58 protein-coding genes (1 of these 58 running past the window's edge) are annotated in these 55,052 nt (G+C 72.2%); 27 read left to right on the top strand and 31 right to left on the bottom strand.

Annotated elements, in window-relative coordinates; all coding sequences use genetic code 11:
- On the bottom strand, positions 1-2,525 hold the 5' portion of the coding sequence (locus ACFWA9_RS14255; RefSeq protein WP_329488029.1) for a bifunctional glycosyltransferase family 2 protein/CDP-glycerol:glycerophosphate glycerophosphotransferase. Its footprint begins 1,048 nt before the window's first position; the window shows 2,525 of its 3,573 coding nt (coding positions 1-2,525); the start codon lies at positions 2,523-2,525; its stop codon lies beyond the left edge, outside the window.
- 197 nt (positions 2,526-2,722) lie between these two features.
- Between ACFWA9_RS14255 and ACFWA9_RS14250 the strand changes: the two genes are divergently transcribed.
- Both ACFWA9_RS14250 and ACFWA9_RS14245 read left to right on the top strand, forming a co-directional pair.
- Positions 2,723-3,721, top strand: a complete 999-nt coding sequence (locus tag ACFWA9_RS14250) for a glycosyltransferase (RefSeq protein WP_329488028.1) — start codon at positions 2,723-2,725, stop codon at positions 3,719-3,721.
- Between the two features lie 86 nt (positions 3,722-3,807).
- Complete coding sequence (locus ACFWA9_RS14245) at positions 3,808-4,872, top strand: YihY/virulence factor BrkB family protein (RefSeq protein ID WP_380386849.1); 1,065 nt, start codon at positions 3,808-3,810, stop codon at positions 4,870-4,872.
- Positions 4,873-4,897: 25 nt separating this feature from the next.
- Here ACFWA9_RS14245 and ACFWA9_RS14240 read toward each other — a convergent pair whose 3' ends face one another.
- Positions 4,898-6,118 (bottom strand): D-alanyl-D-alanine carboxypeptidase family protein, encoded by a 1,221-nt coding sequence (locus ACFWA9_RS14240; protein WP_380386862.1) that lies wholly within the window; start codon positions 6,116-6,118, stop codon positions 4,898-4,900.
- 136 nt (positions 6,119-6,254) lie between these two features.
- Between ACFWA9_RS14240 and ACFWA9_RS14235 the strand changes: the two genes are divergently transcribed.
- Positions 6,255-6,512 (top strand): SCO4848 family membrane protein, encoded by a 258-nt coding sequence (locus ACFWA9_RS14235; protein ID WP_380386846.1) that lies wholly within the window; start codon positions 6,255-6,257, stop codon positions 6,510-6,512.
- Positions 6,513-6,576: 64 nt separating this feature from the next.
- Here the strand turns inward: ACFWA9_RS14235 and ACFWA9_RS14230 are convergent, their stop codons facing one another.
- The 4 genes from ACFWA9_RS14230 to sdhC are packed head-to-tail and all read right to left on the bottom strand — an operon-like array spanning position 6,577 to position 10,005.
- Positions 6,577-7,350, bottom strand: a complete 774-nt coding sequence (locus ACFWA9_RS14230; protein WP_352291254.1) for a succinate dehydrogenase iron-sulfur subunit — start codon at positions 7,348-7,350, stop codon at positions 6,577-6,579.
- Positions 7,350-9,092: a succinate dehydrogenase flavoprotein subunit gene (gene sdhA / locus ACFWA9_RS14225; RefSeq protein WP_329488024.1), complete on the bottom strand. Its 1,743-nt coding sequence runs from the start codon at positions 9,090-9,092 to the stop codon at positions 7,350-7,352. The genes ACFWA9_RS14230 and sdhA overlap by 1 nt, the downstream gene beginning before the upstream one ends.
- Positions 9,093-9,124: 32 nt before the next feature.
- Positions 9,125-9,616, bottom strand: a complete 492-nt coding sequence (locus ACFWA9_RS14220) for a succinate dehydrogenase hydrophobic membrane anchor subunit (RefSeq protein WP_329488023.1) — start codon at positions 9,614-9,616, stop codon at positions 9,125-9,127.
- Between the two features lie 8 nt (positions 9,617-9,624).
- A complete protein-coding gene (gene sdhC, locus ACFWA9_RS14215; RefSeq protein ID WP_329488022.1) occupies positions 9,625-10,005 on the bottom strand; it encodes a succinate dehydrogenase, cytochrome b556 subunit in 381 nt (126 codons plus the stop codon).
- A gap of 265 nt (positions 10,006-10,270) precedes the next feature.
- Between sdhC and ACFWA9_RS14210 the strand changes: the two genes are divergently transcribed.
- Complete coding sequence (locus ACFWA9_RS14210) at positions 10,271-11,038, top strand: hypothetical protein (RefSeq protein WP_380386841.1); 768 nt, start codon at positions 10,271-10,273, stop codon at positions 11,036-11,038.
- A gap of 13 nt (positions 11,039-11,051) precedes the next feature.
- Here ACFWA9_RS14210 and ACFWA9_RS14205 read toward each other — a convergent pair whose 3' ends face one another.
- From ACFWA9_RS14205 to ACFWA9_RS14195, 3 genes are all read right to left on the bottom strand, one after another.
- Entirely contained in the window at positions 11,052-11,537 is a 486-nt protein-coding gene (locus tag ACFWA9_RS14205) for a 2-oxo-4-hydroxy-4-carboxy-5-ureidoimidazoline decarboxylase (protein WP_329488020.1), read from the bottom strand.
- A 312-nt stretch (positions 11,538-11,849) separates the two neighbouring features.
- Complete coding sequence (locus ACFWA9_RS14200) at positions 11,850-13,508, bottom strand: alpha/beta hydrolase (protein WP_380386837.1); 1,659 nt, start codon at positions 13,506-13,508, stop codon at positions 11,850-11,852.
- A 78-nt stretch (positions 13,509-13,586) separates the two neighbouring features.
- The gene (locus ACFWA9_RS14195; protein WP_380386835.1) at positions 13,587-14,327 is read right to left on the bottom strand and encodes an SDR family oxidoreductase; all 741 of its coding nucleotides are present in this window, start codon (positions 14,325-14,327) and stop codon (positions 13,587-13,589) included.
- Between the two features lie 355 nt (positions 14,328-14,682).
- Between ACFWA9_RS14195 and ACFWA9_RS14190 the strand changes: the two genes are divergently transcribed.
- The 7 genes from ACFWA9_RS14190 to ACFWA9_RS14160 all read left to right on the top strand — a co-directional run bounded on the left by ACFWA9_RS14190 (position 14,683) and on the right by ACFWA9_RS14160 (position 23,390).
- On the top strand, positions 14,683-15,927 hold the full coding sequence (locus ACFWA9_RS14190; RefSeq protein ID WP_380386859.1) for an amidohydrolase: 1,245 nt from the start codon (positions 14,683-14,685) through the stop codon (positions 15,925-15,927).
- Between the two features lie 309 nt (positions 15,928-16,236).
- Positions 16,237-17,289, top strand: a complete 1,053-nt coding sequence (locus ACFWA9_RS14185) for a BMP family ABC transporter substrate-binding protein (RefSeq protein WP_329488017.1) — start codon at positions 16,237-16,239, stop codon at positions 17,287-17,289.
- Positions 17,290-17,573: 284 nt separating this feature from the next.
- Complete coding sequence (locus ACFWA9_RS14180) at positions 17,574-19,199, top strand: ABC transporter ATP-binding protein (protein WP_380386856.1); 1,626 nt, start codon at positions 17,574-17,576, stop codon at positions 19,197-19,199.
- Positions 19,200-19,203: 4 nt separating this feature from the next.
- Positions 19,204-20,358, top strand: coding sequence for an ABC transporter permease (locus tag ACFWA9_RS14175; protein ID WP_380386832.1), 1,155 nt, complete (start codon positions 19,204-19,206; stop codon positions 20,356-20,358).
- Positions 20,355-21,620, top strand: coding sequence for an ABC transporter permease (locus ACFWA9_RS14170; RefSeq protein ID WP_352291250.1), 1,266 nt, complete (start codon positions 20,355-20,357; stop codon positions 21,618-21,620). Before ACFWA9_RS14175 ends, ACFWA9_RS14170 begins: the two co-directional genes overlap by 4 nt.
- Positions 21,617-22,015, top strand: a complete 399-nt coding sequence (locus ACFWA9_RS14165; protein ID WP_329488014.1) for a cytidine deaminase — start codon at positions 21,617-21,619, stop codon at positions 22,013-22,015. Before ACFWA9_RS14170 ends, ACFWA9_RS14165 begins: the two co-directional genes overlap by 4 nt.
- A 97-nt stretch (positions 22,016-22,112) precedes the next feature.
- Entirely contained in the window at positions 22,113-23,390 is a 1,278-nt protein-coding gene (locus ACFWA9_RS14160) for a thymidine phosphorylase (RefSeq protein WP_359803565.1), read from the top strand.
- A gap of 27 nt (positions 23,391-23,417) precedes the next feature.
- Here ACFWA9_RS14160 and ACFWA9_RS14155 read toward each other — a convergent pair whose 3' ends face one another.
- From ACFWA9_RS14155 to ACFWA9_RS14145, 3 genes are all read right to left on the bottom strand, one after another.
- On the bottom strand, positions 23,418-23,972 hold the full coding sequence (locus tag ACFWA9_RS14155) for a Uma2 family endonuclease (RefSeq protein ID WP_329488012.1): 555 nt from the start codon (positions 23,970-23,972) through the stop codon (positions 23,418-23,420).
- 41 nt (positions 23,973-24,013) lie between these two features.
- Positions 24,014-24,712, bottom strand: a complete 699-nt coding sequence (locus tag ACFWA9_RS14150) for an alpha/beta fold hydrolase (protein ID WP_380386827.1) — start codon at positions 24,710-24,712, stop codon at positions 24,014-24,016.
- 92 nt (positions 24,713-24,804) lie between these two features.
- Positions 24,805-26,094 carry an MFS transporter gene (locus ACFWA9_RS14145; protein WP_380386824.1) on the bottom strand — a complete coding sequence of 430 codons (1,290 nt, stop codon included), beginning with the start codon at positions 26,092-26,094 and terminating at the stop codon, positions 24,805-24,807.
- 107 nt (positions 26,095-26,201) lie between these two features.
- Between ACFWA9_RS14145 and ACFWA9_RS14140 the strand changes: the two genes are divergently transcribed.
- The 3 genes from ACFWA9_RS14140 to ACFWA9_RS14130 all read left to right on the top strand — a co-directional run bounded on the left by ACFWA9_RS14140 (position 26,202) and on the right by ACFWA9_RS14130 (position 29,014).
- The gene (locus ACFWA9_RS14140; protein WP_380386821.1) at positions 26,202-27,164 is read left to right on the top strand and encodes a LysR family transcriptional regulator; all 963 of its coding nucleotides are present in this window, start codon (positions 26,202-26,204) and stop codon (positions 27,162-27,164) included.
- Positions 27,165-27,307: 143 nt separating this feature from the next.
- Complete coding sequence (locus ACFWA9_RS14135) at positions 27,308-28,456, top strand: adenosine deaminase (protein ID WP_329488009.1); 1,149 nt, start codon at positions 27,308-27,310, stop codon at positions 28,454-28,456.
- A gap of 204 nt (positions 28,457-28,660) precedes the next feature.
- Complete coding sequence (locus ACFWA9_RS14130; RefSeq protein WP_352291246.1) at positions 28,661-29,014, top strand: ATP-binding protein; 354 nt, start codon at positions 28,661-28,663, stop codon at positions 29,012-29,014.
- Positions 29,015-29,178: 164 nt separating this feature from the next.
- Here the strand turns inward: ACFWA9_RS14130 and ACFWA9_RS14125 are convergent, their stop codons facing one another.
- On the bottom strand, positions 29,179-29,361 hold the full coding sequence (locus ACFWA9_RS14125) for a PspC domain-containing protein (protein ID WP_329488007.1): 183 nt from the start codon (positions 29,359-29,361) through the stop codon (positions 29,179-29,181).
- A 322-nt stretch (positions 29,362-29,683) separates the two neighbouring features.
- Between ACFWA9_RS14125 and ACFWA9_RS14120 the strand changes: the two genes are divergently transcribed.
- From ACFWA9_RS14120 to ACFWA9_RS14110, 3 genes are read left to right on the top strand one after another with little or no spacing between them, the layout of a single operon-like run.
- Entirely contained in the window at positions 29,684-30,094 is a 411-nt protein-coding gene (locus ACFWA9_RS14120) for a GntR family transcriptional regulator (protein WP_352291297.1), read from the top strand.
- On the top strand, positions 30,091-31,050 hold the full coding sequence (locus tag ACFWA9_RS14115) for an ABC transporter ATP-binding protein (protein ID WP_380386816.1): 960 nt from the start codon (positions 30,091-30,093) through the stop codon (positions 31,048-31,050). Before ACFWA9_RS14120 ends, ACFWA9_RS14115 begins: the two co-directional genes overlap by 4 nt.
- Positions 31,047-32,138, top strand: a complete 1,092-nt coding sequence (locus ACFWA9_RS14110) for a hypothetical protein (RefSeq protein ID WP_380386813.1) — start codon at positions 31,047-31,049, stop codon at positions 32,136-32,138. Before ACFWA9_RS14115 ends, ACFWA9_RS14110 begins: the two co-directional genes overlap by 4 nt.
- A 166-nt stretch (positions 32,139-32,304) precedes the next feature.
- Here the strand turns inward: ACFWA9_RS14110 and ACFWA9_RS14105 are convergent, their stop codons facing one another.
- From ACFWA9_RS14105 to ACFWA9_RS14090, 4 genes are read right to left on the bottom strand one after another with little or no spacing between them, the layout of a single operon-like run.
- A complete protein-coding gene (locus ACFWA9_RS14105; protein WP_380386810.1) occupies positions 32,305-32,460 on the bottom strand; it encodes a hypothetical protein in 156 nt (51 codons plus the stop codon).
- A complete protein-coding gene (locus ACFWA9_RS14100; RefSeq protein ID WP_380386807.1) occupies positions 32,457-32,696 on the bottom strand; it encodes a hypothetical protein in 240 nt (79 codons plus the stop codon). The genes ACFWA9_RS14105 and ACFWA9_RS14100 overlap by 4 nt, the downstream gene beginning before the upstream one ends.
- Entirely contained in the window at positions 32,684-32,947 is a 264-nt protein-coding gene (locus ACFWA9_RS14095) for a hypothetical protein (RefSeq protein ID WP_380386804.1), read from the bottom strand. The genes ACFWA9_RS14100 and ACFWA9_RS14095 overlap by 13 nt, the downstream gene beginning before the upstream one ends.
- Positions 32,944-33,309 carry an ATP-binding protein gene (locus ACFWA9_RS14090; protein ID WP_352291240.1) on the bottom strand — a complete coding sequence of 122 codons (366 nt, stop codon included), beginning with the start codon at positions 33,307-33,309 and terminating at the stop codon, positions 32,944-32,946. The genes ACFWA9_RS14095 and ACFWA9_RS14090 overlap by 4 nt, the downstream gene beginning before the upstream one ends.
- 247 nt (positions 33,310-33,556) lie before the next feature.
- On the opposite strand from ACFWA9_RS14090, the gene ACFWA9_RS14085 reads away from it, so the two are divergent.
- Together ACFWA9_RS14085 and ACFWA9_RS14080 are read left to right on the top strand one after the other, a co-directional pair.
- Complete coding sequence (locus ACFWA9_RS14085; protein WP_380386801.1) at positions 33,557-34,447, top strand: helix-turn-helix domain-containing protein; 891 nt, start codon at positions 33,557-33,559, stop codon at positions 34,445-34,447.
- 10 nt (positions 34,448-34,457) lie between these two features.
- On the top strand, positions 34,458-34,658 hold the full coding sequence (locus ACFWA9_RS14080) for a DUF397 domain-containing protein (RefSeq protein ID WP_380386799.1): 201 nt from the start codon (positions 34,458-34,460) through the stop codon (positions 34,656-34,658).
- Positions 34,659-34,713: 55 nt separating this feature from the next.
- On the opposite strand, the gene ACFWA9_RS14075 is transcribed toward ACFWA9_RS14080, so the two are convergent.
- Both ACFWA9_RS14075 and ACFWA9_RS14070 read right to left on the bottom strand, forming a co-directional pair.
- Positions 34,714-35,907 (bottom strand): methyltransferase domain-containing protein, encoded by a 1,194-nt coding sequence (locus ACFWA9_RS14075; RefSeq protein ID WP_380386796.1) that lies wholly within the window; start codon positions 35,905-35,907, stop codon positions 34,714-34,716.
- On the bottom strand, positions 35,904-36,056 hold the full coding sequence (locus ACFWA9_RS14070; RefSeq protein WP_380386793.1) for a hypothetical protein: 153 nt from the start codon (positions 36,054-36,056) through the stop codon (positions 35,904-35,906). The genes ACFWA9_RS14075 and ACFWA9_RS14070 overlap by 4 nt, the downstream gene beginning before the upstream one ends.
- Before the next feature lie 340 nt (positions 36,057-36,396).
- Here ACFWA9_RS14070 and ACFWA9_RS14065 point away from each other — a divergent pair, with 340 nt between their 5' ends.
- The 3 genes from ACFWA9_RS14065 to ACFWA9_RS14055 are packed head-to-tail and all read left to right on the top strand — an operon-like array spanning position 36,397 to position 38,014.
- Complete coding sequence (locus ACFWA9_RS14065) at positions 36,397-36,663, top strand: hypothetical protein (RefSeq protein ID WP_352291235.1); 267 nt, start codon at positions 36,397-36,399, stop codon at positions 36,661-36,663.
- A complete protein-coding gene (locus ACFWA9_RS14060) occupies positions 36,644-37,162 on the top strand; it encodes a DUF6879 family protein (protein ID WP_380386790.1) in 519 nt (172 codons plus the stop codon). Before ACFWA9_RS14065 ends, ACFWA9_RS14060 begins: the two co-directional genes overlap by 20 nt.
- A 3-nt stretch (positions 37,163-37,165) precedes the next feature.
- A complete protein-coding gene (locus tag ACFWA9_RS14055; protein ID WP_380386788.1) occupies positions 37,166-38,014 on the top strand; it encodes a helix-turn-helix domain-containing protein in 849 nt (282 codons plus the stop codon).
- A 106-nt stretch (positions 38,015-38,120) separates the two neighbouring features.
- On the opposite strand, the gene ACFWA9_RS14050 is transcribed toward ACFWA9_RS14055, so the two are convergent.
- The gene (locus ACFWA9_RS14050; RefSeq protein WP_380386786.1) at positions 38,121-38,564 is read right to left on the bottom strand and encodes a hypothetical protein; all 444 of its coding nucleotides are present in this window, start codon (positions 38,562-38,564) and stop codon (positions 38,121-38,123) included.
- A 142-nt stretch (positions 38,565-38,706) separates the two neighbouring features.
- Between ACFWA9_RS14050 and ACFWA9_RS14045 the strand changes: the two genes are divergently transcribed.
- The 3 genes from ACFWA9_RS14045 to ACFWA9_RS14035 all read left to right on the top strand — a co-directional run bounded on the left by ACFWA9_RS14045 (position 38,707) and on the right by ACFWA9_RS14035 (position 41,424).
- Positions 38,707-39,351 (top strand): PhzF family phenazine biosynthesis protein, encoded by a 645-nt coding sequence (locus tag ACFWA9_RS14045; RefSeq protein ID WP_380386783.1) that lies wholly within the window; start codon positions 38,707-38,709, stop codon positions 39,349-39,351.
- 194 nt (positions 39,352-39,545) lie between these two features.
- Positions 39,546-40,982: a hypothetical protein gene (locus ACFWA9_RS14040; protein ID WP_380386780.1), complete on the top strand. Its 1,437-nt coding sequence runs from the start codon at positions 39,546-39,548 to the stop codon at positions 40,980-40,982.
- A gap of 85 nt (positions 40,983-41,067) precedes the next feature.
- A complete protein-coding gene (locus ACFWA9_RS14035) occupies positions 41,068-41,424 on the top strand; it encodes a hypothetical protein (protein ID WP_380386777.1) in 357 nt (118 codons plus the stop codon).
- On the opposite strand, the gene ACFWA9_RS14030 is transcribed toward ACFWA9_RS14035, so the two are convergent.
- The 4 genes from ACFWA9_RS14030 to ACFWA9_RS14015 all read right to left on the bottom strand — a co-directional run bounded on the left by ACFWA9_RS14030 (position 41,391) and on the right by ACFWA9_RS14015 (position 44,934).
- The gene (locus ACFWA9_RS14030) at positions 41,391-41,963 is read right to left on the bottom strand and encodes a VanZ family protein (protein ID WP_352295390.1); all 573 of its coding nucleotides are present in this window, start codon (positions 41,961-41,963) and stop codon (positions 41,391-41,393) included. The two genes, ACFWA9_RS14035 and ACFWA9_RS14030, sit on opposite strands and share 34 nt — an antisense overlap.
- A gap of 188 nt (positions 41,964-42,151) precedes the next feature.
- Positions 42,152-42,469 carry a hypothetical protein gene (locus tag ACFWA9_RS14025; RefSeq protein WP_380386774.1) on the bottom strand — a complete coding sequence of 106 codons (318 nt, stop codon included), beginning with the start codon at positions 42,467-42,469 and terminating at the stop codon, positions 42,152-42,154.
- A gap of 125 nt (positions 42,470-42,594) precedes the next feature.
- A complete protein-coding gene (locus ACFWA9_RS14020) occupies positions 42,595-44,190 on the bottom strand; it encodes a HAMP domain-containing sensor histidine kinase (protein WP_329487984.1) in 1,596 nt (531 codons plus the stop codon).
- Between the two features lie 66 nt (positions 44,191-44,256).
- Positions 44,257-44,934 (bottom strand): response regulator transcription factor, encoded by a 678-nt coding sequence (locus ACFWA9_RS14015; protein WP_329487983.1) that lies wholly within the window; start codon positions 44,932-44,934, stop codon positions 44,257-44,259.
- Between the two features lie 558 nt (positions 44,935-45,492).
- Here ACFWA9_RS14015 and ACFWA9_RS14010 point away from each other — a divergent pair.
- On the top strand, positions 45,493-46,197 hold the full coding sequence (locus tag ACFWA9_RS14010) for a SigE family RNA polymerase sigma factor (protein ID WP_380386853.1): 705 nt from the start codon (positions 45,493-45,495) through the stop codon (positions 46,195-46,197).
- Between the two features lie 248 nt (positions 46,198-46,445).
- Here ACFWA9_RS14010 and ACFWA9_RS14005 read toward each other — a convergent pair whose 3' ends face one another.
- The 5 genes from ACFWA9_RS14005 to deoC form a co-directional block, all read right to left on the bottom strand.
- Positions 46,446-47,081, bottom strand: coding sequence for an ATP-binding protein (locus ACFWA9_RS14005; RefSeq protein ID WP_359803612.1), 636 nt, complete (start codon positions 47,079-47,081; stop codon positions 46,446-46,448).
- A gap of 47 nt (positions 47,082-47,128) precedes the next feature.
- On the bottom strand, positions 47,129-47,548 hold the full coding sequence (locus ACFWA9_RS14000; protein ID WP_380386769.1) for a hypothetical protein: 420 nt from the start codon (positions 47,546-47,548) through the stop codon (positions 47,129-47,131).
- A 267-nt stretch (positions 47,549-47,815) separates the two neighbouring features.
- Entirely contained in the window at positions 47,816-48,718 is a 903-nt protein-coding gene (locus ACFWA9_RS13995; RefSeq protein ID WP_329487980.1) for an aldehyde dehydrogenase family protein, read from the bottom strand.
- Positions 48,711-50,192, bottom strand: a complete 1,482-nt coding sequence (locus ACFWA9_RS13990) for an aldehyde dehydrogenase family protein (protein WP_380386765.1) — start codon at positions 50,190-50,192, stop codon at positions 48,711-48,713. The genes ACFWA9_RS13995 and ACFWA9_RS13990 overlap by 8 nt, the downstream gene beginning before the upstream one ends.
- 5 nt (positions 50,193-50,197) lie before the next feature.
- Entirely contained in the window at positions 50,198-51,184 is a 987-nt protein-coding gene (gene deoC, locus ACFWA9_RS13985) for a deoxyribose-phosphate aldolase (RefSeq protein WP_329487978.1), read from the bottom strand.
- 246 nt (positions 51,185-51,430) lie between these two features.
- Here deoC and ACFWA9_RS13980 point away from each other — a divergent pair, with 246 nt between their 5' ends.
- Positions 51,431-52,108 carry a PH domain-containing protein gene (locus tag ACFWA9_RS13980; protein WP_329487977.1) on the top strand — a complete coding sequence of 226 codons (678 nt, stop codon included), beginning with the start codon at positions 51,431-51,433 and terminating at the stop codon, positions 52,106-52,108.
- 79 nt (positions 52,109-52,187) lie between these two features.
- On the opposite strand, the gene ACFWA9_RS13975 is transcribed toward ACFWA9_RS13980, so the two are convergent.
- Both ACFWA9_RS13975 and ACFWA9_RS13970 read right to left on the bottom strand, forming a co-directional pair.
- Positions 52,188-53,897 carry a phospho-sugar mutase gene (locus ACFWA9_RS13975; protein WP_380386761.1) on the bottom strand — a complete coding sequence of 570 codons (1,710 nt, stop codon included), beginning with the start codon at positions 53,895-53,897 and terminating at the stop codon, positions 52,188-52,190.
- Between the two features lie 154 nt (positions 53,898-54,051).
- A complete protein-coding gene (locus ACFWA9_RS13970) occupies positions 54,052-54,873 on the bottom strand; it encodes a purine-nucleoside phosphorylase (RefSeq protein WP_352295402.1) in 822 nt (273 codons plus the stop codon).
- Positions 54,874-55,052 lie beyond the last annotated feature (179 nt).

Below are 55,052 nucleotides of genomic sequence, written 5' to 3'. Positions count from 1 at the left end.
CCGCCCAGCGCGACGTTGTAGAGCACGGTGTCGCGCAGCGGGAGCCGGCGGGCCGACGGGTAGTCGGTGGTGCGCAGCTGGCGCTGCCGGAAGCCGCTGCGCTCCTCGGGCAGCAGCGCGGAGTGCGACTCCAGCGAGAGGCCGTCGTAGTGGCGGCGCTCCAGCACGATCCGCTTGCCGCGCGACTCCACCTCCAGCGGCAGGGTGGCGAAGCACTCCGGGGCGATCAGCGCGTAGCGGGTCGCCAGGGTCTCGACCGGCTCGCCGAGCGGGCGGAAGAAGACGTCCCAGGTGCCCTGGGCGAGCGGCACCCGGCCGGCGAAGGAGGCCGTCGGCACCGCCGGCAGCGCGGCCCGGAACCCGCCGTCCGCGATCTCCACGGGGTAGACGTGCTCCTCCTCGCGCCAGTTGTGCCGCACGACCAGCTCCCAGCGGTGCGTGCCGGGCAGCGGGAAGGTGCCGCTGAGCAGGTAGCCGTCCGCGCCGCGCGAGGCGACCTCGGTCACCACCGGCTGCAGCAGCTGGTCGGAGAGCTGGAGGTAGCCGCCGGGGGAGGGCTTCGAGTAGAGCGCGCGGCGCTCGTCGACCGGGGCGTCCGGGTTCAGCGGCAGGTGCAGCTGCTCGGGTGCGTTGCGGTCGTCCCAGGCCACCGGCACGGTGCTGCCGTCGGCGAGCAGTATGGCGGTGTCCCAGCGGTCCCGGGCCCGCTCCGGGGCGACCGGGTCCAGCTCGGCCCAGGCCTCGCGGACGGCGGTCAGCTCGTCGACCGGGGCGGTGACGGTGAACGGCTGGAGGGTGCCGACCGGGGCGGTGAGCTCCAGCGGGTAGACCACCTCGCGGTCCGACTCGACGTGGGTCAGCTTGAAGCGGGCCCCGGCGAGGTTCGGGCCGGAGCGGGCGGCGCCGGAGATCTCCAGCCGGCCGTCCCGCACGGCGAGCCCGGTCACCCTGGTCCGGACCGTCTCCACCCGCAGGTAGACGCTGCCGTCGCGGACCCACGGCACGATCCGCACGTCCGGCTCGACCCAGTGCGCGGGGAGGTACTGGGCGGTGTCGCTCCAGCCCGCCGAGATCCGGCCCTTGTAGACGCCGCCCTTGCCGGCGCCGGCCACCAGGACGCGCCAGTTGCCGTCCTTCCACTGGCCCCGGTGCTTGAGCCGCTTGGGGTCGATGGCGGCGGTGAAGCCGGCCCAGTCGCAGTTGTACAGGTCGTGGTGGCAGCTGGCGGTCGCCTCCGGGCTGTACTGCGTCCTGGTGGGCACGGCCAGCACGCGCCGGCCCTTGGTCTCGCGGAGCACCAGCACCCGGACCATGTCGTGCCGGTTCTCGGCGCCCAGCTGCTCCGGGTACGCGTGCCCGGTCAGCTGCAGCTTGCCGCCCTCCCAGGCCGACTCGTACAGCCGGCTGCGCATCACCAGCGAGTTGTCCAGCTTGAGGATGCCGGCCGGCACGCTCTTGCGGCCGCCGCGCAGGAACGGGTAGTCGGCGTACGGGCGCAGCAGGCCGCGCGCGGCGACGCCGCCGTTGCTCTCGCCCTCGTACTTGATCTGCTCGACGAACTCGTCGATCCGGCCCGCCAGGGTCAGGTGGTACTTCAGCCGCAGCGGCGCGCGCAGCTTGCGGACCTGCTCGGGGCCGATCGAGCGGAGCAGCCGGCCGACGTTCTTCTGGTAGGCGTCCCGGTACTCCTTGTCGCCGTCCACGACGGACCAGAAGAACATCGGGATCTCCTCGACGAGGGTGTTCTCGTCGTAGGAGCGCAGGTACTCGGCGAAGCGCGGGTCGGTCTGCTTCTTCAGCCAGGTGCGGACCAGCTCCACCGAGGTGACGCGGTCGACCAGGCCCTTGGGGTTGGTCCGCATCTGTGTGATCGACATCTCGCCGACCTCGCGCTCGCGCCAGTGGTAGATCGGCTCGGAGAGCACGTCCACGCTCGTGGCGAGGTAGTGGTGCGGCACGCTGACCGGGGCGTCCTCGTACAGGATGCCCTCGGGGTAGAGGATGCCGGCCGCGTCGAAGAACGAGCGGCGGTACACCTTGTTCCACGCCGTGCGGTCGGTGACCAGCGCGGGGATCTCGGTGATGTGGGTCTTGAGCCTGGTCTCCTTGAACGGCCGCGAGTGCCCGCCGGACTGGTAGTAGCCCACCGCGCGGAACCGCAGCACGTTGCCGGTGGCGAAGTCCGAGCCGGTCTCGTCGAGCGTGTTGATCATCAGCTCGTAGGCGCTCGGCGGCATCGAGTCGTCGGAGTCGACGAAGCAGAGGAACTCGCCGTCCGGGTCGATGTGGCGGATGCCGGTGTTGCGGGCCGCGCCGAGGCCCTTGTTCACCTGGCGGACCAGCCGGAACCGGGAGTCCTTGGCGGCGTACGCCTCGGCGAGTGCCGCGCTGCCGTCCTTCGAACCGTCGTCGACCATGACGCACTCGAAGTCCGTGAAGGTCTGGGCGGCGATCGAGTCGAGGCATTCCACGAGGTAGCGCTCGACGTTGTAGATCGGAACGACGATGGAGAGGCGGGGAGCCATCGGCTACGCAGGCCTTTCTTGGGAAGGAGCGTGGCAGCCCGGTCGGGGTCTGGCCGCACTTTGAACCGGTGCGTACGTGCCCACCGATCCTACCGTCCGGTCCCGGGCGCCCTCCGGGGCCTTCGGTCCGCCCGCGGGCGGACCGGGTGCCCGGGCGCGGTGGGTCCGGCCGTCCGGGGGGCCACTACTCTGTGGCCATGCCCCGCTTCAGCGTCATCGTCCCCGTCCACAAGGTCGAGGAGTACCTTCCCGAGTGCCTCGACTCGGTGCTCGGCCAGGGCGGTCCGGACTTCGAACTGATCGCGGTGGACGACCGCTCCCCGGACGGCTGCGGCGCGATCCTCGACGAGGCCGCCGCCCGCGACCCGCGCGTGCGGGTGCTGCACCTGGCGGAGAACGTCGGCCTCGGCCGGGCCCGCAACGCCGGCCTGGCGGTCGCCACCGGCGACTACGTGATCTTCCTGGACAGCGACGACACGCTCACCCCCGGCCTGCTCAAGGCCGTCGACGACCGGCTGGCGGCCGGCGGCGACCCGGACGTCCTGGTCTACGACTACGCCCGCACCTACGCCGACGGCCGGATCACCAAGGCCGCCTCGGCGCACGTCTTCGGCGCCGACTCCCCGGACGTCTTCGACCTCGACCGCCGCCCCGACCTGCTGGACCTCCTCCAGGTGGTCTGGAACAAGGCCTACCGCCGCGGCTTCGTCGCCGAGCAGGGCCTCACCTTCCCCGCCGGGTACTACGAGGACACCCCCTGGACCTACCCGGCGCTGCTCGCCGCCGGGAGCATCACCCTGCTCGACCAGGTCGGCGTGCACTACCGCCAGCGCCAGGAGGGCGGCAACATCCTCGCCACCGCCTCGCGCAAGCACTTCGACGTCTTCGCCCAGTACGACCTGGTCTTCGCCTTCCTGGACGGCCGCCCGGACCTCGACCGCTGGCGCCCGGTGGTCTACGGCCGGATGCTGCACCACCTGAACACCGTGGTCTCCAAGCCCGGCCGGGTCCCGCCCCGCGACCGCCGCGAGTACTTCCGCCGGGCCGCCGAGCACTGCGCCCGGCTGCGCCCGGCCGGCTACACGCCGCCCGCCGGGGTGGCGGGGGTGCGCACCGAGCTGCTGAGCCACGGCCGGTACGGCGCCTACCGCACGGTCCGGGTGCTGGCCGGGGCCCGCCGTCTGCTGAAGCGCTGACCCCGGCGGCCGCGGCGCCTATCGAACCCCTTGCGGCCCGCCGAGCCTGACGGCCGTTCGGGCGAACGGCCGGTATAACCGGACAGGTGGACTTCCTCACCCGGCTCCCGGTCATCGGCCCGCTCGTGGCGCGGGTCCTGCGCAGCCACCCGTACCGCGTGTACGAGCACTTCACCGCCGCGCGCGGCAACCGGCTGGCGGGCGCGGTCACCTTCTTCGGCTTCCTGGCGCTCTTCCCGCTGCTCACCGTGGCGCTGGCGATCGCGGTCGCCACCCTGACCGACTCCCGGGTCGAGGAGATCCAGAAGCACATCTCCGACCAGCTGCCGGGGATCTCGGACGCGCTCAACCTCAACTCGCTGGTGGCCAACGCGGGCGCCGTCGGCCTGGTCAGCGGCGTGCTGCTGCTGATCTCCGGCCTCGGCTGGGTCGACACCATGCGCACCTCGATCCGGGACGTCTGGCAGCTCCCGGAGGAGGAGGGCAACCCGATCCTGCGCAAGGCCTGGGACTGCCTGGTGCTGGGCGGCCTGGGCCTGGTCTCGCTGTTCTCGCTGGCGGCCTCGGCCGCCGGGACGACGCTGGCCGGCCGGATCGCCGGCTGGATCGGCCTGGGGACGGGCGGGCCCGGCGGCTACCTGCTGACCGGCGTCGGCCTGCTGATCGCCGTCGCCTCCGACATGGTGCTCTTCGCCTACCTGCTGGCGCCCTTCCCCCGGATCGGCGGCCAGCACCGGTGGGACGTGGTGCAGGGCGCGCTGATCGGCGGGGTCGGCTTCGAGCTGCTGAAGATCCTGCTCGCCTCCTACCTGGGCTCGGTCGCGGGCAAGAGCCTCTACGGGGCCTTCGGGGTGCCGGTGGCGCTGCTGCTCTGGATCAACTTCGTCTCCCGGCTGCTGATGTACTGCGTCGCCTGGACGGCGCTGGCCGACCCGGCCGCCGCCCGCGACCGGGCCCGCGAGCGCGCCGGGGCCATGCTGAAGGCCGCGAACGAGGCGGAGGCGGCCGAGCGGGACGACGCCGCCACCGCGGGCAAGGAAGGCAAGGGCGGCAAGGAAGGCAAGGACGGCAAGGACGGCGGGGGTGACGGGAACGGTGAGGGTGACGGGGACGGCGGGGACGGCACGCCGAAGGCCCGGCCCCAGGAGTGAGACCGGGCCCCCGACGGCACCGCCGTCAGTCGGCGGCGGGGCCGCCGCGCCGCCGCAGCAGGAACAGCGCACCGGCGCCGCCCGCCGCGAGGGCCAGCGCGATCCCCACCCAGCCGGCCGGGCCGGGGCCCGAGCCCCCGTCACCACCGGCCGCGGCGGCCGCCGGGGCGGTCGGGGAGGCGCTCGGCGAGGGGTGCGGCGGCGGCGCGGGCGCACCGGCGGTGCCCCCCGCCTGTCCGGTCGGCTCCCCGCCGGCCGGCGCCTCGTCCACCAGCCTGCCGACCGGGGTGACCTTGTCGGCCGCCGCGAACCCCCAGTCCAGCAGCGCCGCCGTCTCGTCGTAGACCTTCTGGTACGTCGAGGGGTGCATCACCGTCACCAGCAGGGTGCGGCCGTTCCGTTCGGCGGCGCCGACGAAGGTCGAGCCGGCCTCGGTGGTGAAACCGTTCTTCACGCCGATCAGGCCCGGGTACTTGCCGAGCAGCCGGTCGGTGTTGGCGATCCCGAAGCTGCCCCGCTGCCCGGTGTTCTTGTCCACCGCGCCGGGGAACTGCGCGTCCCGGGTGGCGCAGTACATCCGGAAGTCGGGATTGCGAAGCCCGGCCCGGGCGAACAGGGTCAGGTCGTAGGCCGAGGAGAGCTGGCCGTCCATGTCGTAGCCGTCCGGGGAGATCACCCGGGTGTCCCGGGCCTGCAGCGCGTCCGCGCGGGCCTGCATCTCGGCGACGGTCTGCTGGACCCCGCCGTTCATGTGCGACAGGACGTGCACCGCGTCGTTGCCCGAGCTGAGGAAGACCCCGCGCCAGAGGTCCTCGACCCGGTAGTCCAGGTTCTCCTTGATGCCGACCAGGCTGCTGCCGGCGCCGATCCCCTGGATCTCCGCGTCCTCGACCCGGTGCACCAGGTTGCGGTCGAACTTCGGCAGCACGGTGTCCGCGAAGAGGATCTTCAGGGTGCTGGCCGGGGCGAGCCGCAGGTGGGGGTTGCTGGCCGCCAGCACCTCTCCTGACGTCGCGTCGGCGACTATCCAGGACCGCCCGGTGAGATCCCCCGGCAGGGCCGGGGCGCCGGGCAGGGGTGCCACCTGGGCACCGGGGAGCCCCAGTCTCTCGCCCCCGATCGCGGCCGGCGGGGGCGGCGGCTCGTGCGGGGCCGCGACGGCCACCGGGGCGGCGAGGAGGACGGGGAGCGCCGCGGCGTACGCGACGAGCAGGTGTGCGAGCTTACGGCGTGTGGGCACCAGCAGACCGTACCCAGTCGGGGCCGCCGCCGTCCGCCCCTTCGGGCCCGTCCTCCACAGGAGGGGGCCACCGTACGCCGAACGGCCGCCTGCGCATACTGGAACCGCACACCATCTTCACCTCAGCCGCCGAGGACGCTCCATGAAGCTCAGCCGCCGCACCTCCTGGTTCCTGACCGCCTTCGGCGTCTGGTCCATGATCATCTGGATCACCTTCGTCAAGAACCTCTGGAAGGACTCCGGCGGCCAGGCCTTCACCGACGGCGACCACTCCCAGCCGACCGCGTTCTTCTGGATCCACCTCCTGCTCGCCGTGACCTCCTTCGTCCTCGGCGTCGCCGTCGGCGCCGTCGGCCTCCGCGGCCTCCGCGCCACCCGCCGCGAGCCCGCCGCCGAGTAGCCGCAACGCCGAGGCCCCGTCCGATCGGGTGATCGGACGGGGCCTCGGCGTGCTCGGGCAGGAACTAGAAGCGGCGGGTGACCAGGGCCCGCTTCACTTCCTGGATCGCCTTGGTGACCTCGATGCCGCGGGGGCAGGCCTCCGAGCAGTTGAAGGTGGTCCGGCAGCGCCAGACGCCCTCACGGTCGTTCAGGATCTCCAGCCGCTGCTCCGCACCCTCGTCGCGCGAGTCGAAGATGAAGCGGTGCGCGTTGACGATCGCGGCCGGGCCGAAGTACTGGCCGTCGTTCCAGAAGACCGGGCAGGACGACGTGCACGCGGCGCACAGGATGCACTTGGTGGTGTCGTCGAACCGCTCGCGGTCCTCGGCGGACTGCAGGCGCTCGCGGGTCGGGTCGTTCCCCTTGGTGATGAGGAACGGCATGACGTCCTTGTACGCCTGGAAGAACGGGTCCATGTCCACGACCAGGTCCTTGAGGACCGTGAGGCCCTTGATGGCCTCGATCGTGATCGGCTTCTCCGGGTTGACGTCCTTGATCAGGGTCTTGCACGCCAGCCGGTTGCGCCCGTTGATCCGCATCGCGTCGGAGCCGCAGATGCCGTGCGCGCAGGAGCGGCGGTAGGTGAGGGTGCCGTCCTGCTCCCACTTGATCTTGTTGAGCGCGTCCAGGACGCGCTCCTTCGGGTCCAGGGTCAGCTGGTAGTCGACCCACACCGGGTCGGGGTGCTCCTCCGGGTTGAACCGGCGGATCCGGAAGGTGACGGTGATCAGCTGGACGCCGCCCGCCTCGGCCGCGTCCAGAGCGGCCGAGTGCTTCTCCGCAGTAGGAGTGCTCATCAGTACTTACGCTCCATCGGCTGGTACCGGGTCGTGACGACCGGCTTGTAGTCGAGGCGGATGGAGGTGGTGCCGTCCTCGGCGACCTCCTGGTACGCCATGGTGTGCTGCATGAACTTCACGTCGTCACGGGTCGGGAAGTCCTCGCGGTAGTGACCGCCGCGCGACTCCTCGCGGGCGAGCGCGGAGACGGCCAGCACCTCGGCCAGGTCGAGCAGGTTGCCCAGCTCGACGGCCTCCAGGAGGTCCGTGTTGTAACGGAAGCCCTTGTCCTGGATGGAGACGTTCTTGTAGCGCTCGCGCAGCGCGGCGATGTCCTCGACCGCCTGCTTCAGCGTCGCGCCGGTGCGGTAGACCATGGCGTTGGTGTCCATGGTCTCCTGCAGCTCCTTGCGGATCTGCGCCACGGACTCGGTGCCGGTGGACTCGCGCAGGCCCTCGACCAGCGCCTGCACCTTCTCGGCCGGGTTCTCGGGCAGCTCGGTGTAGTCCACCGTCTGCGCGTAGTCGGCGGCGGCGATGCCCGCGCGCTTGCCGAACACGTTGATGTCCAGCAGCGAGTTGGTGCCCAGGCGGTTGGCGCCGTGCACCGAGACGCAGGCGACCTCGCCGGCCGCGTACAGGCCCGGGACGACGTCGGTGTTGTTGCGCAGCACCTCACCGGCGACGTTGGTCGGGATACCGCCCATCGCGTAGTGCGCGGTGGGCTGGATCGGGATCGGGTCCGTGTAGGGCTCGATGCCGAGGTAGGTGCGCGCGAACTCGGTGATGTCCGGGAGCTTGGCGTCCAGCTGCTCCGGCGGCAGGTGGGTGAGGTCCAGGTAGACGTGGTCGCCGTCCGGACCGCAGCCGCGGCCTTCGCGGATCTCGGTGTAGATCGCGCGGGAGCAGACGTCACGGGACGCGAGGTCCTTCATGACGGGGGCGTAGCGCTCCATGAAGCGCTCGCCGTCCTTGTTGCGCAGGATGCCGCCCTCGCCGCGGGCGCCCTCGGTGAGGAGGATGCCCATGCGCCAGATGCCCGTGGGGTGGAACTGGAAGAACTCCATGTCCTCCAGCGGCAGGCCGCGGCGGTACACCAGGGCCTGGCCGTCACCGGTGAGGGTGTGGGCGTTGGAGGAGACCTTGAAGAACTTGCCGGTGCCGCCGGAGGCGAACACGACCGACTTGGCCTGGAAGACGTGGATCTCGCCGGTGGCCAGCTCGTAGGCGACGACGCCGGCTGTCCTGCCCTCGTTGATCAGCAGGTCGAGGACGTAGAACTCGTTGAAGAACTCGACACCGTGCTTGACGCAGTTCTGGAACAGCGTCTGGAGGATCATGTGGCCGGTGCGGTCCGCCGCGTAGCAGGACCGGCGGACCGGGGCCTCGCCGTGGTTGCGGGAGTGACCGCCGAAGCGGCGCTGGTCGATCCGGCCCTGCTCGGTGCGGGAGAAGGGCAGGCCCATCTTCTCCAGGTCGAGGACGGCGTCGATGGCCTCCTTGCACATGATCTCGGCGGCGTCCTGGTCGACCAGGTAGTCACCGCCCTTGACCGTGTCGAAGGTGTGCCACTCCCAGTTGTCCTCCTCGACGTTGGCGAGGGCGGCGCACATGCCGCCCTGGGCCGCGCCGGTGTGGGACCGGGTGGGGTAGAGCTTGGTGAGCACCGCGGTGCGGCTGCGCTGGGTCGACTCGATGGCCGCGCGCATGCCGGCGCCGCCGGCGCCGACGATGACGGTGTCGTACTGGTGAATCTGCATGGGGGTTCTAACTCGCCTCTGGCCTCTGCCGATTAGATGTTCGGGTCGAAGGTGAAGATGACCAGGGTGCCGAGCAGCACGGTGAAGACCGTTGCGGCGCCCATGAGGCCCTTCAGCCAGAGCCGGGTGGAGTCCTTCTCGGCGTAGTCGTTGATGACCGTCCGCATGCCGTTGGCGCCGTGCAGCATGGCGAGCCAGAGCATCAGGAGGTCCCAGCCCTGCCAGAACGGCGAGGCCCAGCGGCCGGCCACGAAGGCGAAGCCGATCTTGGAGACGCCACCGTCGAGCACCAGCATGATCAGCAGGTGGCCGAGGATCAGGACCACCAGGACGATGCCGGACAGGCGCATGAAGAGCCACGCCAGCATCTCGAAGTTGGTCCGGGTGCGGCGCGGGGTCTTCTTGGTCCGCTGGCGGGCCGGCTCGACCACGAAGGCGTCGGCGGGGTTGCCGGTGCCGAGGCCCTTGCCGGTGTGCGCGTGGGCGGAGGGGACCACCAGGGCGTCGGAGATTTCCGTGGACATGTCTCAGATCACTTCCCGAACCAGGTGGTCAGCGTGTGCTGAAGGATCGGGTAGAAGGCGCCCGCCATCAGGACGACCCACACCCCGACCACGGTCCAGAGCATCTGCTTCTGGAACTTCGGACCCTTCGACCAGAAGTCGACGGCGACGACCCGCAGGCCGTTGAGGGCGTGGAACAGGATGGCGGCCACCAGGCCGTACTCCATCAGGTTCACCAGGGGCGTCTTGTACGTCTGAATCACAGAGTCGTACGCCTCGGGCGACACTCGCACCAGTGCGGTGTCCAGGACATGAGCGAACAGGAAGAAGAAGATGAGGACGCCGGTGACTCGATGAGCCACCCAGCTCCACATGCCTTCCCGGCCGCGGTACAGCGTTCCAGCCGGCACGGAAAAACCCTCCGGAAGCGATTGGGGGCTCGGCCGGCTTCGGTGTCGGTCAGCCCGGCCGGGTACGGTCCACCGGCCGCCAGCATCCTATCGACGCGTTATTGCGAACCGCCTCCGGGGGCCCGAGGTGTGATCAATCAGGCACGACTGGCCTAGTGCGGCGGGAACCCGGGCGGCTCAGGAGGCCCCACGGCCACGCAGCGTGACCGTTCGACTGCGCTACCGTGGCCGCCGCTCCCGTCGCCGACACTCTGCCGAGGCCCCCGTGCCGCTCAGCCCGCCCCGCCGCCCGTCCCCCGCCGTCGCGGTCTGCGCCCTGCTGCTCGCCGCGGGCTGCACCACGGTCGGCGGCTCCGCCGACCGGGCCGCGCCGGCCCGCGAGCTGTCCGCCGCCGAGCTGCGGGCGGCCGCGGTGGCCGACGGTGACCTGGGGGCCGGGTACACGGTGACGGTGATGACGCCCGGTCACGGCGAGACCGGCTCGGGCGGCGGCCGGGAGGTCTCCGACCTGCCCGTCTGCCAGCCGCTGCTGGACGCGGTGACCCCGGCGGTGGCGGCGGGCGGCGCCACCGCCCCGCCGGGCCCGGGGGATCCGTACGCGGAGACCGATCTGAGCGTGGCGCGGGCGGCCGATCCCCAGGGGGGCGTGTACGGAGGACTGCTCGGCTACCGGGCCGGGCGGGCGGCGCAGCTGCAGTCGGAGCTGGAGAAGCTGTTCGGCCCGTGCGCCTCGTTCGTCTCCAGCGCGCCGCCGCCGCCGGCGGAGAAGAGCCGCAAGCCGGTGCGGACCAGGCACCGGTTGATCCGGGACGACACGCCCACGCCCGGGGGAGCCGACGCGGTGACCGGGTTCACCCTGACGAGTGAGTCGGGCAGCGTGGTGCTCGCCCAGCGTGCCGTGGTGGCCCGGGTCGGACCGGTGCTGGCGGTGCTCACCACCGTCGGCGTCGGCGCGGAGCCCGCCCCCGTGCCGGACGAGCGGATCGTCCGGCAGCAGGTGGCGAAGCTCCGCGCCGCGCAGGCGCACGGGTGAGGGTGGGCCCGGGTCAGCGGGCTCCGGCCTCGGAGTGGGTGGCGACCAGGTGCTCCAGCCGGGTCAGGGCGATCCGGCGGAGCTCGTCCGAGGCGATCAGCCGTTCCTCGTCCGGGTCGTGCGCCAGCCGGGTGCGGATCGAGCTGAGCACGGTGTCGAGCATCTCCTCGGGGGCCACGCCTTCCAGGCAGACCACGAAGACGTGCCCGAACCGGGCCTCGTACGCGGCGTGGGCGGCGCGAAGGGCGGTGTGCGCCGCCTGGCTGCCGGGTGCGCGCATGCCCAGGAGCGGCTGCGGCATCCAGCTCTCGTCCGCCAGCGCCTCGGCCAGGTCGGCCGGTCGCAGGTCGTAGGAGGCCTCGCTGGCCGCGGCCAACAGGGACTCTATGTCGGGGTAGGGCCGGTGGGCGGTGAGCCGCAGGGCCCAGCGGTGGCTGCCGCAGCAGGCCAGGAGGGCCTCCTCGGCCGCGCCGGCGTCGGCCTCGTTGAAGCGGTGCAACCCGAGGAGGGTCGGCTCGGAGCTGGGATCGAGCCGCGGTGACGGGATGTCGCTGGCCAGCGGGTCCTCCTCGTGAGGGCGGGAAGGTGCCGGTGAAAGGGGGTGGTGAAGCAGGTGAAGTATGAGGCCGCGGGGCGGTGTTCGAGACCCGCCGGGCAGCGGCTCAACGGTAGTTGAGCAGTCATCAGTTGGGGAGAGCGCACGCGGAATTCATCCGATCGAGCTATCAAGTTGTGACGTTGACACCTCGGTGTCAGCGCCCTCCCCGTTCACATCTGCTAGTCGTCCAGGCCTTTCGGCCGCCGGCTCCACTCAGGAGCAGCGCGTCCCCGGCGCCGGCATCGTCCCCTCGACGAGGTACGCGGTCAGCGCGGCGTCGACGCAGCCGTTGCCCTTGCCGAAGGCGCCGTGCCCCTCGCCGACCCGGGTCAGCAGGGTGGCGTCGGCGAAGCCCTTGGCGAGCGCCTCGGCGGAGGCGTACGGGGTGGCCGGGTCGCCGGTGGTGCCGACCACCAGGATCGGCGCGCTGCCCTCGGCGCGGACGGCGTGCGGCCGCTCCGTCGTCCGGAACGGCCAGCGGGCGCAGCCGGCCTCGCTGTAGTCCTCCACCGTGACGCCCTTGGAGACCAGCGGGGCCTCGGCCAGGAGCCTGGCCACCGCCTGCTGGGCGCGCTCCGCGGTGGGCGCCGGCGGGGCGGCGTCGGCGCAGCTGATCGCGCGGTTCGCCTCCTCCATCGGGCTGAAGTGGCCCTTCTCGTCGCGGCCGTCGTAGCCGTCGGCGGAGGCGAGCAGCGGGTCCACCTTGTGGCCGACCATGGCCCAGCCGAGCGCGTTGCGCAGGTACGTCCAGGACGTCTTCTCGTCGCCGTAGAGCGCGCTGATGACGCCCGTCCAGGCGAGGTCGCGGCCGACCTTCCGGCCGTCGGACGCGGCCATCGGGTGGTCGTACAGGCCGTCCAGGAAGTCGGCGGCCTTCTGGGCGGCCTTGACCGGGTCCTTGCCGAGCGGGCACTCGGCCGCGTGGTTCTTCACGCAGTCGGCGGCGAAGCGCTCGAAGGACTTCTCGAAGCCGATCTGCTGGTCGACGCCGTGGTCCAGCCGGTCCTGGGCGGGGTCGACGGCGCCGTCCAGGATCAGCCGGCCGGTGTTCTGCGGGAACTCCTCGGCGTAGAGCGCGCCGAGGTAGGTGCCGTAGGAGATGCCGAGGTAGTTGAGCTTCCGGTCGCCGACGGCGGCGCGCAGCACGTCCAGGTCGCGGGCGGCGTTGCGGGTGCCGACGAAGGGCAGCAGCCGGCCGGACTTCGCCTGGCAGGCGGCGGCGTGGTCGGTGGCGTTCCTGACCCGGTCCGCGGTGCGGGCGGCCGGCTCCAGCGGGGTGTCACGCTGGTTGACCTCGTCGTGCTGCTTGTCGTCGTAGCAGACCACCGGGGAGCTCTCGCCGGTGCCGCGCGGGTCGAAGCCGACCACGTCGAAGCGGTCGTGCAGGGTGCCGTCGTACTCCGTGGCGCCGTACTTGACCATCTCGACGCCGGAGGCGCCCGGGCCGCCCGGGTTGACCATGAGCGAGCCGAGCCGCTGGTCCGGCCGGGCGGCGGGCAGCTTGATCAGCGCGAGGTCGAGGGCGTCGGCGGCGGGGGCGGTGTAGTCGAGCGGGACGTGCAGCCGGCCGCAGAGCATCGCGGATATGTCGATCTTGGCCCGGGCGGCCTGCGGGTCGGCCGGGCAGGCGGCCCAGGCGATCTGCTGGCCGTAGAACGGCTTGAGCGCGGGGTCGTCGGCGCCGGTGGGCTTGGCGGTCGGCGTCGGGGTGGCCGGGGTGGCCGTCGGGGTGGCCGGGGCGGCCGACGGGGCCGCGGCGGCCCCGTCCTGGGCGGGCTTGGTGCTGTCGTTGCAGGCGGAGCCGAGAAGCAGGGTGCCGGCCGCGAAAGCGGTCAGCAGAAAGCGCGGGCGGGCGGCCCGAAGAGATCTCATCGCACGTATGTATCACTGCCGGGTGACCGCGTGGATCATGGCCCCGGCGTCGGACCGCCCGCTCGCGCCGCCCGGCCGTCAGACCCGGTGCACCTTGTGGTTGGCGGCCTGGGCGCGTGGGCGGACGACCAGCAGGTCGATGTTGACGTGCGGGGGCCGGGTCACCGCCCAGGCGACGGTGTCCGCGACGTCGTCCGAGGTCAGCGGCTCGGCGACGCCCGCGTACACGGCCGCGGCCTTCTCCTCGTCGCCCCGGAAGCGGGTGACGGCGAAGCCCTCGGACTTGACCATGCCGGGGGCGATCTCGATCACCCGGATCGGCTCCCCGCACAGCTCCAGCCGCAGGGTGGCCGCGATGGTGTGGGCCGCGTGCTTGGCCGCCACGTAGCCGCCGCCGCCCTCGTACGCGGCCAGCGCCGCGGTGGAGGAGAGCACCAGCACGGTGCCGTCGCCGCTCGCCCGCAGCGCGGGCAACAGGGCCTGCGTCATGTGCAGCACGCCGAGCACGTTCACCTGGTACATCGCCAGCCAGTCGGCCGGGTCGGCGGCCTCGACCGGCTCCGCGCCGATCGCCCCGCCGGCGTTGTTGACCAGGACGTCCACCCGGCCGACCTCGGCCGCGAAGGCGTCCACGGCCGCCCGGTCGGTGACGTCCAGGGTGCGGGCGCGGCCGCCGAGCTCCTTGGCGAGCTCCTCGATCCGCTCGGTGCGGCGGGCGGTCAGCACCACCTCGAAGCCCTCGGCCGCGAGCCGGCGGGCGGTCGCCGCGCCGATTCCACTGCTGGCTCCGGTGACCACGGCCACCTTCTGCTCGGTCATTGCCACTCCCTGGAGGAACGCGTCGGTCGGGGGAAGTACGTCGGTCGCTCGTCCGATCATCTCAATGACGCCGACCGGGGCCCGCGCCGCGGTGGGGGACGTCCACCCCGGTGGGTCCTCCAGCCGTCCCGAACGGCGTCAATCCCCCGTCGGAGTGGCCCCGTGACCGCCGGTGCGGGTCGTCGTTGCACAGGGCACGCAACCCGGGGAAGGCGACTTAAACGAGATGTCATACCCACCTGCTCAGCCCCTATGCGCCCATACGGGGACTTCTTTTCGGGAAGTCGGGCCAAATCCCCCCAACAGGCCTACCCTTGTTGAGATGAACCGTCCTGAGTCCGCCCAGCCGGCCGTCATGCCCACCGCTGCCCGCCCCGTCGCCGCCCTGCGCGACCGTGTCGCGGCGCTGGAGCCGGAGCTGATCGCGTTCCGCCGCGATCTGCACCGCCACCCGGAGCTGGGCCGCCAGGAGTTCCGCACCACCGCCCTGCTGCGCGACCGGCTGACGGCCGCCGGTCTGGCCCCCCGGGTGCTGCCCGGCGGCACCGGGATGATCGTCGACATCGTCCCGGAGGGCACCCCGCGCGGCGCCGAGTTCCTGGCCTTCCGTGCCGACATCGACGCGCTGCCCATCGACGACGCCAAGACGGACGTGCCGTACCGGTCGACCGTCGCCGGCCGGGCCCATGCCTGCGGCCACGACGTGCACACCTCCGTCGTGCTGGGCACCGCCCTGGTGCTCGCCGAGGCGGCCCGGTCCGGCGAGCTGCGCCGCCCGGTCCGGCTGATCTTCCAGCCCGCCGAGGAGCTGATGCCCGGCGGCGCGCTGGACGTGATCGCCGCCGGCGGGATGGACCGCGTCGGCCGGATCTTCGCGGTGCACTGCGACCCGAAGGTGGAGGCCGGCCGGATCGCGCTGCGCACCGGGGCGATCACCTCGGCCTGCGACCGCCTGGTGCTGCACCTGGACGGCCCCGGCGGCCACACCGCCCGCCCGCACCTGACCACCGACCTGGTGACCGCGATCGCCCGGATGGCCGCCGACCTGCCGGCCGCGCTGTCCCGCCGGATGGACCCGCGCTGGGGCGTCAGCCTGGTCTGGGGCCGGATCGCCTCGGGCTCGGCCCCCAACGTCATCCCGCAGCACGCCGAGCTGGAGGGCACCGTCCGCTGCCTGGAGCTGGAGGGCTGGCGCGAGGCGCCGGACCTGCTGCACGAGCTGATCGCCAAGCTGGCCGAGACCTACCGGGCGAAGTGGACGCTCGACTACCACCGCGGGGTGCCGCCGGTGGTCAACGAGGCCGTCTCGGTGGGCCTGCTGGAGGCCGCGATGACGGCCCGTTTCGGGCACCGGGACGAGGGGCGTTCCACGGCGTCCGCCGACCAGGTGGTGGAGGACACCGAGCAGAGCCTCGGCGGCGAGGACTTCTCCTGGTACCTGGAGCACGCCCCGGGCGCGCTGGCCCGGCTCGGCGTCCGCACTCCCGGCGACAGCACGGTCCGTGACCTTCACCAGGGCCGTTTCGACGCGGACGAGCGGGCGATCGGGATCGGCGTGGAGCTGTTCGCGGCGCTGGCGCTGGAGACCGAGGGGGCGTAGTCCGCTCCCCGGTGGGCGTCCCGGGCCCGGTCCGCAACGGACCGGGCCCGTCGTCGGTTCACCGGGCCGGGCCTCGATCGAGCAACGCCCGAGTTATCTGCTTCCTGGCTTTTTGTCCGGTTACGTACACTGGGCAGCGCCAGTTCCGATCACCCTCCGCGTACGGGAAAGGGGCTCCGGGAAGACTGTCAGACCACGGTTTGATAACAACCCGAATGCTCCGGCGACCTGTGACCCAACCGTGTTCTACGCGCGTTACGGTGGCGTCCGACCACGCTAAACGGGTGCGTGTGAGAAGGAGATACTCCCTTGCGCCGTTCTACTAAGCTCGCTGCGGTTGTGCTCTCGGGTTCCCTGGGCATCGCCTCGCTCGCCGCTTGCGGCGCAAAGAGCAACGACACCACCGCTTCCTCCGGCTCGTCCGAGGGCGGCCTGAAGGTCGGCATGGCCTACGACATCGGTGGTCGTGGCGACCAGTCGTTCAACGACTCCGCCGCCCGCGGTCTCGACAAGGCCAAGGCCGACCTGGGCGTCGCCGTCACCGAGGCCGACGCCAAGACCGGTGAGGCCGAGGCCGACAAGGAGACCCGGCTCAAGAACCTGGTCACCGCCGGCTACAACCCGATCATCGCGGTCGGCTTCGTGTACCAGGGCGCCGTCGAGAAGGTCGCCAAGGACAACCCGAACACCAAGTTCGCGATCATCGACTCGGCGTCCGACACCCAGCCGAGCAACGTCACCTCGCTGACGTTCTCGGAGCAGGAGGGTTCGTACCTGGCCGGTGTGGCCGCCGCCCTCAAGACGAAGACCAAGCACGTCGGCTTCATCGGCGGTGTGCAGTCCGAGCTGATCAAGAAGTTCGAGGCCGGTTACAAGGCGGGTGTGAAGTCCGTCGACCCGAGCATGGCGGTCGAGACCACCTACCTGACCACCCCCCCGGACTTCTCCGGCTTCAACTCGCCCGACAAGGGCAAGGAGGCCGCGCAGGGTCAGCTGGACAAGGGCGCGGACGTCATCTACACCGCCGCCGGCTCCTCCGGCAACGGTGCCATCGAGGCCGTCGCCAACGCCGGCAAGCTGGCGATCGGCGTCGACTCCGACCAGGCCGCCCAGCCCGCCCTGGCGAAGTACAAGGCCAGCATCCTCACCTCGATGGTGAAGAACGTCGACAAGGCCGTCTTCGCCTACATCGACTCCGCCAAGAAGGGCTCCCCCTTCACCGGTGTGAAGAACTTCGACCTGAAGGCCGACGGCGTCTCGCTCGCCACCACCGGCGGCAAGATCGACGACATCCAGGGCAAGCTCAACGACGCCGCCACCGCCATCAAGAGCGGCGCCACCACCGTCCCGACCGCTCCGTAAGGCGCGCCCGGACGTCGCTGCCGCTGCCGCCTGCCCGGCAGCGCAATGATTGACGCAGCATCAGGGAGGGGCCCGGAAGGGTGCGCTCAGTGCGTACCCCCGGGCCCCGTCCCGTACCCCACCGTATTTTCTTGGCCCTCCAGCGCAACGACGCGCCTCCAGACCACCAGGAGATCGCCATCACCGCATCCGACCCCGCCCTCAGCAAGGGCGGTACCCCCAGCGCGGGGACGGCGACACCGGCCGTCGAACTGCGCGGCATCACCAAGCGCTTCCCCGGCGTCGTGGCCAACCACGACATCAACCTCACCGTCCGCACCGGCACCGTGCACGCCCTCATGGGTGAGAACGGCGCCGGCAAGTCGACGCTGATGAAGATCCTCTACGGCATGCAGAAGCCGGACGAGGGCACCATCGCGATCAACGGCGAGCAGTGCGAGTTCAACACCCCGGGTGACGCCATCTCGCGCGGCATCGGCATGGTGCACCAGCACTTCATGCTCGCCGACAACCTCACCGTCTGGGAGAACGTCGTCCTCGGCGGCGAGAAGCTCCACGGCATCGGGGCCAAGGCGAAGGCGAAGATCAAGGAGATCTCCGACCAGTACGGCCTGGGCGTGCGCCCGGACGCGCTGGTCGAGGACCTCGGCGTGGCCGACCGCCAGCGGGTCGAGATCCTCAAGGTGCTCTACCGCGGCGCCAAGATCCTGATCCTCGACGAGCCCACCGCGGTGCTCGTCCCGCAGGAGGTCGAGGCGCTCTTCGGCAACCTGCGCGAGCTCAAGGCCGAGGGCGTCACCGTCATCTTCATCTCGCACAAGCTGCACGAGGTGCTGTCGGTGGCGGACGCGATCAGCGTCATCCGGCGCGGCACCACGGTCGGCGACGCCGACCCGGCGAACGTCACCGCGCGCCAGCTGGCCGAGCTGATGGTCGGCGCCGAGCTGCCCTCCCCGGGGAGCCGCGAGTCGACCGTCACCACCACCGAGATGCTCGACGTCCGGGACCTGCGGATCGCCAAGACCGACGCCGAGGGCATCGAGCGCGTGGTGCTCGACGACATCTCGCTGCGGATCCACAAGGGCGAGATCCTCGGCATCGCCGGTGTCGAGGGCAACGGCCAGGCCGAGCTGGTCGAGGCCATCATGGGCATGCTGCCGCTGGACGGCGGCGCCGTCACGCTGGACGGCAAGGACCTCTCCGGCTCGCTCACCCGCAGCCGCCGCGAGGCCGGCATCGGCTACATCCCCGAGGACCGCCACCGCCACGGCCTGCTGCTGGAGGCCCCGCTCTGGGAGAACCGGATCCTCGGTCACGTCACCGAGAGCCCGAACTCCAAGGGCCTGCTGCTCGACCCGGCCGGTGCCCGCAAGGACACCCAGCGGATCGTCGACGAGTACGACGTCCGCACCCCCGGCATCGAGGTCACCGCGGCGTCGCTCTCCGGCGGCAACCAGCAGAAGCTGATCATCGGCCGCGAGATGAGCCACGACCCCAAGCTGCTGATCGCCGCCCACCCCACCCGCGGGGTGGACGTCGGCGCGCAGGCGCAGATCTGGGAGCACATCCGGACCGCCCAGCGGGCCGGTCTCGCGGTGCTGCTGATCTCCGCCGACCTGGACGAGCTGATCGGCCTCTCCGACACCATCCGGGTGATCTACCGCGGCCGTCTGGTGGCCGACGCCGACCCGGCCACGGTCACCGCCGAGGACCTGGGTACCGCGATGACCGGTGCCGCCCGCGGCCACATCGAGTCCGAGCCCGAGGCCGTCGAGGAGTTCCACGCGGTCACCGCGGAGGGCACCGAGGCCGAGGCCGCCGGGACCGGCTCCACCGGGGACGCCGCCGCCCAGGACGCCACCTCGTCCGACACCCCCACCGACACCGCCGACCCGCAGGCGGGGGAGTAGCCACATGACCAGTCCCAACCCCGCGGCCAAGAGCAAGCTGGCGCAGCGGTTCGACGGCGAGAAGATCGTGCTCGCCCTCGCAGCGCCGGTGCTCGCCGTGCTGCTCTCCGTCGCGATCTGTTCGGTGCTCCTGGCGACCTCGGGCAAGAACCCGTTCGACGCCTGGAACGTGATGATCACGTACGCCACCAAGTCGGACGGCCAGGTGGCCATCCTCAACCGGTCCACCACGTACTACCTGGCCGCCGCGGCCGCCGCCTTCGGCTTCCGGATGAACCTCTTCAACATCGGTGTCGAGGGCCAGTACAAGGTCGCGGCGCTGTTCGCGGCGTTCGTCGGCAGCCGGCTCGACCTGCCGTCGTTCATCCAGATCCCGCTGCTGCTGATCACGGCCATGCTGGTCGGTGGCCTGTACGCGAGCATCGCCGGTCTGCTGAAGGTCTTCCGCGGCGTCAGCGAGGTCATCTCGACCATCATGCTGAACGCCATCGCGGTGGCGATCGTCGGTCTGCTGCTCGTGCCCGGCATCTTCGCGCCGGAGAAGAGCTCGACCAGCAACTCCATCCAGACCAGCCCGGTCTCGGAGTCCAGCCACTTCTTCGCGATCAACACCGACGGTGGGCCGCTCTACGGCTTCCTCTTCATCGCGATCCTGGTCGGCGTGGCCTTCCAGTTCACCCTGACCCGCACCCGCTTCGGCTTCGACCTGCGCGCCACCGGCCGCTCCGAGACCGCCGCGACCGCCTCCGGCGTGAACGTCAAGCGCATGGTCGTCATCTCGATGGTGGTCTCCGGTGCGCTGGCCGGCCTGATCGGCATGCCCGAGCTGCTGCAGAACTCGTACAACTTCGGTCAGAGCTTCCAGGGCGGCCTCGGCTTCCTCGGCATCTCGGTCGCCCTGCTCGGCCGCAACAGCCCGATCGGCATGGCCTTCGCCGCGCTGCTGTTCGCCTTCCTGGACGCCACCGGCTCGCAGCTGCCCCTCCAGGGCGGCTTCCCGTTCGAGATCGTCCCGGTCATGCAGGGCACCATCGTCATCTGCGTCGTCGTCGCCTACGAGCTGGTGCGCCGCTACGGCCTCAAGCGCCAGCAGCAGAAGGTCGGCGCCGAGCTCGCGGCCCAGGCTGCCGCCAACGAGAAGAAGGAGGTGTCCGCATGAGCACGGCCACCGCTGCCCGCGCGAAGGCGCCGGGCGCTCCCGCCAAGAAGCGCAAGTTGTCCTGGCCGGTGGTGCTGCTGCTGATCGCGGGCGCCCTGGTCCTCTTCTCCGCCGTGGGCATGGCCACCGGCAACCACTCGCTGACCTCCTCCGGCCAGGTCACCGCCGCGCTCAGCGCCGCCGTGCCGATCGGCATGGCCGGTCTGGGCGGCCTCTGGTCCGAGCGGGCCGGCGTGGTCAACATCGGCCTCGAAGGCATGATGGTCGCCGGCACCTTCTGCGGCGCCTGGGGCGGCTACCTGGTCAACCCGTGGTTCGGCCTGGTGGCCGGCATGCTCGGCGGTGCGCTCGGCGGTCTGCTGCACGCCGTCATCACGGTGACCTTCGGCGTCGACCACATCGTCTCCGGTGTCGGCGTCAACCTGCTGATCCCCGGCATCTGCGCGTACGTCAACCGGATCTACTACAAGGACTACATCTCCGTCGGCGCCGGGGCGAACCAGTCCCCGCCGGCCGATCCGCTGCCGTACATCACCATCCCCGGGCTCTCCTCCGGGCTGAAGGACATCGAGACCCACCACTGGTTCCTGGTGTCCGACGTCGCGGGCGTGCTCGGCGGTCTGGTCACCAACATCTCGGTGGTCGTGCTGCTGGCCGGCGCGCTGATCGTGGTCAGCTACTTCGCCCTCTGGCGCACGGTGTTCGGCCTGCGCCTGCGCTCCTGCGGCGAGAACCCGACGGCGGCCGAGTCGCTGGGCGTCAACGTCTACAAGTACAAGTACCTCGCGGTCATCACCTCCGGCGCCTTCGCGGGCCTCGGCGGCGCGTACCTCTCGCTGGTCGCGGCGCACTTCTACAAGGACGGCCAGACCAACGGCCGAGGCTTCATCGGCCTCGCGGCGATGATCTTCGGCAACTGGATGCCGGGCGGCCTCGCCATGGGCGCCGGCCTGTTCGGCTTCACCGACAGCCTCCAGCTGCGTGACCCGGAGTCGGTGCACGTGCTGATCCTGGTGGTCGCCATCGCCATGTTCCTGCTGGCGCTCTGGAACCTGTACCGCCGCAAGATCCCGGCCGCGCTGATCACCTTCGTGGTGGCCGGCGGCCTGGCGGTCTGGTACGCCACCACCGAGGAGGTGCAGCGTCCGCTGATCGTGGCGACGCCGTACGTGATCACCCTGGTGGTGCTCTCGCTGGCCTCGCAGCGGCTGCGGCCGCCGAAGGCCGACGGCCAGATCTACCGCAAGGGCCAGGGCAAGTGACGGCCCCCGCGGCGGCGGTCGACTGGGAGGCACTGCGGGCGGCGGCGCGCGAGGCGATGACCCACGCCTACGCCCCGTACAGCAGGTTCCCGGTCGGCGCGGCCGCGCTGGTGGACGACGGTCGGGTGGTCACCGGCTGCAACGTGGAGAACGCCTCGTACGGACTCGCGCTGTGCGCCGAGTGCGGCCTGGTCTCCATGCTGCACGCCACCGGTGGCGGCCGGCTGACCGCGTTCACCTGTGTGGACGGCAGCGGCGGTCTGCTGATGCCGTGCGGCCGCTGCCGCCAGCTGCTGTACGAGCACGGCGGGCCCGATCTGCTGGTCGAGCTGCCGTCCGGCGTGAAGCCGATGAGCGAGGTCCTGCCCGACGCGTTCGGGCCGGAGCGGCTCTAGTCTTTGTTTCTGTTACGCGCGTAGAGTGTCGCGAGTGGGGCCGCAATCCGGCCAGCTCGCGACACTCTTCGCATTTTGAACCCCTCTTGGAGCAGCCATGGACGCCATCTCCGTCATCAGGACCAAGCGCGACCGCGGAGAGCTGAGCGACGCTCAGATCGACTGGGTCATCGACGCCTACACCCGCGGCGACGTCGCCGACGAGCAGATGTCCGCCCTCGCCATGGCGATCCTGCTGAACGGCATGAACCCGCGCGAGATCAGCCGCTGGACCGACGCGATGATCCGCTCCGGCGTCCGGATGGACTTCTCCTCCCTCGCGCAGCCCACCAGCGACAAGCACTCCACCGGTGGCGTCGGCGACAAGATCACCCTGCCGCTCGCCCCGCTGGTCGCCGCCTGCGGCGCCGCCGTCCCGCAGCTCTCCGGCCGCGGCCTCGGCCACACCGGCGGCACCCTGGACAAGCTGGAGTCGATCCCCGGCTGGCGCGCCCTGCTCTCCAACGACGAGATGATGAAGGTGCTGCACGACGCCGGCGCCGTCATCTGCGCCGCCGGTGACGGTCTGGCCCCCGCCGACAAGAAGCTGTACGCGCTGCGCGACGTCACCGGCACCGTCGAGGCCATCCCGCTGATCGCCTCCTCGATCATGTCCAAGAAGATCGCCGAGGGCACCGGCGCCCTCGTCCTGGACGTGAAGGTCGGCTCCGGCGCCTTCATGAAGAACCTGGACAACGCCCGCGAGCTGGCCCGCACCATGGTCGGCCTGGGCACCGCGGCCGGCGTCAACACCGTCGCGCTGCTGACCGACATGTCGACCCCGCTCGGCCTCACCGCCGGCAACGCGCTGGAGGTCCGCGAGTCGGTCGAGGTGCTGGCCGGCGGGGGCCCGGCCGACGTCGTCGAGCTGACCCTGGCGCTGGCCCGCGAGATGCTCGCCGCGGCCGGGGTGCACGGCAAGGACCCGGCCGACGCGCTGCGCGACGGCTCCGCGATGGACCACTGGCGCCGCATGATCTCCGCCCAGGGCGGCGACGTCGACGCCCCGCTGCCGGTCGCCCGCGAGCAGCACGTCATCCCGGCCCCGGCCTCGGGCGTGCTCACCGCGCTGGACGCGTACGCGGTGGGCGTCTGCGCCTGGCGCCTGGGCGCCGGCCGGGCCCGCAAGGAGGACCCGGTGCAGGCCGGCGCCGGCGTCGAGATGCACGCCAAGCCCGGTGACACCGTGGTGGCCGGCCAGCCGCTGCTGACCCTGCACACCGACACCCCCGAGCGCTACGACTACGCGATCGAGGCGCTGGCCGGCGGCATCGAGGTCGCCCCGGCGGGCACCGCGTTCACCCCGAACCCGATCGTGCTGGACCGCATCGCGTGACCAGCCGTCCTGCGCACGTGCGGCCGCTCAGGCGTACGTGCGCAGGACGCCGGTGTCCAGCGTCCACGGGCCGACGGTGACGGTGTCGCCGAAGGCGAACTCCCTGCGGGACGGGTAGCCGGGCCCGTCGTGGACGATCCCGGTGCCCTTGCGGGGGTCGACCAGCAGGTAGAGCGGGATGCCCATGGCCGCGTAGTCGCGGACCTTGCCGTGGTAGTCGTTCTCCGGGTTCGACTTCGAGACGATCTCCGCCACCAGCAGGATCTCGTGAGGGAGCAGAGCTCGTCCCTCGTCGTCCAGGGCGGCTTCGGGGAACACCATCAGGTCGGGATTGCGCAGCCGTCCCAGTCCGACGTCCTCCAGATCCGCGCCACCGTGGGCGATGTAGCCGGGGTGGGTGTTCGGCAACTGGGCGTTCAGTTGCCGGGCCAGGCGGATCACGGCGAGCTCGTGCCGTTTCACCGGGGACATCATCATGACGATCTCGCCGTCAGCGATCTCGACCTTCCCTATGCCGGGAATCTGCGGCAGCTGATCGGCGATCTCGCGCAACCGGGCGTACACAGCAGGATCGATGCTCATGCTCGGAGTGTATCGACGGGCCCCGGCAGCCGCGCCGTCGCTCAGCCGGCCGCCGTGAGGGCGATCTTCAGGAACTCCTCGGGGGCCTCGTGGATCAGGTCGTGGCCGACCGGGAGGGTGTGCACGGTCCAGGCCGGGTCGTCGCGCAGGCGGTCGAAGGTCTCCAGCAGCGGGCTGTCCTCGAAGCGCTCGGTGTGGATGTAGACCCGGCGGGTGACGGCGTCGGCCGCGCCGGTGAGGGCGATCGGCTGGAGGAGGCTGGCCACCGGGTGGACGGTGGCGCGCGGGTCGAGGGCGGGGTTCGAGCCGACCACGGTGACACCGCCGCCCGCCGCGGCGCCGGCCAGGTAGCGCTGCTTCCAGACCTCGTTGACGATCCGGTAGGCGGACTCGCCGTCGCGGGGGACGAAGGCGTCCGCGTACACCAGCGCCCCGACCCGCTCCGGCACCCGGTCGGCGACCCCGGAGAGGACCATCCCGCCGTAGCTGTGCCCGACCAGCACCGCGTCGGTGAGCCGCTCCGCCTCCAGCAGCCCGACCACGTCCTGGACGTGGGTGTCCAGGTCGACCACCGCGTTGTTCAGGTGCCCGCGCTCGGAGACGCCGGTCAGCGTCACCGGGTACACCTCGTGCCCGGCGGCGCGGAGCCCCTCGGTGAGCGGCCGGTACCACCAGGCGCCGTGCAGCATGCCGGGGACGAGTACATAGGTGGCCATGGCGATCTTCTTCCTCTGGTCCATCGGTCGACGGTCGAACGGGCTGGGCGACGAGAGGAAGCTACGGCGGATACCCGACACCCTGTGTCAGGTATCCGCCGGGGAGAAGCCGGTCGTCAGCGCCCCGCCGGGACGGCCGCACGGCGGGTGGTGTGGGCGCGGCGGGTGGCGTAGAGGGTGACGCCGGCGGCGAGGGTCATCGCGGTGAGGCCGACGGCGGCCGCGCCGGGCCAGCCGGTGGAGTGGTAGGCGTCGGCGCCGATGGTGCCGCCGAGGCTGTTGCCCAGGTAGTAGGCGATCAGGTACAGCGCGGAGGCCTGGGCGCGGCCCTCGATGGCGGTGCGGCCGACGGCGGAGGACGCGGTGGCGTGGCCGGCGAAGAAGCCGGCGGTGATCAGCACCAGGCCGAGCAGCGCGCAGAGCAGCGAGTCGGCGAGCGAGAGCAGCAGGCCGGCGGTGGTCACGCCGATCGCCACGTACAGCGCGCCGCGTCGGCCGAGTCGGCCGGAGAGCCGTCCGGCGGCGGCCGAGGTGCCGGTGCCGACCAGGTAGACGACGAAGATCGAGGCCGCCACCGACTCCGGCAGGTGGAACGGCGCGGAGATCAGGCGGTAGCCGACGGTGTTGTAGACCGCGCCGAACACCGCCATGAAGAGCAGCCCGAGCGCGTACAGCCGGACCAGCAGCGGGTTGCCCAGGTGGCGGCCGACGGTGCGGGCCAGCGCGCGGGCGTCCACCGGGGCGGGTGTGAAGTGGCGGGCGGGCGGGATCAGCAGCCGGAAGGCGAGCGCGGCCAGCAGCGCGAGGGCGGCGGAGGCGGCCAGGCCCCAGCGCCAGCCGAAGCCGGCGGCCGTCCACCCGGAGATCAGCCGCCCGCCCATGCCGCCGATGCTGTTGCCCGCCACGTACAGCCCCATCGCGGAGGCCAGCGCGCTGGGGTGGATCTCCTCGGCGAGGTACGCCATCGCGGTGGCGGGGAGCCCGGCGAGGGCGGCGCCCTGGAGGACGCGCAGCACGACCAGGGTGGTGAGGTCCGGCGCGAAGGGCAGGGCCAGGGCGAGTGCGGAGGCGGCGAGCACGGAGGCCGTCATCACCGCGGTGCGTCCGTACCGGTCGGAGAGAGCGCTGGCCGGGAGCAGGGCGAGGGCGAGGCCGAGGGTGGCGGCGGAGGCCGTCCAGCTGGCCTGGCCGGGGGTGAGGTCGAGGTCGGCCGAGAGGACCGGCAGCAGGCCCTGGGTGGAGTAGAGGAGGACGAACGTCGCGATGCCGGCGGCGAAGAGGGCCAGGTTGGCGCGGCGGAAGGCGCGCTGCCCGGGGCGGTGGCGGGCGTCGTCGGTGGCGAGCGGGGACGGCTTGGTGAGGGCATCCGGCACGGTCGCGGACGCCCCGGTACTGGCGGGCTGCATGTCGTCGACGTTAGGACCGGCCGCTCTGATGCGTCCAATGCATGAATGCGGGAGAATCGATGCGCAGGGGTATGAGTGCAGGTCGAAGCGGTGAGGATGGCGCGGGAGTGGCGGAGAGCACGGACGGGGCCGATCGCCCGCACCGGCCGGCGGAGCTGGGGCGGGAGTTGCCGGCCGTCCAACTCGCGCCCCGGCTCGCGCAGTTCGCGGCGGTGGCCCGGCTGGAGCACATGACGCAGGCGGCCGCGCTGCTGGGTGTGCCGCAGCCGACGCTGTCCCGGGCGGTGGCCCGGCTGGAGGCCGAGCTGGGCGTGGACCTGCTGGCCCGTCAGGGCCGGACCGTCCGGCTGACCAGGGCCGGCCGGCTGCTGCTCGCCTCGGTGGAGCGGGCGCTGGCCGAGGTCGAACGCGGTGCGGAGGCGGCCCGGGCGGAGGCGGACCCGGCGGCCGGGCGGGTGGTCTTCGGCTTCCTGCACACCATGGGGACGGAGGCGGTCCCGGCGCTGCTGCGGGGGTTCCGGGCGGCGCACCCGCAGGTGCGGTTCCAGCTGGTGCAGGACTACGTCGGCGCGATGCTGGAGCGGCTGCTGGCCGGCGAGCTGGACCTCTGCCTGGTCTCGCCGGTGCCGGACGACCCGGCGCTGGTGGCCCGCCCGCTGGACGAGCAGCGGCTGCACCTGGCGGTGCCGGCCGACCACCGGCTGGCCGGGCGGCGCCGGATCCGGCTGGCCGAGGTGGCCCGGGACCCGTTCGTCGGGCTGGAGCGCGGCTACGGGCTGCGCGCGATCACCGACGGCTTCTGCGCCGAGGCCGGGTTCGTGCCGCGGCTCGCCTTCGAGGGCGAGGACGCCGAGACGCTGCGCGGCCTGGTCGCGGCCGGGCTCGGGGTGGCGCTGCTGCCGCCCGCGCTGGTGCCCCGGCCGGGGGTGGTCGAGCTGGAGGTGACGGCGCCGCGCACCCGGCGGGCGATCGGCCTGGCCTGGGCGGCGGGCCGGCCGCCGACCCCGCCGGTGGCGGCGTTCCGCGACTTCGTGCTGGCCCGCCGGAGGCGGCTGCTGCAGCACGACTGACCCGGTTGTTGCAGCACGACTGACCCGGCGCGCCGCGCGCCCGGACGCCGCGCTCGGCCCTTCGGAGGAATTCCCGGTGCACATTGGCCGAACCGGCCGCGCGGGTGTGGCCTGTCTACGCGCGTAGGAGCTACACTCCCGCAATGGAGAACCAGACCCCTGTCACCACCGCGGGCACCGGCCCCCGGATCCCCACCCCCGACCAGATCGCCCGCGCCCCGAAGGTGCTCCTGCACGACCACCTCGACGGCGGGCTGCGGCCCGAGACCATCGTCGAGCTGGCCGCCGCGGTCGGCTACGAGGGCCTCCCCACCACCGACCCGAAGGAACTCGGCGAGTGGTTCCGCGAGGCCGCCGACTCCGGCTCGCTGGTCCGCTACCTGGAGACCTTCGCGCACACCTGTGCCGTGATGCAGACCCGCGAGGCCCTGATCAAGGTCGCCGCGGACTGCGCCGAGGACCTGGCCGCCGACGGCGTCGTGTACGCCGAGGTCCGCTACGCCCCCGAGCAGCACCTGGAGGCCGGCCTCACCCTCGACGAGGTCGTGGACGCCGTCAACGAGGGCTTCCGCCTCGGCGAGGCGAACGCCCGCGCGGCCGGTCACCGGATCCGCGTCGGCACCCTGATCACCGCGATGCGGCACGCGGCCCGCTCCTCGGAGATCGCCGAGCTGGCCAACCGCCACCGCGACCGCGGCGTGGTCGGCTTCGACATCGCCGGTGCCGAGGCGGGGTACCCCCCCACCCGCCACCAGGCCGCCTTCGACTACCTCAAGGGCGAGAACAACCACTTCACCATCCACGCGGGCGAGGCCTTCGGCCTGCCGTCGATCTGGGAGGCCCTGCAGTGCTGCGGCGCCGACCGGCTCGGCCACGGCGTGCGGATCGTCGACGACATCACGGTGAACGAGGACGGCAGCGTCGAGCTGGGCCGGCTGGCCGCGTACGTGCGCGACAAGCGCGTCCCGCTGGAGATGTGCCCGACCTCCAACCTGCAGACGGCGGCCGCCACGTCGTACGCCGAGCACCCGATCGGGCTGCTGAGCCGGCTGAAGTTCCGGGTCACGGTCAACACCGACAACCGGCTGATGAGCGGCACCAGCATGAGCCGCGAGTTCGGGCACCTGGTGGAGGCGTTCGGCTACACGCTGGGCGACATGGAGTGGTTCACCGTGAACGCGATGAAGTCGGCGTTCCTGCCGTTCGACGAGCGGCTGGCGATGATCAACGACGTGATCAAGCCGGGCTACGCCGAGCTCAAGGCGGAGTGGCTGTTCAGCGCGACCTCCTGAGGCGGTGTGGTCGGTCGGGTGAACGCCCTGGTCACCCCTGGGTGTTGGCGTTCATCTGACTACCCACTCGTGTGGGTTAACGGCCTTTGGTCCCCGTGCGATCCGATCACTACGGTGTGGCAGTCAACGCCGACCGGCGGAGGTGGCGGAACCCGCCACCCCGCCGTGAATGTCGGCCACCGACGAGGATCCAAGGGGACGAACATGAAGCAGGCCACTCTCAAGGCCGCCGGCACCGCCGTGCTCGGGCTCGCCATCGCGGCGGTCGGCGCCGGCAGCGCGTCCGCCGACCCGGTCGCCCCGGGTGGCCTCGGGCTTCCCACCGGCGCCGTGACCAACCCCGCCGTGACCGGCGCGGTCACCGACACCGCGAGCAAGCTGCCCGGCGGTGACAAGGTCGCCGGCACCCTCGGCACCCTGACCCCGAGCGCCGGCCAGGCGATGGCCCCGGCCGCGGACGCCACCCCCCGCGCCGGCGTGCCGAGCATCCCGGGCCTCGGCAGCACCCCGGTCGGTGGCCTGACCCAGGCCCTCCCGCTGCCCGGCCTCGGCGGCTGACGCTCCCGCCACGGCCGACGGGCCGCCCGCACCCCGGTGATCCCGGGGCGCGGGCGGCCCGTTTCGGCGTTCGGACTCAGGTGCGTGGGTGCGTGGGTGCGTGGGTGCGTGGGGGTGCGTGGGTGCTGGGCGCCAGGGGCGCGGGGGTGCGGGGGCGCCGGGGCTCACGGCTCCTGGGGGAGGAGCAGCCAGAGCGCCAGGTAGATCAGGAACTGCGGGCCGGGGAGCAGGCAGGACGCGAGGAAGATGATCCGGACGGTCCACGGGGTCAGGCCGAAGCGCTCGGCGATCCCGGCGCAGACGCCGGCGATGACGCGGTTGTGGCGGGGGCGGGCGAGGCGGCTCATGGCGGTCTCCGTGTTCCTGGCGCCCGGTCCGGGCTCTCCGGAGGGCGTACGTCCATACTCCGCCGCCTCCGCCCCCGGATCCTCAGCCTCGGCGGCGATCCCGACCCTGGCCTTTGTCCCCGGTGAGGAGGACCCGACCTCGGGGTTTGTCTCGGGGGTGCCCCGGAGGTTCGCCTGCGCAGGAGTGGGAAGTCGGACGGGCCGACTTCCGGTGCGGGCGGCCGGGGGCGGCCCCCGTGGAGGCGACGGCTGAGTCCGGAGTTGACGGCCGATCACCTCAGGTGCACTATTCCACTAGTTAACTAGTGGAAAGGTGGATGTCATCGTCGAGTACCTCATCGACCGTCGCGGCGGCCTCTCGCCGTATCTGCAGATCATCGAGCAGACGAAGCGGGCACTGCGGCTCGGAGTGCTCCAGCCCGGTGACCAACTCCCCACCGCCCGCGAGGTGGTGGAGGCGACGGCGATCAATCCGAACACCGTGCTCAAGGCCTACCGCGAGCTCGAACGCGAGGGCCTGGTCGAGAGCCGGAGGGGAGTCGGGACCTTCGTCCGGAAGTCCCTCGCGAAACCGCCGGCCGTCGAGGACTCGGCCCTGCGCGCCGACCTCGCCGGGTGGATCGCCCGGGCGCGGGACGCGGGCCTGGAACGCGAGGACGTCGCCGCGCTCGTCGACACCGCTCTCGACCGCGCCTACCCCACCAGCACCGAGGCCCCCGAGGAGTCCGGGTGAACCACCCCGCAACAGAGCACCGACCCACCGAGGACGTCCCCGCCCTGGAGGCGACCGGCCTCGGCCTGAAGTACCGATCGCGCTGGGCCCTGCGCGACTGCGAACTCCGGCTCCCGGCCGGCCGCGTCTGCGCGCTCGTCGGCCCGAACGGCGCCGGCAAGAGCACCCTGATGGCGCTCGCCGCCGGACTCCTCACGCCGACCGAGGGAACGGTCGCGGTGTTCGGGACCGGCCCGGGCGGGGCCGCCGCCCTGCGGCGCACCGCCTACCTGCGGCAGGACAAGCCGCTCTACCCGCGGTTCACCGTCGCGGAGACCCTGCGCGCCGGCCGGGAGCTCAACCCGGGCTGGGACCAGGAGATCGCGGAGCGGATCGTCCGGCTGGGCGACCTCCCGCAGAACGCCAGGGTGGGCACGCTCACCGCCGGCCAGCGCACCCGGGTCGCCCTCGCGCTCGTCCTCGGCAAGCGCCCCGACCTGCTGATGCTCGACGAGCCGCTCGCCGACGTCGACCCGGTGGCCCGCCAGGAGCTCACCGGCATCCTGATGGCCGAGGCCGCGGAGCACGGGACGACCATCCTCATCTCCTCGCACGTCCTCGCCGAGCTGGACGGCGTCTGCGACCACGTCACCGTGCTGCGCGACGGGCGGATCCGGCTCAGCGGTGACGTCGACGACCTGCTGGACGACCACCGCCTGGTGGTCGGCGCCACCGAGGGCGCCGACGGCACCCCGGCCGAGCTGGCGCGCCACGAGATCGTCGAGCTGCGCCGCACCGGCCGCCAGGCGACCGCGCTGCTCAGGCCCCACGGAGAGATCGACCCGCGCTGGGACGTCAGCCGGCCGAACCTGGAGGAGATTCTGATCGCCTATCTGCGTACCGCCGCCCCGCAGGGCCGGCCCCCGGTCGAGGCCGGCGCGCACACCGCCGGGCGCGAGGAGGTGGCGGCCCGATGAGCACCGCCGACCTCGCCACCATGCCGCGGAGCCGCCCGTCCGGGCGTCGCCTGCTGAGCGGCACCACCTGGCTGGGCCTGCGCCAGGACCGCACGCCGCTCCTGATCGCCGGCTCCGTCCTGGTGCTGCTCTGCGGCTGGATGGTCTACCTGCACAGCCGGATCGCCGACCAGATAGCCGAATGGCATCTCCAGGGCTGCAACGTCGTCTACTTCCCGGCGGAGTGCGAGGGCAGCCAGGCGATCGCACTGGACGCGCACTGGGGCATCGCCGTGATGATTACCGGCTGGCTGCTGGTGATCCTGCCGATCGCCTTCGGTCTCTTCTACGCGGCGCCCCTGCTGGCGCGGGAGTTCGAGACCGGGACGTACGCGCTGGCCTGGACGCAGTCCGTGTCGCGGCAGCGCTGGCTGGCGGCCCGGCTGGGCGTGCCGCTGCTCCTGACCCTGGTGGGGTCGAGCCTGCTCGCGGTCGTCTCGACCCGGTTCGTCCACCAGGTCGAGGGGCGGTTCTCCCTCCCCGGCCTGTACCACTGGTTCAGCTGGATGAGCCGCAGTGCCTCCGGGCCGTCGCTGGTCGCGTCCTGCCTGCTCTCCGTCGCGCTCGGGGCCGCCGTCGGACTGGTGGTGCGGCGGGTGGTGGCCTCGATCGTGGTCACGGCGGTGCTGACCGTCGCCGTACGGTTCGCGGTGGACTCCGGGCGGTACCTGCTGACGCCGGCGCGGGAGGCGTTGGCGAGCATCCGGATGGCCTCGCCCGATGCGGTCGACCGGATGTCCGTGGTCCAGAGCGGTCGGGTGTCGACGTCCTCGCCGCTCGAATCGCACATCGTGGAGAACGGTCTCCTGACGCGTGACGGCCTGCGGATCCCGACCGACAGCGACTGGATCGGCACCCTGCCGGACGGGACGGCCGTCTGCCCCACCGATGCCTGCAAGGCCCACTACGACGTCATCGACCGGGCCTACACGCTCTACCACCCGCCGGCCGACGAGTGGATGATGCACTGGACACAGACCGGGCTGAGCCTGCTGGCCACGGCGGCGCTGCTGGTCTTCTGTGCGCTGTGGGTGCGCCGCGTGCGCTGAGCCGGCGTGGGGTGCGGTTGTCGGGCAGGGCCTCCCTGGTGGGGCCCTGCCTTCCGCTTGTCCGGATGAGGTGGCAACTCTGCAATGGAGTGGGATGTCGGACGGGCCGACTTCCGGCGTGTGGGGGGTCGCGGCGGCTGGGGCGGCAGCCGCCGGGCGGGGTGGGTCAGCGGGGCAGCCGCTCGCGTTCGGAGTCGTCCCCGGTGCGCCGGTTCACGCTCAGCGCGGTGATCACGCCGAGCGCGACGGTGAGGAGCGCGAGGGCGAGGAGGAGCACGAAGGCGGTGGCGACGAGGAAGTCGGCGGTGCCGCCGGCCCTCACCGCCGGACGCCGATGACGCGGCGGCCGAGACGGGCGGCGAGTGCGTGGAGCAGTTCGTCGGCCTGGTCGCGGGTGAGCGGGAGGGCGAGGTGCTCGCCGGGGCCGGCGTTGACGTCGAGGTCGACGGCGACGCGGAGTTGGAGCGCGGCGTCGGGAACGGTCTCCACGGCGAGGTAGGCGACGGTGGTGCGCTCGGTGCGGATCGCCTGGGTGAGGAGCGGGATCAGGACGCCCACGGGTCACCCCGTTCGGCGGCGCTCGCGGCGGCGCGCAGGAGGCCGAGGAGGTTGAGGAGGGTGGCGACGGGGGCGTTGCCGAAGCCGATGAGGACGCGGCCGTCGACGCTGCCGTTGGTGGCGGCCGAGCCCCAGGCGATGCCGAACGGGCGCCCGCGCTCGTGGAGTTCGGCGAGCAGTGCGGTGACCCGGGGTTCGGTGTAGTCGCGCATCCGGGGGTCGTCCGGTGCGACCGGGGCGTGGCGGGTCATGCGGCGGCGTCCAGCTCGAACCAGACGACCTTGCCGTCCTTGCGGGCGTCGGCGCCGAAGCGGTGGGTGAGGGAGCGGACCAAGTGGATGCCGCGGCCCGAGAGTTCGTAGGGATCGGCGGAGGTGCGCTGCTCGGGGAGGGTGGGGCTGTCGTCGGCGACCGAGACCCGGAGGGTGCGGTTCGCGAGGACGACGACCACGAGGGGCGCCTGACTGCCCGCGTGGCGCCAGGCGTTGACGAAGAGCTCGTGGAGGGCGAGTTCGGCGTCGGCGATGGGGTCCGGCGGCCACCCGGAGGAGGCGAGGGCCGCACGCAGTTCGTGCCGGGCGGCGGACCAGTCGGGAGGGTTGAGGGCACGCACGAAGAACCTCCGGGAGAGGAGAGGGAGTTCGCGACGGAGGCGAGACCGTGAGCCAGGCTGTGACGGCTGCTCTGCGGCGCCCGGACAGGGCATTACTGACGCTCCGCCGTGTGATCGGTGCAACACTGAGAGTAGGGGGATCGATGGCAGACTTGCAAGCCATTCGTCGGGTCTCAGGGTTGCGTCACTCCTTGGTGGCGTCGTAGGTGAGTTGTGCGCGAGACTGCGCAGACAGGGAAGGACAGCCGTGGGATACAAGGGGCCGATCAGCCAGCGGCAGCGCCGATTCGGCGAAGAGCTGCAACGGCTGCGCATGGCAGCAGGGTTGTCGGCAGCGGAGGCCGGAGCACTGGTGGGGATGGGCGGCCCGGCGGTGAGCCACACCGAGGCCGGTCGGATCACCCTGAACGCGGAGCGACTCGAAGTCTGGCTCGACGCCTACGGCTGCACCGATGTCGCGTACAGGTCCACGCTTGCGGAGATGGGCCGGAGCACGGGCAAGGGCTGGTGGAGCGAGTACGAGGGCAAGGTGCCTCCGCTTGCTCTGGACCTGGCGGAGGTTGAGGAGAGGTCCGTTCGCCTGGACAGCTACGACACGCTTTACATTCCCGGGGTACTTCAACTACCCGCGTACACGGAAGCCATCTACGAGGATGCCTACCGCGATGGCAAGTGGGAGGTTCCGGCCTCGGTGCGATTCCGCATGGATCGCCAGCGGGTTCTCGTTGACGGTAAGCAGCGGCAGTTTCGGTTTGTCATCCACGAGGCGGCGCTGCGCATGCGATTCGCTGGCGACTCCGTCATGAGGGCTCAGCTGCTTCACCTGCTCGAATCGGCGAAGCTGCCCAACGTCGAAATTCAGGTGCTGCCGTTCACGGCTCCGAAGCATGGCCCGTTGTCGGCCTCGTTCCTCTTCTGCGACCCCGGCTGCACCGACCTATCAACGATCGTTCTGGCTGGCCCCAAACGAGCTGAACACCTTGGCGACCCGGTCGATGTCGTGGCCTACCGTCAAAAGTTCACGCAGCTACGTGATATCGCTCTTCCTGCTGTTGACACCAGCACATCCTTGCGAGAGCTTCCTTCGCGTGACTCGTGGGGGCTTATCCAACACCTTCTCTACCTGCTGCAGACCTGAAAGGCACGCGATGTTCGACCTCTCCTGGCAGAAGTCATCGTTCAGCGGCGCGGAGGGCGCCGACAACTGCCTCGAACTGGCCCCCGGCACCGGCGACCTGCGTCACCTGCGCGAGTCGGACGACCCCGATGTCGTCGTCACGACCGATGTGGCCAAGCTCCGGGCGTTCATCCTCGGGGTCAAGGCCGGCGAGTTCGACCACTTCATCTGAGTAGCGAGCACGGAGGGGCGGGCGGCCACCAGGCCACCCGCCCCCACAAAATCGCTCAACCGCGCAGTAGCCAACTGTTCGCTGGGGCGTCCAGCCAGACCCGGTGGCCTTCTCCACTTACCGTGAGCCCGAATCGCTCCGGTCCTGGCCGTCCGTGGTCACCCCACCATCGGTATGCCGCCTCGGCCTCCTCCCAGAGGCGCCGCGAACCGTACTGCCATACCGTGTACCGCTCGGCGTTCTCATTGCCGTCCCAGTCGACGGCGGCCCACGACGTGCAGTCCGTCGTGGCGAGCCACAGTCGCCGCCGCACTCCCTCCACCTCGGGATCGTCGTGCCAGACGTACCAGACGTCACCGAGCCGGTGGCCGACGGCGAAGTCCGATTCCCAGTCACCCCCAGCCACGAGCCGGGGGTCGAGCCCGGTCGAGGACTCCTTCGGCTCGTGTTCGTCCCGCACCACGTCACGGTAGATCCGGTGCTGCTGCCGCTGGTCGCGCAACGTCATGAAGGCGCTGTACGGACTGAACCGGCCCTCTGCCGTGCCGCCCCCTCTGACCGTGAGCCTCAACAGGCCCCAGCAGATCCAGGGGTTGTCCCACGGTGTGAGGATCACCCCGCCGGGCCTGGTCTGCTGGACCCATGCGTCCGGTACACGAGTGACGGAGCAGGTGGCAGCCACGCGGTCGTACGGTGCCTCTCGCCGCCAACCTTCCTGCCCGTCTCCGCAGATCACCGTCGGCTTCGCCGAGTTCGCCGCCAGCACTGCCCGGGCCTTCTCCGTGAGTGCCGAATCCACCTCGATGGTGACCACATTGGCATCGCCCAGTCGGTGTGCGAGGTAGGCCGAGGTGAGGCCGGTGCCGGTGCCGATCTCCAGGACTCTCATGCCGGCCGAGAGATCGAGCGCTTCGAGCATGCGGAAGACCACAGACGGCGCAGAGGCGGAGGACGACGGCCACGGACGGTCGCCCTCCGCCGGAGACGCGCCGTCATTGATCTGTGTCACCACTGCCTCGTCGGTGTAGGCCGCGGTGAACCAAGCTGCGGGATCTGTCCGGCGATCACAAGCTCGATAGCGGCCCCGACCGTCCCGGAGCCAGATCAGATCGGGAAGGAAGCGGTGTCGCGGAAGGGCGAGTGCCGCCGCCCGCCATTCGGCGGCGACCTCGTGACCGAGCTCGTCACGTACGGAGAGGAGCAGGCCGCGAATGGCGGCCTGCTCCTCTTCCTGCTGGTTCTGGGTCACTTGTGCTTCGGCTCCGGCTTCGCCTTGTCGGTGTCAGGATTCGGCGCAGCCTTGCCCGGGTCCTTCTTGCCGGCGTGCCTGCCCTGCCCGCCGTCGTTGGGGCCGCTGCCTCCGCCGGAGCTGCCGCCCTTGCCGGTTCCCCATGCCATGGTCCTTCTCCTCTGCTGCTGAGGGTGGTTGAGGTGAATCAGACCGCGCGACCCCGGCCGTCCGGCGGCATCGGACCGGGCGGACGCTCTGGGGGCTTCGGGCGATCTCCGGGGGCGGTCATGAAGACCCCTCTCGCATGGTGGCGATGGCTCGATACGTCGAGCCATCGCCACCGTAGGTAGCGATCTCCTTTGTCTCCAACAGAGTTGCGGCGAATTGCACTGATGCGCCCCCGCGCCGGGCCTCACTCCGGTGCGCCGGGTCGTGGCCTTGACCCAGGATCGACGGGCGGTGAACCCTTGCGGCAGAAGCGACTCACTCGACACAGAGGGGACAGGAATGCCGCTCAAGTTCCTCGGGATCTACCCCAACACCCCGGACGACGGATCTCCGACCATCTGGCTCGATGAGACCAGCGGTGACCTGGTCATTCAATCGTGGAAAGCAGACGAGGAGACCATCAGGCGCTGCCAGGAGATCGGGTCGATCCCTGGGCACTCAACGGACGTTCCCGATCACGAGACGGTGATCAGGCTCCCCGCCAACATGCTTCAGTTCATCCCCCGAGTCGATGGCGAGGTCAACGGTGGCCACTGCGGTTCGTGAGGCGCTCGCCAAGGCCCGGCGGTCGGCCGTGCACCTTGAGATGCGTGACAGCTACATGCGTGACGACCCGGCGTTCATCTCCTGGCAGGGAGGGCACCGGGAAGATCCGGAGGATCGTGAATCCTGGTGGCGGCCATGGCTCGATGTCGTGGCCGAGACGACCGGACGAGGCGTTTCGATGCGGCGGGCCCGCGTCGTGTCGGAGCCTGTCAGTGACTACATCCAGTACGAGTACGACGGCACGTTCACGAATGTCGCAGCAGGTGAGCAGGTGCGCTGGCTGCCCCGATCGACAGCGCGTGATCTGTTGTTGCCCGCTCTGGACTGCTGGGTAATGGACAGCGAGACGCTGATCCTCCATCACTTCAGTGGTGATGGGCAGTGGGCCGGCTCGGGCATGGAGGTCTGCACGGATCCGGCTCTGGTAGAGCTGTACGCCAGGGCATTCGAATCCGTCTGGCTGCGCGCCGTCCCCCACTCGGAGTACCGGCCGACCTGATCCATGACTCTGTCAGCATCGTCGAGCGTTCAGCGGGCGCGCCGGGATCTCGCCGATCGGCTCGGCGAGATCCGGCGGGAGGCGGGGATCACCGGGCGGGAACTCGCGCAGCTCTGTGGCTGGCATCCGTCCAAGACGTCCCGAATCGAGAATGCACGGACGGTGCCTTCACCGGCAGATCTTCTGGCGTGGTGTCGGGTTTCCGGGGCCGATGACCAGGCCTCGGATCTCATTGCCTCGTTGCGCGCTGTCGAGGGCATGTTCGTCGAATGGCGCCGCATCGAGCGTGACGGTTTGAAGCGTGTACAGGAGTCTGTCCTGCCGCGCTACGAACGCACGCGCCGCTTCCGGGCGTATTCGTCGTGGCTGGTGACCGGATTGCTCCAGACCCGGGCTTACACCGAAGCGGTGCTGCGGGCCGTGCAGCGGCGCCGGGTCGTGGTGGACGATGTGGACGCCGCCGTGGAAGTCCGGATGGAGCGGCAGCGGATCCTCCGCGAAGGTGACCGGCGCTTCGCCGTTCTCCTGGAGGAGTCCGTCCTACGGTCGGGCCCCGGCAGCCGGGATGTTCAGCGCGAGCAACTGGCGCACCTGCTGACCGTGGGCGCGCTGCCCCATGTCAGTCTCGGCATCGTCCCCATGGGGCCGGGCCGTTCCCGGATGCCGGTCGAGGGCTTCTGGATCTACGACACCGTCCAGGTCAACGTGGAACTGGTCTCCGGCTACCTCACCATCACCCAGCCCAGCGAGATCGCCCTCTACGCCCAGGCCTTCGGCGAGTTGGCCGATCAGGCGCTCCACGGTGAGCAGGCCCGGGCCCTGATCGGTGCGGCGATGGAGGCGCTGGCGTGACGGGCAGGGAATCTGCGCCAGCAGATTCCCCGCCCGTGAATGCTGCTCTCGCTCGCCGCCGTCCGCCGGGCGGGTGCCCGGCGGACGGTGTGGGGGTGTGGGCCGGTCAGCCGGCCGGGGGAGCCTGCGGGGCCGGCGGCTGGGCGACCGGGGCCGCCTGCGGGGCCGGGGCGGGCTGGGCGTAGGGGTTCTGCGCCGCGTTCGGGTTGTACTGGGCGTTCGGGTCGTACGGGGCCGGGTAGGCCGCCGGCTGCGGGGCCGCCGGGGCGTTGCTGCGGGCGACCAGGGCCTTCACGGCGTTGGCGATCAGCAGCACGGGGAGGATGAACGCCTGGAAGAACATCCGGTACTCACCGCCCTCGAAGACGAACGCGAGGTAGTACGCGTAGCCGGCGAACGCGATGCCGGCGATCACGTTGATGACCCGCCAGCCGCCGCTCAGGCCGCCGCCGATGTTGACGGCGCCGAGCACGACCATGGCGATGCCGCTGACGGCCAGCAGCACGACGTACCAGGAGAAAAGCGGGTCAACGGTGAAGTCGAGATTCACGGAGTCAATTCCTGGGGGAGGTGAGAGAAGGAAATCCTTGGGGACGAGTGGGCACAGTACTGGACCCCGCGGACAATCGCCGCCACGTTTTCGTCACGAACTCGTATACCGGCGGCGCCCCCACCCTTGGTTGGGTGGGTGAATGACTGACTATGAGGTCCTTCGGGTCTTTTGCGGTTCCGACGGCGGCCACGGGAACCCGCTCGGCGTGGTCCGCGACGGCGCCGCCGTTCCCGGTGCGGCCGACCGGCTGGCCGTCGCCCGGCAGCTCGGTTTCAGCGAGACCGTCTTCGTCGACGACGCCGAGCGCGGTGTGATCGACATCTACACGCCGAGCCTTCGCCTGCCCTTCGCCGGGCACCCCTGCGTCGGTGCGGCCTGGCTGCTGGGCGTGGACCGGCTGGTGACCGCCGCCGGCGCCGTCGGGGTGCGCCGCGACGGCGAGTTCACCCGGATCGAGGGCCGCGCCGCCTGGGCGCCGGGCCGCACGCTGAGGCGGTACGGGTCCGCCGCCGAGGTGGACGCGCTGGACGTCCCGCCGCCGGGTGAGTGGATCTACGCCTGGGCCTGGCAGGACGAGCGGGCGGGTACGGTACGGGCGCGCGCCTTCCCCGGCCGGGGTGACGGGATCGACGAGGACGAGGCCACCGGCGCTGCCGCGATCCTGCTCACGGCCGAGCTCGGGCGCGACCTGATCATCACTCAAGGCGTCGGCTCCCAGCTTGTCACCGGCGTCCGGCCCGGCGGCCTGATCGAGGTCGGCGGCCGGGTGCGGCGAGCGGCGTGACAGCCGTCACCCGGCGTTCGTCCCGGCGACCGATACTCCTTCACGAATGGTCCACACGTTCGGATATGATGCGGCCGTTGCTGGAGGTTTGGGGGCGAAGCAGCGGGACGGACATGGCCTGCGACGAGGTTCCCTCTCAGTCCAGGCGACCCATCGTCTGCCGGGCTCGGCCCGCTCTCCTCCGTGAGGTCCCCTTGCGCACTCAGCACCGCAGTCTCCTCGCTCTGGCGGCCACAGCCACCCTGGTCTCCGGCACCGCCGTCGCCGCCGCCCCGGCGGCGCTCGCCGCCCCCTCGATCACCCGGCACACCCTGGGCACCCTGGGCGCCCAGGCCCAGAACGGGCCCGTGTCGATCACGCTGAGCGGCCTGCCCGGCACCTTCACCGCCGGTGCGGCGCCGGTCGAGTTCACCGCGACCCTGAAGAACTCCGCCGACCACGCGGTCGATGCCACGACCGGCTTCACCCTGGCCGACGTCAACTCCGGCATCAAGGAGACCCAGCTCAAGCTGGAGTTCCAGTCGCCCGGCGGCACGCAGTGGAAGAACGCCCTGCTCAGCCCCGGCCAGACGGTCGGCGCGGTGTGGGAGCTGGACACCTTCGCCACCAGGATCAGCGTGCCGGCCGGCGCTTCGGTCACCTACCGGCTGCGTCTCGCCGTCACCGCCGGCGCCGTCGGCGGCACGGCCACGGCCGGGTTCCGGGCCGTGGTGTCGGACCCGACGCTGCCCCCGGAGCAGCGGATCTCCACCCCCGCCAGCGAGTTCGGACGTTTCACCATCGCCCCGGTGGGCGGCCCCAGCACCCCGCCGGTGACCGCTCCCGGCCCGGCCGAGCCGAACGTCGAGGGCGTCCCCGCCTCCTTCACCACGGGCGGCGAGGCGAAGGCCTTCAAGCTGGTCCTCGCCAACCACAGCGGCAAGGACATCCGCGTCCTCCCCGAGGTCACCCTCCAGGCCGGGAGCACGCTGCCCGCCGACGCGGTCCGGTTCGAGTTCCAGACCCCGGAGGGCGAGTGGCTGGCCGCCAGGCCCCTCCCGGAGCCGGCGACGAGCAGGCTGATCCTGGGGCTCCCGTCGGGCAGCAAGGACGCCGATCTCGTGAAGCTGCACGACGGCGAGTCCCGCACGATCAACGTCCGGCTGGCCTTCGCCAAGGACGCCCCGGTCGGTGCCGCGTCCGTGCTGCTCACCGGGCACAGCATGCCGGAGGTCAGCGGGCTCGGCGTCACGACGTCCAGCCGGGCGGTCCCGTTCGGCATCGCGGCGCCGGGCGGCGCCGGTACGCCGTCCGCCACGGCGTCTGCGACGCCCTCCGCCACCGCGACCGCCACCGGGACGGCGAGCGCTCCGGCGAGCCCCGCTCCGGTGCCGACCGCGCCGTCGGCGGCCGCGGTGGTCGTCGCGCAGGTCACCGCCTCGGCGCCGAACGGTCCGTCGACCACGGCCGCTCCGGTGCCGGTGCCCGTCCCCGTGCCGGACCAGGCCGCCGGGCTGGCGTCGACGGGCGGCGGTTCCTCCTCCGCGCCGATGGCGATCACCGGCGGCATGGCGATCGCGATGGGGCTGGGTGCCCTGGTGGTGCTGCGCCGCCGGCAGCGCACGCAGCGCACGCAGCGCCCCGGCCGCTGACCGCCCGCTGGGCACGTCCGGCCGGGCGGAGCGAGCCGGAGCGGGCAGGCCGGTCGGAGCGGGTGGGCCGGGGAGGGCCGGGCGGATGGAGGAACCGGAGTTCGTCGCCGAGCTGACCGGCGCGGGGGAGCGGCGGATCGAGCTGCTCCGCGCCCTCCGCGCCGTGACCGGGCTGAGCCTCTGGCACGGCAGGCTGCTGCTGGACGACCTGCCCGCCCCCGTGCGGGGCGGAAACCTGCGGGACCTCGGCGTCGCGGTGTCCCGCCTGCGGGCGGCGGGCGGGCGGGTCACGGTGCGCTGCCGGGCGTGCGGGCGGGTCGCCCCCGACGACGGGCGGCTGCTCGACCCGGGCCCGTGCGCGGTGGCGGCTCCCGGCTGCTTCTCCTGCCCGGCGAGCAGCGAGCCGCCTCAGCGGCCGTGGGAGGAGACGGGCTCCGCGTAGACGGGAGCGTGGGTCGGAGCGTGGACCGGCGTGCGAGTCGGCGTGTGGGCCGGCGCGGGGGCCCGGACGGGCGCCGGGCGGTCGGTGCCCGCGCGGCGGGGCCGGAGCAGCAGGGACCGGCAGCCGGGCACCAGGCCCAGGTGGACGATCGCCACGCCGACGACGGCGAACAGTATGTGGTCCACGTTCAGGATGTGGCCCGGGGCCCAGGAGGAGAGGAACTCCAGGGCGGTGGCCAGCAGGGCGGAGGCGCCGGTGGTGCGGAGGAAGGACGGGAGCCAGGGGGCCCGCAGGCGGCCGCCCGCGAGCGGGAGCAGGACGCCGAGCGGGGCCAGCAGCAGCAGTTCGCCGAGGACCTGCCAGGCGGTGGAGGAGCGGAGCGAGGCCAGCGGCGTCAGGTTGGCGTCGTAGACCCAGGCCACCGGCAACGGTCTCAGCACCAGCCAGCCCGCCAGGGCCAGGTGGAGGGTGAGGCCGACGAGGCCGACCAGCCGTAGGGGACGGTGGACGGCCGTCGCCGGCCCGGTCTCGGTCCGCACGCCGGAACGCTCGTCGCGTGCCCTGGTGCCATCTCGCTGCACGCGGGGAAGGACGTGAGCCGGTGGCGCGGCGGTTCCACGCCCGGCGTGAACATTCCGCCGCACGCCCGGAGCGGACCGAAACGACCCGAAGCGGTCCCGTTGGGATCCGATCCGGTCGAGATGCGGCCCGGATCCCACAGGGTTGATCAGCGGCAGGTGGCCGACGCCGTCGGCGTCGGCGTCGCCACCGCGGTGAACACGTTGTCCGCCGGCGGGGTGGACGGCCCCGGGGTCACCCGGGTGACCGACGGGGACGGGCTCCCGAAGAACTTCGCCGAGGAGTGCGCGGCGGGCGGAGTCGGGCCGACCGGTGACGGTGCGGCCGGCGCCGTCGGTATCTGCGGCGCGGTCGGGCAGGCCGTCCGGCTGGCGGGCGCGCCGGCGTCCACCGGCACGGCGGTCGGGCGGATGCCGCACCCGGCGGCGAGGGCGGCCAGCGCCACCAGGGCGGCGGCGCCGAACACCCGGCCCGGGCGGGAACCACGGCCTGGGCGGGAGCCACGGTCCGGGCGGGAACCGCGGCCCGGGCCGGAACCGCGGACGGCGCGGGCCCGGTCGGCCGGACCCGCGGGAACGGACGGGCGGGAGGTCACAGCGCACTCTCCTCGGAGTCGTCGGCCGACGGCGGAGGCTGGGTCCGCGGCAGCGTCAGCGTGAACACCGCCCCCACCTCCCCGTTCGCGGCCGTGATCGTCCCCCCGTGGATCTGCGCGTTGGCCATCGCGATCGACAGGCCCAGACCGCTGCCCTCCGAACGCGCCCGCCCCTTGTCCGCCTTGTAGAACCGGTCGAAGACGTGCGGCAGCACGTCCTCGGGGATGCCGGGGCCGCTGTCCGAGACCTCGACGATCACCGTTCCGACCGCCGGGCCGACCACCGGGCCGTCATCCTCCCGGCCGTCCGTCGGGCCGTCGGCCGGGCCGTCCGCCGGAGCCTGCGCGGGGCCCTCCTCCCGGACCGTCACCCGCACCGGCGAGCCGCCGTGCTTGAGCGCGTTGCCGATCAGGTTGGCGAAGACGACGTCCAGCCGGCGCGGGTCGACCACGGCCCGGACACCGCGCGGCGCGTCCAGCTCCACCGCGTCGTACCAGGCCCGGCCGTCGATGCAGGACATGATCAGGTCGGCGATGTCCACCTCGTCGGCGACCAGCTTGGCCGTACCGGCGTCGAAGCGGGTCACCTCCATCAGGTTCTCCACCAGGTCGGAGAGCCGGCGCGTCTCGTTGACCACCAGCCGCACGGCCGGCTCGATCATCGGGTCCAGCGACTCGGCCTCGTCCTCCAGGATGTCCGTCACGGCGGTCATCGCGGTCAGCGGCGTCCGCAGTTCGTGGGACATGTCGGCGACGAACCGCCGGCTCTGCGCCTCCCGCGCGCTCAGCTCCTCGACCTGCTCGTGCAGCGACTCCGCGGTGCGGTTGAACGTCCTCGCCAGATCGGCGAGTTCGTCCGAGCCCTCGACTTCGAGCCGGGTGTCCAGATGGCCCTCGCCGAGCCGCCGGGCGGCCTCGCCGAGCCGCTTGACCGGGCGCAGCACCGTCGCCGACGCGGCCTGGGCGAGCAGCGCCGAGCCGATCAGCGCCAGCAGCGTGGCGATCGCCAGCGACCAGCCGAGCGTGCTCAGGTCGGCCCGCTCGTTCTCCAGCGACTTGAACATGTAGGCCGTCGGCCCGGTCGGCACCACCTTGGTGCCGCCGATCACGAACGGCCGCCCCTCCAGGTTCTGCCGCTGCCAGTACAGGTGGAACGCGTACGGGTTGTTCTCGGTGAGCTCGCGCGGCTTCGCGACGGTGTCCCGCAGCTTGGCCGGGACGTCGGCGAGCGTGTAGGTCAGCGGGGCCGAGGAGGCGAGGCAGTCCGGGCGGGCGGGGTCGGAGACCACCACCTCGTAGCTGAGCCCGGAGCTGGCGACGCTGGCGGCGAGCTGGTTCAGCTCGGCGCAGGTGGCGTTCAGCGGCAGCTCGGAGACGTTGCGGGTGAGCGAGACCCGGAAGTCGTTGAGCGCGGTGTTCTGGGCGCGCTTGAGCACCGCGTCCCGGTTGAGCCAGTACGCGATGCCGGAGGCCGAGACGGCGGCGAGCAGCGCGACCGCGGCGAACACCGCGATCAGCCGCACCCGCAGGGAACGCAGCCGTCGCCACGGGCCCGAGGAGAAGCGGCTGGTCGTCGTCTGAAGGTCAGTCACGGGAGCCTGTCGTTGCGGAAGATCAGGAGAGGCGGGATATCAGCAGCGGGGCGCTGCCGGGCGCGGTCACGCCGGCGGGTCCAGACGGTAGCCGACCCCGCGCACCGTGCGGATCAGGGTGGGCGCCGAGGGCACGTCCTCGACCTTCGCCCGCAGCCGCTGGACGCACGCGTCCACCAGTCGGGAGTCGCCGAGGTAGTCGTGTTCCCAGACCAGGCGCAGCAGTTGCTGGCGGGAGAGGGCCTGCCCGGGTCGGCGGCTGAGCTCCAGCAGCAGCCGCAGCTCGGTCGGCGTGAGCTGGAGGTCCTCGCCGTCCTTGGTGACGGTCATCGCCGCGCGGTCGATCACCACGGTCCCGTACGCGGAGGAGTCCGAGCTCTCCCGCTCACCGCGTCGCAGCACGGCCCGGATCCGGGCGTCCAGGACGCGCGGCTGCACCGGCTTGACGACGTAGTCGTCCGCGCCGGACTCCAGGCCGACCACGACATCGATGTCGTCGGACCGGGCGGTGAGCAGGATGATCGGCAACTGGTCGGTGCGGCGGATCCGGCGGCAGACCTCGAAGCCGTCGATTCCGGGCAGCATGACGTCCAGCACGATGAGGTCCGGCCGCTGCTCCTTGAAGAGCCTCAGACCGTCCTCGCCGGAGGCGGCGGTGGCCACTTTGTGGCCCTGGCGGGTGAGAGCGAGTTCGAGGCCGGTACGGATGGCGTCGTCGTCCTCGATCAGTAGGAGGAAAGGCACGGCCTCATTCTGGCTCACCCGGAGCGCCGAATCACCCCCCGGCACCGGTCACCGACCGGGTGGGAACCGGAACCCGAGCCACCGGCGTCCGTCACGGCGGGAGGCGATGCGGGACGAAAGCCCCGCCCCTGTGACAGCCCTGTGACAGTCGACGGACAGCGTCATCACAACCGGCGGGCAAGATTTTCCATGTCGCCGCAGGACAGCGGGCCAACTGGCCGGCTGAACGGCGGCAACAGGAACCGCTCGTACCGACCAAGGGGGCGCACGATGAACGCCAGGCTGCAGACCCGGACCAACCCGGCTGACCGCACCGCGCGTTCGTCATCGGCCACCCACCGGACCCGGTACGAGGTCAGGACCGACGAGACCTCCGGTGCCGTGACCGTGCGGGGGTGCGCGCACAGCGCCGGTGGAAACACTGTCGCCCGCCGGGTGAGCGGCGGCGGCAGGCAGGGGGAGCTGTACGGGATCGGCCACCGGGGGAACGTGGCCGACTCCGCCAACACCCTGACGCTGCGGGGGATCCTCCCCGTCCGCGTCGAGGGCAAGGACACCCTGGGGGGGAACGGGGGAACCCGGGGGATCGGGGGGAGCGGGCTGCGGAAGGTCGACTCGGGGGAGTCGGCCGGCCGCGGGGCCGCGGGTGCGACGCTGCTGCGGCTGAACCCCGCGGCGACCCGCACCGCCGAGGCGGGACAGGGAGACGCGCAGGGGGAGCACCCGGCCGTCGCGGAGGACTACACCACGGAGTTCACCGCGTACGTGCGCGAGCGCCGCGCCTCCCTGTACGCCACGGCGTACCACCTGACCGGTGACCGCTTCGAGGCCGAGGACCTGCTGCAGAGCGCGCTCTTCAGCACCTACCGGGCCTGGGGCCGGATCACCGACAAGGCCGCGGTGGGGGGCTACCTCCGCCGCACCATGACCAACCTGCACATCTCCGCCTGGCGGCGCCGCAAGGTCAACGAGTACCCGACCGAGGAGCTGCCGGAGACGGTCGGCGACACCGACGCGATGGGCGGCACCGAGCTGCGCGCCGTGCTCTGGCAGGCGCTGGCCAAGCTGCCGGAGAACCAGCGCACCATGCTGGTGCTGCGCTACTACGAGGGCAAGACCGACCCGGAGATCGCCGACGTGCTCGGGATCAGCGTCGGCACGGTCAAGAGCAGCATCTGGCGCGCGCTGCGCCGGCTGCGCGACGACGAGCACCTGAACAAGTCGGGCGACACCGCCCGGGCGTTCGGCGAGCTGGTCGCCTGAGAACGGCCCCGCGAGGGGCGAGGGACTCCCGTCGGGGGACGGGTGAGGACGGTCAGGGAAACTGGCAGCGCCGGCTCGGGGGAGCGGCGTAACCGGGGGAGCCCGATGACCGTCCGGGAAAGCGGCGGGCCCGGTGCGGGGGAGACGCACCGGGCCCGCCGTTCTTCGTGCGTGAGTGCGGGCGACCGGGCGGGCGGGCGTGCGGGCGCGTGCGGAGGGCGTGCGTGCGTGGCGGCCCCCGGTGGAGCTCAGACCGCGGAGAGCTGCCGTCCGGCCGCCGCGCGGATCCGCCGGTCCGCCTCCGGGCCGGTGCAGGGGTGGGCGCCCAGTTCGACCTGCCGGCCGACGATCGAGCGCTCGGCCCGCATCAGCCGCCAGCCGCGGCGCACCAGGACGGGCAGCGACTTGCGGCTCTCCCGGACGTCCCGGCGCAGCCGCCGCCAGGCGGTGGTGAGCGCGCCGTTGCGCAGGCACAGGGCGTCGCCCAGCAGGCCCTCGGCGGCGCAGGCGCCGGCGATCTCGGCGGCGAAGATGCCCTCGGCGATGAACGCGGGCGCCCCGGCGAGGTCCAGCACCTGGGTGGAGACGCGGCCGTTGGCCGGGATCGAGTACACCGGGACTTCGGCGCGGCCGCTCTCGTGGAGGCCGCGGATCGCCGCCAGGGCCTCGTCACGGTGCCAGGCGAGCGGGGAGTCCCAGTCGACCGCGCCGTCGTCGAGCAGCGGCAGGGTGGGGTCGTCCCCGTCCTTGTAGAAGTCGTCGAGCTGGAGCACCGGCAGGCCGCTCCGCTCCGCCAGTGAGGACTTCCCCGATCCGGAGGGCCCGGACAGCAGGACCACTCGGGCACGGGCTATCGGCGCGGCATTCAGCGGGGAGTCACTCACGGGACACCAGTCTGACGCATCGGGGCCGGATGCCGAAACCCGTCGGGTCACACCTTGTGCGGCGACTCCGGTGCGGCGAGGGCGAGGTGCAGCAGCGGCAGGTACCGGCTGTCGACCTGGAGGAAGACCGGCTGCCCGGCGCCGGGTGCCAGGTAGGCGGTGGCGGCCCAGTCCTGGTCGTGCCAGGTGTCCGGCTCGGGGGCCCGGAAGGCCCCGCCGGCGGCCAGTACGACCGGGCCGGCGCCGTCGAGTTCGCGCGAGCCGAACTCGGCGCTCGCGGAGCCCGGTGTGACGCGGATCCCCCCGCTGACGTAGCGCGGCGGCCAGCCGGGACCGTCGGAGCGGGCCGAGCAGGGGATCCGGACCGGCTTGCCGGCGGCCAGCCGGCGCCGGGCGCGGGCCACGAACAGCCTGCGGACGAACCCGTCCGCGAACAGTGCCATCAGCTCGCCGGCGATCTCTCCCACGCGGTGCCCCCTCGGTGTGCGGTGTCGCCCCAGTCTGCGCGGGGGCGGGGGCCGGCCGGGAGCGCCGAAAGGATGGCGGGCCGGCGACGAAAGTCGACGGATCCGCAGCGGAGGCCGGGCGGAAAGTCGACGGACCCGCGCCAGGGGGGGAGAGGCGCGGGTCCGTCCAATGACCGTCCGGGCCCTGGGGGGGTGAGGGCACTGGGGACGGCCAGCTTGTGGAGTTGTTACTCGGTGGGCCCATCGGGCCCGGGGGTGACGAGGAGGTCAGATCCCCATCGGGTGCCAGACCGTCTTCGTCTCCAGGAACGAGAGTAGCCGGTCGGTACCGGGAGCATTGGTCCAGTCCTGGGCGAACGGGTCCAGCTCCGGACGGACCACCCTCTTCAGGGTATCCGCGGCGGCGGCTTCCAGCGCGCCCGCCGCGCCGGGACCGTCGGCGGCGATGGCGCCGGTGAGGTCCACCGCGTTGACGTCCTGGTGCGAGGCCAGGGTGGGCGCGATGTCGGCGGTCCGGCCCGAGATGATGTTGACCACGCCGCCGGGGACGTCCGAGGTGGCCAGCACCTCGCCCAGCGACAGGGCCGGCAGCGGGGCGTCCGCGGCCGCCGCGACCACCACGGTGTTGCCGGTGGCGATGGCGGGCGCGATCACCGAGACCAGGCCGAGCAGCGAGTGCCCGTAACCGGCCTGCGGGGCGACGATCCCGACCACACCGGTCGGCTCCGGGGTGGAGAGGTTGAAGAACGGCCCGGCGACCGGGTTGGCGCCGCCCGCGATCTGGGCGACCTTGTCGGTCCAGCCCGCGTACCAGACCCAGCGGTCGATGGCGGCGTCCACCAGGGCGGCGGCCTTCTTCGGGCCGACGCCCTCGGAGAGCGCCACCTCGGCGGCGAACTGCTCGCGCCGGCCCTGCAGCATCTCGGCGACGCGGTACAGCACCTGGCCGCGGTTGTACGCGGTGGTGCCGGCCCAGCCCTTGACGGCCGCGCGGGCCGCCAGCACGGCGTCCCGGGCGTCCTTGCGGGTGCCGAGCGGGGCGTTGGCCAGCCACTCGCCCTTCGAGTCCGTCACCTCGTACACCCGCCCGCTCTCGGAGCGCGGGAACTTCCCGCCGACGTACAGCTTGTAGGTCTTGAGGACATCAAGACGGCTCACGACATCAGACATCGAGGTAGGCCTCCAGACCGTGGCGGCCACCTTCGCGGCCGTAACCCGACTCCTTGTAGCCGCCGAACGGCGAGGTCGGGTCGAACTTGTTGAAGGTGTTGGCCCAGACCACGCCGGCCTTGAGCCGGTTGGCGGTCCAGAGGATGCGCGAGCCCTTCTCCGTCCAGATGCCGGCGGAGAGGCCGTACGGGGTGTTGTTGGCCTTGTCGACCGCCTCGGCCGGGGTGCGGAAGGTCAGTACCGACAGGACCGGCCCGAAGATCTCCTCCTGGGCGATCCGGTGGGCCTGGCTGACGCCGGTGAAGACGGTCGGCCGGAACCAGAAGCCGGTGCCGGGCAGCTCGCAGGCGGGCGACCAGCGCTCGGCGCCCTCGGCCTCGCCGGCGTCGGTCAGCGCGGTGATCCGGGCCAGCTGGGCGGCCGAGTTGATGGCGCCGATGTCGGTGTTCTTGTCCAGCGGGTCGCCGACCCGCAGGGTGCCCATCCGGCGCTTCAGGGCGTCCAGCAGCTCGTCGTGGATCGACTCCTGGACCAGCAGGCGCGAACCCGCGCAGCAGACGTGGCCCTGGTTGAAGAAGATGCCGTTGACGATGCCCTCGACCGCCTGGTCGATCGGCGCGTCGTCGAAGACGATGTTCGCGGCCTTGCCGCCGAGCTCCAGCGAGAGCTTCTTGCGGGTGCCCGCGATCTGCTTGGCGATCGCCCGGCCGACCGGGGTGGAGCCGGTGAAGGCGACCTTGTTGACGTCCGGGTGCGAGGTGAGCGCGGCGCCGGTGCGGCCGTCACCGGTGACGATGTTGACGACACCCTTCGGCAGGCCCGCCTGGCGGCAGATCTCGGCGAAGCGCAGCGCGGTCAGCGGGGTGGTCTCGGCCGGCTTCAGCACCACGGTGTTGCCGGTGGCCAGCGCCGGGGCGATCTTCCACGCCAGCATCAGCAGCGGGAAGTTCCACGGGATGACCTGGCCGGCCACGCCCAGCGGGCGCGGGTTCGCGCCGTAGCCGGCGAAGTCGAGCTTGTCGGCCCAGCCCGCGTAGTAGAAGAAGTGCGCGGCGACCAGCGGCAGGTCGACGTCGCGGGTCTCGCGGATCGGCTTGCCGTTGTCGATCGACTCCAGCACGGCCAGCTCGCGGCTGCGCTCCTGGATGATCCGGGCGATCCGGAACAGGTACTTGGCGCGCTCGCTGCCGGGCAGCGCCGACCAGTCGGCGAAGGCCCTGCGGGCGGCGGCGACCGCGCGGTCGACGTCCTCCTCGGTGCCCTGGGCGAACTCGGCGAGCACCTGCTCGGTGGCCGGGTTGACCGTCTTCAGGGCCTCGCTGCCGGCGGAGTCGACGAACTCGCCGCCGATGAAGTGGCCGTACGAGGTGGCGATGTCACCCGCGGCGGCGGGGGACTCGGGTGCCGGGGCGTAGCTGAAGAGGCCGCCGGTCGGCTGGGCCGCGGGCTCCTCGATGTTCTTCTTCTTGGCCATGGTGATCAGTCCACCGTCACGTAGTCGGGGCCGGAGTACCGTCCGGTGGTCAGCTTCTGACGCTGCATCAGCAGGTCGTTGAGCAGGCTGGAGGCGCCGAAGCGGAACCAGTGCGGGGTCAGCCAGTCGTCGCCGAGGGTCTCGTTGACCATCACCAGGTACTTCATGGCGTCCTTGGTGGTCTTGATGCCACCGGCGGGCTTCACGCCGACCTGGACGCCGGTCTGCGCCTTGAAGTCGCGGACGGCCTCCAGCATCAGCAGGGTGACCGGCGGGGTCGCGTTGACGGCGACCTTGCCGGTGGAGGTCTTGATGAAGTCGGCGCCAGCCAGCATCGCCAGCCAGGAGACGCGGCGCACGTTGTCGTACGTCTGCAGCTCGCCGGTCTCGAAGATCACCTTGAGGTGGGCGGCGGTGCCGTCGGGGCGCTTGCACGCCTCCTTGACGGCGACGATCTCGTTGAAGACGTCCAGGTAGCGGCCGGAGAGGAAGGCGCCCCTGTCGATCACCATGTCGATCTCGTCGGCGCCGGCCGCGACCGCGTCGGCGGTGTCGGCGAGCTTGACCGGGAGCGCGGCGCGCCCGGCGGGGAAGGCGGTGGCGACGGAGGCGACCTGGATGTCGGTACCGCGCAGGGCGTCCTTCGCGGTGGCGACCATGTCCGGATAGACACAGATGGCGGCGACGCGCGGGGTGGCCGGGTCGGACGGATCCGGGGTCCGGCCCTTGGCGCACAGCGCGCGCACCTTGCCGGCGGTGTCCGCGCCTTCGAGGGTGGTCAGGTCGATCATCGAGATGGCCAGGTCGATGGCGTACGCCTTCGCCGAGGTCTTGATCGAGCGGGTACCGAGAGTGGCGGCGCGCGCCTCCAGGCCGACCTGGTCGACGCCGGGCAGGCCGTGCAGGAAGCGGCGGAGCGAGGCCTCGGACGCCGCAACGTCCTCAAGACCGCTGCCCGCAGCGCCGGGGGCATTGGCTGCAAGAGTGGACATAGTCACCACACCAGCATATCTACGCGCGTAGCCAACCGCTAGGGGGCCCGCTTTTCGATGCCGGACCGAGATCTCGGCCCGGTGGGCCCGGCCCGGGAGCCGCTCGCCGCCGGAGAGCGCCGGGGAGCGGCGGGGGAGCGCCGGGAAGCGGCGGGGCCCGGCCGCCGGGCCGGGGGCGACGGCCGGGGCCACCACGGTGATCGCCACCCCTGTAGATCACGGGGTGCATGGGGCAGAATCGTCGCCATGACCGAATCCGACGGCAAGCCCCACCAGGGCTCGGCCGGCTCCGACGGGGAGCCCGTGTACGCCGACCGCGTGTACCGCTCCATTCCCGGTGTGATCTCCGGTGTGCTCCTGCTGGCCGTGGCCGGGTGGCTGATCGGGGACGCGGTGCTGAACGGGACGGGCAGGACCCCGTACGTCGCGCTGGCCGCGGTACCGGTGTTCGCCTTCCCGGTGATCGCCTACACGCTGCGGCCGGCCGTGCGGGTGAACGACCGCCGGCTGGTCGTGCGCAACCCGCTGCGGACGATCACCGCGCCGTGGGCGGCCGTGGACGCCCTGCGCGCGGGGTACTCGGTGGAACTGCTGGCCGGGGGCCACAAGTACCAGGTGTGGGCCGTGCCGGTGTCGCTGCGCCAGCGCAAGCGGGCCAACCGGATCCAGCAGCGCGGCGGCGGGCAGCAGCACGCCTCCCGGCTGGGCACGGCCTTCGGGCGGCCGGCGCCGTCGGTGGTCGAGGGCGCGCCGGACCCGAACCGGGCCTGGTCCGACCAGGTGGTCGCGATCCTCCAGGAGACCGCCGAGCGGAACGCGGGCCGCCCCGACGCGGCAGGCCCGCTGGTCGTGCGGTGGTGCTGGTGGATCATCGCGCCGACCCTGCTCGGTCTGGTCGCGCTGATCGCCGCGATCGTCGCCTGAGCACGCCGAGGAGCACGCCGAGGAGCACGACGAAGGGGCCCGCCGGGAACGGCGGGCCCCTTCGTCGTGCGCGGGTGGATCAGGCGTCGATGCCGGCGGCCGCGGCCAGGTCGCGCTTGATCGCGCCCAGCAGCTCGGCGGCGCGCACCCGGGCGGGGGCCAGGTCGGCGGCCGAGCCGACCGGGAGGACGACCTCCAGGTAGCACTTCAGCTTGGGCTCGGTGCCGGACGGCCGGACCACGATCCGGGCCGAGCGGACGCCCTCGCCGGCCAGGTAGTAGCGCAGGCCGTCGGTGGGCGGCAGGTCGGCGGAGCCGGCGGTCAGGTCGTCGGCCCGGGTGACCGTCAGGCCGGCCAGCACGGTCGGCGGCCGCTCGCGCAGGCGCTGCATCGCCTCCGCGATCAGCGCGAGGTCCTCCACCCGGACGGAGAGCTGGTCGGTGGCGTGCAGGCCGTGCTCCAGCGCCAGGTCGTCCAGCAGGTCGGCCAGGGTGCGGCCGGACCGCTTGAGGGTCGCGGCCAGCTCGGCGACCAGCAGGGCGGCGGTGATGCCGTCCTTGTCGCGCACGCCCTGCGGGTCGACGCAGTAGCCCAGCGCCTCCTCGAAGCCGTAGCGCAGGCCGTCGGCGCGGGCGATCCACTTGAAGCCGGTCAGCGTCTCGGCGTAGCCCAGCCCGGCCGCCTCGGCGATCCGGCCGAGCAGGGTGGAGGAGACGATGGTGGTGGCGAAGGTGCCGGTGGCCCGCTTGGCGACCAGCGCGGCGCCCAGCAGCGCGCCCACGTCGTCGCCGCGCAGCATCCGCCAGCCGGTGCCGTCGGCGGTGCCGTTGGCCGGGACGGCCACCGCGCAGCGGTCGGCGTCCGGGTCGTTGGCGATGACGATGTCCGGGCCGACCGCGGCGGCGGTGCGGAAGGCGAGGTCCATCGCCCCCGGCTCCTCCGGGTTGGGGAAGGCCACGGTCGGGAAGTCCGGGTCGGGCTCGGCCTGTTCGGCGACCACGGTGGGCGCGGGGAAGCCGGCCCGGTCGAAGGCGGCGACCAGGGTGTCCCGGCCGACGCCGTGCATCGGGGTGTAGACGACGGCCAGGTCGCGCGGGCTGTGCGGGTCCACGATGGAGACGGCGCGGGCCAGGTAGGCGTCCACGACGTCCTCGCCGACGACGTCCCAGCCGTCCTCGGCGAGCGGGACCTCGGCGAGCGAGCCGATCGCGTCGATCTCGGCGGCGATCCCGGCGTCGGCCGGCGGGACGATCTGCGAGCCGTCGCCCAGGTAGACCTTGTAGCCGTTGTCCTGCGGCGGGTTGTGGCTGGCGGTCACGGTGACCCCGGCGGCCGCGCCGAGGTGGCGGACCGCGAAGGCGAGCACCGGGGTGGGCAGCGCGCGCGGCAGCAGGGCGGCCCGCAGGCCGGCGCCGACCACCACGGCGGCGGTGTCCCGGGCGAAGTCGAAGGACTTGTGCCGGGCGTCGTAGCCGATGACGACGAGGTCGCCCAGGTTCTCCTTCTTCACGTACGCCACCAGGCCGGCGGCGGCCCGGATCACCACGGCGCGGTTCATCCGCATCGGGCCCGCGCCCAGCTCGCCGCGCAGGCCGGCGGTGCCGAACTGGAGGCGGTCGGAGAACCGCTCGGCCAGTCGCGACCAGGCGAGCTTGCTGTCCGACTCGGCGTCCGGGCCCTCGGCCGCGGCCAGCAGCGCGGCCAGCTCCTCGCGGGTCTGCGGGTCGGGGTCCTCGGCCAGCCAGGTCCGGGCCCGGGCGAGGAGATCGGTGGTGGGTGCCTGCGTCATGGCTGCGACTCCATGGGGAAGTGCGTCGGTTCGGTCGGCCGGAGGGTTCCGCGAGAGTGGGGCGCGCATGCGGACGGGGCCCGCGGGCGGGTGTGATCAGCGGATCACACCCGCCCGCGAACCCCGTCGCTCACGATTGTGCGTCAGAGCCGGATCAGATCCGCTCAAGGACCTTCGCGAGCAGCGCGCCCATGCGCTCGGCGGAGGCCTTGCCGGCCTCCAGCACCTCGGCGTGGTTGAGCGGCTCACCGGTGATGCCGGCCGCCAGGTTGGTGACCAGCGAGATGCCGAGCACCTCGGCGCCGGCCTCGCGGGCGGCGATGGCCTCCAGCGTGGTGGACATGCCGACCAGCTCGCCACCGATCACCCGGGCCATGTGGACCTCGGCCGGGGTCTCGTAGTGCGGGCCGCGGAACTGCACGTAGACGGCCTCGTCGAGGGTGGAGTCCACCTCGCGGCAGAGCTCGCGCAGCCGCTTGGAGTAGAGGTCCGTCAGGTCGACGAAGTTGGCGCCGACGATCGGGGAGTCCGCGGTCAGGTTGATGTGGTCGCTGATCAGGACCGGCTGGCCGGGGACCCAGCCGTCGCGCAGACCGCCGCAGCCGTTGGTCAGCACGATGATGCCGCAGCCGGCGGCGGCGGCGGTGCGCACGCCGTGGACCACAGTGGCCACGCCGTGGCCCTCGTAGTAGTGGTTGCGGCCCAGGAAGATCAGGGCGCGCTTGTCGCCGATCTTCACGGAGCGGATCGTGCCGGCGTGGCCGGCCACGGCGGGGGCGGGGAAGCCCGGGAGGTCGGTGACCGGGAACTCCGCCACGGTCTCGCCGAGGGCGTCGGCGGCCGGCACCCAGCCGGAGCCCATCACCAAGGCGACGTCGTGGCGCTCGGCGCCGGTCAGCTCGCGCAGGCGCTCGGCGGCGGCCTGGGCGGCGGCGTAGGGGTCGGCGGAGACGACCGACTGAGGAGATGCGTTCACAGGTCCGAGGATAGACGGGAATCGGCTACGCGCGTAGAAGATCCCGGTACGACGTGCCGGATCGTTACCCGGATGGCGTGAAAGTACAGCTCGCAGGCCTGCTTCCGGCGGCCCTGGTGGGAGCAAGCTACAACCGTCCGGCGCCGCGCGGCCGCCGCCGGGCCGGGCGGGCGCCGAGC

It is taken from the genome of Kitasatospora sp. NPDC059973, from assembly GCF_042737525.1.
Classification (GTDB): Bacteria; Actinomycetota; Actinomycetes; order Streptomycetales; family Streptomycetaceae; genus Kitasatospora.
This window is presented reverse-complemented; position numbering and strand designations above follow the sequence as displayed.

Excerpts from the sequence above, each read along its gene's own strand:
- sdhA (WP_329488024.1), bottom strand. The coding sequence starts at position 9,092 with ATGCAGATTCACCAGTACGACACCGTCATCGTCGGCGCCGGCGGCGCC.
- ACFWA9_RS14125 (WP_329488007.1), bottom strand. The coding sequence starts at position 29,361 with ATGAGCCGCCTCGCCCGCCCCCGCCACAACCGCGTCATCGCCGGCGTC.
- ACFWA9_RS14095 (WP_380386804.1), bottom strand. The coding sequence starts at position 32,947 with ATGACCCGCCACGCCCCGGTCGCACCGGACGACCCCCGGATGCGCGAC.
- ACFWA9_RS13975 (WP_380386761.1), bottom strand. The coding sequence starts at position 53,897 with ATGACGCAGGCACCCACCACCGATCTCCTCGCCCGGGCCCGGACCTGG.
- ACFWA9_RS14150 (WP_380386827.1), bottom strand. The coding sequence starts at position 24,712 with ATGGACCAGAGGAAGAAGATCGCCATGGCCACCTATGTACTCGTCCCC.
- ACFWA9_RS14230 (WP_352291254.1), bottom strand. The coding sequence starts at position 7,350 with ATGAGCACTCCTACTGCGGAGAAGCACTCGGCCGCTCTGGACGCGGCC.
- ACFWA9_RS13980 (WP_329487977.1), top strand. The coding sequence starts at position 51,431 with ATGACCGAATCCGACGGCAAGCCCCACCAGGGCTCGGCCGGCTCCGAC.
- ACFWA9_RS14195 (WP_380386835.1), bottom strand. The coding sequence starts at position 14,327 with ATGACCGAGCAGAAGGTGGCCGTGGTCACCGGAGCCAGCAGTGGAATC.
- ACFWA9_RS14045 (WP_380386783.1), top strand. The coding sequence starts at position 38,707 with ATGACTGACTATGAGGTCCTTCGGGTCTTTTGCGGTTCCGACGGCGGC.
- ACFWA9_RS14160 (WP_359803565.1), top strand. The coding sequence starts at position 22,113 with ATGGACGCCATCTCCGTCATCAGGACCAAGCGCGACCGCGGAGAGCTG.
- ACFWA9_RS14220 (WP_329488023.1), bottom strand. The coding sequence starts at position 9,616 with ATGTCCACGGAAATCTCCGACGCCCTGGTGGTCCCCTCCGCCCACGCG.
- ACFWA9_RS14070 (WP_380386793.1), bottom strand. The coding sequence starts at position 36,056 with ATGGCATGGGGAACCGGCAAGGGCGGCAGCTCCGGCGGAGGCAGCGGC.
- ACFWA9_RS14200 (WP_380386837.1), bottom strand. The coding sequence starts at position 13,508 with ATGAGATCTCTTCGGGCCGCCCGCCCGCGCTTTCTGCTGACCGCTTTC.
- ACFWA9_RS14145 (WP_380386824.1), bottom strand. The coding sequence starts at position 26,094 with ATGCAGCCCGCCAGTACCGGGGCGTCCGCGACCGTGCCGGATGCCCTC.
- ACFWA9_RS14065 (WP_352291235.1), top strand. The coding sequence starts at position 36,397 with ATGCCGCTCAAGTTCCTCGGGATCTACCCCAACACCCCGGACGACGGA.
- ACFWA9_RS14190 (WP_380386859.1), top strand. The coding sequence starts at position 14,683 with ATGCCCACCGCTGCCCGCCCCGTCGCCGCCCTGCGCGACCGTGTCGCG.
- ACFWA9_RS14080 (WP_380386799.1), top strand. The coding sequence starts at position 34,458 with ATGTTCGACCTCTCCTGGCAGAAGTCATCGTTCAGCGGCGCGGAGGGC.
- ACFWA9_RS14135 (WP_329488009.1), top strand. The coding sequence starts at position 27,308 with ATGGAGAACCAGACCCCTGTCACCACCGCGGGCACCGGCCCCCGGATC.
- ACFWA9_RS14235 (WP_380386846.1), top strand. The coding sequence starts at position 6,255 with ATGAAGCTCAGCCGCCGCACCTCCTGGTTCCTGACCGCCTTCGGCGTC.
- ACFWA9_RS14250 (WP_329488028.1), top strand. The coding sequence starts at position 2,723 with ATGCCCCGCTTCAGCGTCATCGTCCCCGTCCACAAGGTCGAGGAGTAC.
- ACFWA9_RS13990 (WP_380386765.1), bottom strand. The coding sequence starts at position 50,192 with ATGGCCAAGAAGAAGAACATCGAGGAGCCCGCGGCCCAGCCGACCGGC.
- ACFWA9_RS14055 (WP_380386788.1), top strand. The coding sequence starts at position 37,166 with ATGACTCTGTCAGCATCGTCGAGCGTTCAGCGGGCGCGCCGGGATCTC.
- ACFWA9_RS14130 (WP_352291246.1), top strand. The coding sequence starts at position 28,661 with ATGAAGCAGGCCACTCTCAAGGCCGCCGGCACCGCCGTGCTCGGGCTC.
- ACFWA9_RS13995 (WP_329487980.1), bottom strand. The coding sequence starts at position 48,718 with ATGTCTGATGTCGTGAGCCGTCTTGATGTCCTCAAGACCTACAAGCTG.
- deoC (WP_329487978.1), bottom strand. The coding sequence starts at position 51,184 with ATGTCCACTCTTGCAGCCAATGCCCCCGGCGCTGCGGGCAGCGGTCTT.
- ACFWA9_RS14155 (WP_329488012.1), bottom strand. The coding sequence starts at position 23,972 with ATGAGCATCGATCCTGCTGTGTACGCCCGGTTGCGCGAGATCGCCGAT.
- ACFWA9_RS14175 (WP_380386832.1), top strand. The coding sequence starts at position 19,204 with ATGACCAGTCCCAACCCCGCGGCCAAGAGCAAGCTGGCGCAGCGGTTC.
- ACFWA9_RS14170 (WP_352291250.1), top strand. The coding sequence starts at position 20,355 with ATGAGCACGGCCACCGCTGCCCGCGCGAAGGCGCCGGGCGCTCCCGCC.
- ACFWA9_RS14035 (WP_380386777.1), top strand. The coding sequence starts at position 41,068 with ATGGAGGAACCGGAGTTCGTCGCCGAGCTGACCGGCGCGGGGGAGCGG.
- ACFWA9_RS14110 (WP_380386813.1), top strand. The coding sequence starts at position 31,047 with ATGAGCACCGCCGACCTCGCCACCATGCCGCGGAGCCGCCCGTCCGGG.